Genomic DNA, 56,491 nt, shown 5'->3' with positions numbered 1-56,491 from the left:
CGAGTCGCGGTTCCTGCCCAAGATCGGACCGGTCGCGTTGTACGGGTTGTTGTTCACCATCGTGATCCTCTTCGCGTTGCAGGGGGAGGCCATCACCTCCAACCCGCTCGACGTCGTGCGGATCGCGCTGCCGCTGCTGATGTACTTCGCGGTGATGTGGGCGGGTTCGTTCGGGCTGGGCAAGGCCATCGGCCTGAACTACGAGCGCTCCGCGACGCTGTCGTTCACGGCCGCGGGCAACAACTTCGAGCTGGCCATCGCCGTGGCGATCGCGACTTTCGGCGTCACCAGCGGTCAGGCCCTGGCCGGTGTGGTGGGTCCGCTGATCGAGGTGCCGGTCCTGGTCGGCCTGGTTTACGTCTCGCTGGCGCTGCGGCGCCGGTTCACGTCCTGAGGAGAGCAAGTGCCCGAGGTCCTGTTCGTCTGCGTGCACAACGCCGGCCGGTCTCAGATGGCCGCCGCGCTGCTGCGACACCGCTCCCGAGGTCGGGTCGAGGTGCGTTCGGCTGGCTCCGCGCCGGCCGAGTCGATCAACCCCGCGGTCGTCGAAGCGATGCGCGAGCTGGGGATCGACCTGTCGGAGGAGGTCCCGAAGAAGCTGACCACCGATGCGGTCGAGGCGTCCGACGTGGTCATCACGATGGGATGCGGTGACGCCTGCCCCGTGTTCCCGGGCAAGCGCTACCTGGACTGGGAACTCGCGGATCCGGCCGGGCGGGGAGTGGATGCGGTGCGCGAGATTCGCGACGACATCGACCGCCGGGTGGGTGTCCTCCTCGCCGAACTGATGCCGCGCGAGTGACGTCCGGTCGCCGTCGCGGTACCCATCAGGTGGTTTAGCGCGGCACCAACACCCGGACGGGGGAAGAAGGGCTTCCACCTGCGGATTTTCCCCTCCTGTGCTGTCGTGACCGGACGGCGTTGTGTGAATCGAGTTCACAACGCCGGACGTCACGACCACAGCGTCCGGGGGTTGCGTGTTAGGCAGGACAACGGCTTCCCAGCCGCCGCGCCACGGGGCGGTCAGGGTGGCCGCTGCCGCCCTGTCGGTCCTGCTCATCGGCTGCGCGCCGTCGGCCGTGGCCACGCTGGAGGACCAGCACAGCACCTTCGAGGCCCGTGCGAAGCCCACCGGAGCCCCTGCCGCCACCGCCGCCTCGGTCGACCAGCAGGCGGCGGCTCAGCGGAACCCCTTGGGCGTCGCGGTCCTGGATCGCGCGACCGGTGAAGTCGCCTACGGCAGGGCCGGGATGCGACCTATGCACTCCGCGTCGCTGTCGAAGGTCATCGTGGCCGTCGAGCTGCTCGAACGGCGCCGGGTCACCCCGCAGGACCGCTTCGCCATGCGGCGCGCCCTCGGACCCAGTGACGACGAGGCCATGAACGCCCTGTGGGACCGCTACGGCGGGGCGTCGCTGATCACCGCTTCGGCGAACCGGCTGAAGCTCCAGCAGACCCGGCCGCCGGACGACCCTGGCCGCTGGGGCGACACCGTCACCTCGGCTCGCGACATCGCCGCCGTCTACCAGCACCTGCTCGCCCGGATGCCGGCCGCGGACCGCGAGTTCGTCCTCGACGCGCTGCACGCGGCCCCGCGCCGCGCGGCGGACGGGGTCAACCAGGGGTTCGGGCTGATGGCGATGGACGCGCAAGCGGTGAAGTCCGGGTGGATGTGCTGCCAGACGGGCAAGGTCTGGGTGCACAGCGCGGGTGTCGTCGACCCCGGCCGACGTTACGTCGTCGCCCTGCTCAGCGGCCAGCCCAGCTCGGTCGGCTACGGCAAGGCCGTCGAGGACATCACCGAAGTGGCCCGAACCGCGGTCACCCGGCTTCGCTGACCGGTTCCCGATGGGTGACCAGCCCGACGGTCAGCAGCAGCGACATCAGCACGCCGAGCAGGAGCACCGCCGGGGAGGTGTCGAGGGTCGCCGGCAGCGCGGCCCAGCAGCAGCACCCACCCGACCGCTGGGACCAGCGTCTAACGCCCGCCCTCGTGCATCGCGGCGGTCACCGCCAGCACGACCTCGCCGAGCACGATGATCCGTCGCAGCGGCGGCATCTGCTCGCTCATGGTGGCGGGTCATCGCAGTCGGTCACGCAGATCCCCGTTAGCGCTGATCGGGGCGTTGTGCAAGCGAAATGATCGTCCACCGCGCATGTCCGGAGCGCATGCGCCCGGCCACGCACAGTGGGGTAACCTCGACATCGCACAGGGGGTCAGGGTCGGACAGTCGGGGGACGACCGGGAGCCGGGTTCGCAACGCGGACCCGGCTCTCTGCGCGTCAGGTGTGCCTTCGCGCACTGTTGATCGGTCCCGTTCGGCGGTTTTTGGCATGATCCGAGCCGGATAGCGTCGCGTAGCGGCAGTGCTGCCGGGAGCGGAAGGAACTGTGTGGTGACCAAGATCGAACGCCTGGGAGTCGTCGGTGGCGGGCAGATGGGCGGGGGCATCGCCGAGGTCGGCGCCCGCGCTGGTCTGGACGTGATCGTTCGCGAGATCGACGACGACGCGGCTCGGGCGGCTCGCTCTCGGCTGTGGAAGTCGCTCAACCGCGCGGTCCAGAAGGGCAAGCTGACCGAGGCCGAGCGCGACGCGACCCAGGAGCGCCTGCACTTCACCACCACCCTCGCTGACCTCGACGACCGCGACATGGTGATCGAGGCGATCGCCGAGGACGAGGACCTCAAGCTCAAGCTGTTCGAGGAGCTCGACGAGCTCCTCACCGACCCGGAGGCGATCCTGGCCTCCAACACCTCGTCCATCCCGATCGCCAAGCTCGCCGGCGCCACCGAGCGTCCGGACAAGGTCATCGGTGTGCACTTCTTCAACCCGGTTCCGGTGCTCAACCTGGTCGAGCTGGTTCCGTCGCTGCTCACCAGCGAGCAGACCGTCGAGCGCGCCCGCGGTTTCGCCACCGAGCAGCTCGGCAAGGAGACCATCCGCGCCGAGGACCGCTCCGGTTTCATCGTCAACGCGCTGCTGGTGCCCTACCTGCTCTCGGCGATCCGCATGTTCGAGGCCGGGCACGCCAGCGCCGAGGACATCGACAACGGCATGGTGCAGGGCTGCGCCCACCCGATGGGTCCGCTGCGGCTGTCGGACATGGTCGGCCTGGACACCCTCAAGGCCATCGCCGACTCGATGTACCAGGAGTACGCCGAGCCCACGTACTCCGCTCCGCCGCTGCTCAAGCGCATGGTCGACGCGGGCATCAAGGGCAAGAAGACCGGTCAGGGCTTCTACACGTACGAATGATCGCTGTGGTCACCCTGCTTGCCGGTGCGGGCAGCGGAACCTGACGCGCCTGACTCCGTGCGGCAACGACTCCGCATGGCCGCACAGCGTCGCGGCGTGCTCGCCGAAGGACGCGTCGGTTGCTCCCCAGGGGGCAAGGCGCGGTGGCGCAAGCTGAGCCCCACACGGGAGGCACCGGCTACCGCCGGATCTGCTCCTCCTCGCCGATGGTGCCGCGCAGGGCGTCCACGGCGTGGTGCCGGTGCTCGGCCAGCAGGCGGACGAGGTCCTCGGGGTCGCGGTTGTCCGCCGCGGCGATGATGGCCTCGTGCTCGCGGCGGACCCGGGCCCGGTTGGTGCCGGAGTTGTAGTAGACGGCGCGATAGGCGTCCGTGGCGTCCCAGAGCGTGCGCACAACGCGCAGCAGCCGCGGCAGTCCGGAGGGTTCCAGCAACGCGAAGTGGAAGCGGCGGTTGGCCGCGATCATCGCCACCAGATCGCCGTCCTCGGCCGCTTGCTCCACGTCCTGGCCCGCGTCGGTGATGCGCGTCAGATCGGCGTCGGTGAGCCGGTCGGTGGCCACCCGCGCAGCCTCGGACTCCAGCAGATCCCGCATCCGGTAGACCTCCAGCAGGTCCGCCAGCGACAGCTCGGCCACCGAGTAGCCCCGGTGCGGTTGGTGGACGACCTGCCCTTCGGCTTCGAGCGTCTTCAGCGCCTCCCGCAGCGGCACGCGGCTGACGCCCAGGCCTGCCGCGATCGTGTCCTGGCGGATCGGCTGGCCCGGCGAGAGCTCTCCCGACACGATGGATTTGCGCAGCTCGTCGAGGACGAAGGCCTGAGTGGTGGGCGGTCTGCGCATCGCGGTTCTCCAGCATCGGGTGCGGACACGCGGGCGCTCGGAACGGCTTGACCGCGCATCGATCAACTGTATATTGGATCCAAATTTCCGGACGCGCAAGAACGTCGCTGCGCGCGCCGTCGGAAGGGTGGGGTCATGGAAGCGCTGCCGTTGGACGGCGTCGTCGTCGCGGACTTCAGCCGGGTGCTGGCCGGCCCGTACGCCACGATGCTGCTGGGCGACCTCGGGGCCACCGTGATCAAGGTGGAGCGCCCCGGCACGGGGGACGACACGCGCTCCTGGGGACCGCCCTGGACCGAGAACAGCTCCTCCTACTTCGAATCCGTGAACCGCGGCAAGCGCAGCGTGCGCCTCGACCTGTCCCAGGACGAAGACCGGGCCGCCGCGCGCGAGCTGATCCGGCGGGCCGACGTGCTGGTCGAGAACTTCAAGGTGGGGTCGCTGGCGCAGCACGGCCTGGACTTCGAGGCCGCGCACGAGATCAACCCGCGGCTGATCTACACCTCGATCTCCGGGTTCGGTTCCCAGGAGGGTGCCGAGCTGCCCGGGTACGACTTCGTGGTGCAGGCGCTGGGCGGCCTGATGAGCATCACCGGTGAGCCCGAGCGGCCACCGGTGAAGGTCGGCGTCGCCGTGGTCGACGTGCTCACCGGCAAGGACGCGGCGCTGGGCATCATGGCCGCGCTGCGCCACCGGGACGTGACCGGCCGCGGGCAGCACGTCGAGGTCAACTTGATGTCCAGCCTGCTGGGCTCGCTGGCCAACCAGATGTCGAGCCTGCTGACCACCGGCATCGCGCCTCAGCGGATGGGCAACCAGCACCCGAGCATCGCCCCCTACGAGACGCTGCGCTGCGAGGACGCCTTCCTCGCGGTGGCGGTGGGCAACGACGCGCAGTTCCGCAAGTTCAGCGAGGCGCTGGGCCTGGTTTCCATGGCCGACGACCCGAAGTTCGCCACCAACGCCCAGCGGGTCGCCCACCGCGAGGAGATGGTGAGCAGGCTGGAGAACGTGCTCGGCGCGCGGCCAGCCGCCGACTGGCAGCAGCGGCTGCAGGGTGTGGGCATCGCGTGCGGGCAGGTCAACGACCTGTCCGGGGCGGTGCACTACGCCGAGTCGTTGGGTTTGCGGCCGATGGTCGACCCCGGCGGCGGCGCCGCGATGCAGGTGCGGATGCCCATCGACTTCTCCGGGCACGGCAGCGCCGAGATGACCGCGCCGCCGTTGCTCGGTGAGCACGACAAGGAGGTCCTCGCGTGGTTGGAGGGCCCCGAACAACAGCTTCCCCCGATCTCGTCCAGGAGGGACCCGCGATGAGCGCCCCCGGAAACCGCCCGAAGTTCGACCCGCACGACCCGCTGGGCATCGACGCCGAATTCACCTCGGAACAGCTGGCGATCCGCGACAGCGTGCGCGCCCTGTGCCGCGACCACGTGCACCCGCACGTCGCCGAGTGGTACGAGAACGGCGAGTTCCCGCAGGCCCGCGAACTGGCCAGGGAGCTGGGCAAGCTCGGCGTGCTGGGCATGCACCTGGAGGGCTACGGCTGCGCCGGTCTGTCCGCTGTGGACTACGGAATCGCCTGCGAAGAGCTCGAAGCCTGCGACTCCGGGTTGCGCTCGCTGGTGTCGGTCCAGGGATCGCTGGCGATGTACGCGATCTGGCGCTGGGGGTCGGAGGAGCACAAGCAGCGCTGGCTGCCGCAGATGGCGGCCGGCGAGGCGATCGGGTGCTTCGGCCTGACCGAGCCCGACCACGGCTCGGACCCGTCGTCGATGCGCACGTCCGCTCGCCGCGACGGTTCCGATTGGGTGCTCAACGGCCGCAAGATGTGGATCACCAACGGCAGCATCGCCTCGGTGGCGGTCGTGTGGGCGCAGACCGACGAGGGCGTGCGCGGCTTCGTGGTGCCCACCGACGCGCCGGGCTTCTCGGCTCCGGAGATCAAGCACAAGCTCTCGCTGCGCGCGTCGGTGACCGCCGAGCTGGTGCTCGACGACGTCCGGCTGCCGGCCGATGCCGTGCTGCCCGAGGTCACCGGCCTGCGCGGCCCGCTGTCCTGCCTCAACGAGGCCCGCTTCGGCATCGTGTGGGGTTCGGTGGGTGCCGGGCGCAGCTGCCTGGAAGCGGCGCTGGACTACGCCACGAGCAGGGAGCAGTTCGGACGCCCGATCGGTGGGTTCCAGCTCACCCAGTCCAAGTTGGCCGACATGGCTGTGCGGGTGCAGAACGGCAGGCTGCTGGCGCTGCACCTGGGCAAGCGCAAGGACGCCGGGAAGTTGAGCCCGCAGCAGGTCAGCTTCGGCAAGCTGGACAACGTCCGGGGTGCGCTGGAGGTCGCCCGCACCGCGCGGACGATCTTGGGTGCCAACGGGATCTCGCTGGAGTACCCGGTGATCCGGCACATGACGAACTTGGAGTCGGTGCTGACCTACGAGGGCACCAGCGAGATGCACGCGCTGACCATCGGTCAGGCGCTGACCGGGATCCCAGCCTTCCGGGGATGACGAGTTCGTCACCTTAGCCTTGCTAAGGATCGTTCGGCGCCGGAGGCTGGCAGGACCTGGGATGAAGGGGTCTTGATGTCAGCCGTGGCGGTCGGACAGCGCAGCGTCGGAATGCCGCGAGTGCTCTCGTCGGTGGCCGCGGTGGTGACCGTCGGGGTGTTCCCGGTGTTCCTGGTCGGCGGGCTGGGCGTGCAGTTGCAGCAGGACCTGCGCTTCGGTGCCGCGCTGCTGGGCGTGGGCGCGGCTGGGTTCTTCGGCGTGGCGTCGATGTCCTCACGCGGCATGGGCTGGGTGGTGGAGCGCATCGGCGCCCGGCTCGGCATGCGCATCGGCGTCCTCGGCAGCTCGCTGTGCCTGTTCGGGCTGTCGGCGGCGCCGAACGCGGTCTGGCTGATGGGACTGCTGTGGCTGGCAGGTCTGCCCAACTCGCTGGCGCAACCGGCCTCGAACCTGCTGATCGCACAAGGCATTCCGGCGCACCACCGGGGAATGGGCTTCGGCGTGAAGCAGTCGTCGATCCCGGCCGCCACGCTCCTGGCGGGCGTGGCGGTGCCCGCCATCGCGCTCACCGTCGGCTGGCGCTGGGTGTTCCTGGTCGGCGGCGTGATCGGACTGGTCGCGGCCGTGGCGGTGCCGAGGTTGCCGCAGGCCGAACGGACCCAGGCCTCCCGCCGGGGTGCGGCCGGTACCGACGGGAACTTCACAGCGCTGCTGCTGATCGCGATCGCCGGTGGGTTGGGTTCGGCAGCGGCCAACGCGTTGGGAGCCTTCGTCACCACCACCGCCGTCGAAGTGGGCTTCAGCCCGTGGGCCGCAGGACTGGTGCTGTCGTTGGGATCGGCCGTGGGGCTGACGATCCGGCTGGTCGCCGGTGTGACCGCGGACCGGAAGAACCCCAACTTGATCCGCGTCATCACGGTGATGCTGCTGGTCGGTTCGCTGGGTTTCGGTCTGATGGCGGTGGATTCGCCGCCGGTGTTCCTCATCGGCGTGGCCATCGGTTTCGGCGCGGGCTGGGCGTGGCCGGGACTGCTGAACTTCGCCGTCGCCAAGATCGCCCCGGACCGGGTGGCCAGCGCGACCTCCTTCACCCAGACCGGCATCTACTTCGGCGGCAGCCTCGGCCCGCTCCTGTTCGGGCTCACCGCCGAACACGCAGGCCTCACCGGCGCTTGGATCGCCGCAGGCGTCTGCGCGATCACGGCCGCGATCCTGCTGATGTTCGTCCGGCGTTGACCGGGTTCGTCACTTCCGCGCCAAGCCGCCGAACAGCAGGCGGTAGGGGGCCGGGGTCCGCATGCCCGGGTCCGGGCGCCAGTCGCTCAGGTAGGTGGTGCCGGGAGGCACCGGCGTGAAGTCACCGAAGTAGGACTCGATGCGGTCGGTGTCGCGCGGGAAGAGCGGGTCCGAGGTTTCCGCGTAGTGCTCAGCGAGCGTGCGGGCCGCGGCCGGGTCGTGGCTGCCGGTGACGTGCGCGATCAGCAGGTGGCTGCCGGGGGCTAGCTCGGCGCGGTACCCGGCCACCAGGTCTTCCGGGTCATCGGAGTCCGGGATGAACTGCAGCACCGAGGACATCAGCAGCCCGACCGGCTCGTCCATGGTCAGCAGCGCTCGGACCTCAGCGGACTCCAGCACCGACTGGGGGTCGCGCATGTCGGCGTGGGTGATGGCGGCGTTGATCTCGGCGGCGAGCAGTGGCTTGCTGTGCGCGACCGTCAGCGGCTCGTTTTCCACGTAGACGACCCGGAACTGGCGGGTGCGCCGACGCGCCACCTCGTGCACGTGACCGATGGTGGGGATGCCCGAGCCCAGGTCGAGGAACTGCCGGACACCGTGCGCGAGCAGGTATTCCACCGCTCGGCGCAGGAACGCCCGGTTCTCCTGGTAGGCGCCGGTGATGCCGGGCAGGGAGGTGCCGATGCGCTCCACCACCTCGCGCTCGACTCCGAAGTTGTGGCAACCTCCGAGGAATGCGTCGCACATCCTGGCGGCAGCGGGACGTCCGATGTCCATTTCCCGGACAGCCGCTTCGCGCGTGTCGACCATGCTCGTCCTCTCCCCTCCGCTGGGATCTTACCGTAGTCGTCACCTAACCCTTCGTGTCCAACATCGATCGGGGACGCGGATCGGTGACCCCTTGTGATGGCCGGTCGTGCATATGACGATGTTGACTGCGCTCATCCACAGAGATTCCGACAACGCGTTCCCAGGAGGTAGTCGTGTCCGACGTGCAGGCGGTGGTTTCGGCCGGCAAGGGCAAGCCGGTCGAGGTGGTGACGATCAAGGTCCCGGACCCGGGGCCTGGTGAGGCCGTCGTTCGCGTCCAGGCGTGCGGGGTCTGCCACACCGACCTGCACTACCGCGAGGGCGGCATCAGCGATGACTACCCGTTCCTGCTCGGCCACGAAGCCGCCGGTGTCGTGGAGCAGATCGGCGAGGGGGTCACCGACGTCGAGCCCGGTGACTTCGTGGTGCTCAACTGGCGCGCGGTGTGCGGGGTCTGCCGGGCCTGCAAGCGCGGTCGTCCGCAGTACTGCTTCGACACCCACAACGCCTCCCAGCCGATGACGCTGGGCGACGGCACGCCGCTGTCCCCGGCGTTGGGAATCGGCGCCTTCGCGGAGAAGACGCTGGTCCACGCCGGTCAGTGCACGAAGGTCGATCCTTCGGCGCGGGCCGCGGTGGCCGGGCTGCTGGGATGCGGCGTGATGGCGGGCATCGGCGCGGCCGTCAACACCGGCCAGGCCGGACCGGGCGACAGCGTGGCTGTCATCGGTTGCGGCGGTGTCGGGGACGGGGCCGTGGCCGGAGCGGCGATGGCCGGTGCCCGGCGCATCATCGCGGTGGACACCGACCCGAAGAAGCTGAGCTGGGCCGAAGGCTTCGGTGCCACGCACACGGTCAACGCCGCCGAGCAGGACAGCGTGGAGGCGATCCGGGAGCTCACCGGTGGTTTCGGCGCGGACGTGGTGATCGACGCGGTCGGCAGGGTCGAGACCTTCAAGCAGGCGTTCTACGCGCGCGACCTGGCCGGAACCGTGGTCCTGGTCGGCGTTCCCACGCCTGAGATGACGCTGGACCTGCCGCTGCTGGACGTCTTCGGCCGGGGCGGCGCGATCAAGTCGTCCTGGTACGGCGACTGCCTGCCGGAACGCGACTTCCCGATGCTCGTCGAGCTGTACCAGCAGGGCAGGTTGCCGCTGGAGAAGTTCGTGACCGAGGAGATCGCCCTCGGCGACGTCGAGCAGGCATTCGACAAGATGCACCGCGGAGAAGTCCTACGCTCCGTGGTGACCTTCTGAACCCCGATCCCCGAATCCCGGTGGTGAGAAAATGACTTTGCGAATGGACCACGCGGTCACGTCCGGAACCTTCTCGCTGGACGGCCAGACGTTCGAAGTGGACAACAACGCCTGGGTCATCGGCGATGACTCCGAGTGCGTGGTGCTGGACGCGCCGCACGACGTGGCCGCGATCCAGAAGCTGATCGGTGACCGGGAGGTGCGCGCCGTGCTGTGCACGCACGCTCACGACGACCACGTGCGCCGGGCGCCGGAACTGGCCGACGCGGTCGGTGCCCCGATCCACTTGCACCCGGACGACCTGGTGCTGTGGAACATGACCCACCCCGACCGCGAGCCCGAGCGGCAGCTGTCCGACGGCGAGGTCATCGAAATCGGCGGTGGTGAGCTGCACGTGCTGCACACGCCGGGCCACGCGCCAGGCGCGGTCTGCTTCTACGCGCCGAGCGAAGGCGTGGTGTTCACCGGCGACACGCTCTTCGCCGGTGGTCCGGGTGCGACCGGGCGCTCCTACTCGGACTTCGGCGTGATCACCGGTTCGATCCGGGACCGCTTGCTGCCGCTGCCGCCGGAAACCGAGGTCCACCCTGGACACGGAGAGTCGACGACGATCGGCGAGGTGCGTCCCCAATTCGACGAGTGGGTGGCTCGCGGCCACTGACCAGTCGTCGGTTCGACACGGAGCGTTCCACACTCCCCCACTTTCGACGGATGAGGTGGGGCCGAACGGCGGGCATGCTCTTTGAGCCCGTCGTTCGGCGTGCCGGTGCGACGGGAGCCGCGTGCCGCGGATGCCGGAACCCCCGACTCCGGTGTTCGCGGCACGTGTTGCCGACGGGGCCGCACTCGGCTCCGTGAGCCCGTTGCAGACAGGCAGGTGCGATGGACCAGGTCGTCGGCAGGCTGGTGCTGTCCCGTTCCGAGTCGGGGTTCTGGCAGTGGGCGCTGACCCATCGCGTGACGCTCGGCGACGTCGCGTTCGTGCTCGCCGCGTCGGTGCTGTACGTCTTCGACGCCGCGCTGGCCGACCACCCGCCGTGGATGCCGTGGTGGGTGCCGATGGCCATCGGCGGCCCGGCCGGTCTGCTGCTGCCGCTGCGCCGCAGGGCTCCGTGGACGGTGCTGTTCGTGCTGGTCGCGACGGCGTCCGGGCTGAGTGCCTTCCAGCTGAGCATCGGTGCGCTGAACCTGGTCATCCAGGTCGCGCTGTACTCGGTGTGCGTGCGCAGCACGCCGTCGATGATGGTGGCCGCCGCAGGACTGGCGATGTTCTACCCGGTCGCCGATGCGATCGCCTACGGGATGGGGCCGCTGATGGGCGCGCTGCGGGTCATCGGGGCCGTGGTGAACCTGGTGATCGTCGTCGGCCTGGCCTACGCGGTGCAGATCGGCCGCAGGCGCGCTGATCAGCTGGAACGCACGTTGGCGCTGCTGGACGAGGCTCGTGATCAGCTGGCCGCCGACGCCGCCTCGATCGAACGGGCCCGGATAGCGCGGGAGTTCCACGACATCGTCTCGCACAACCTCTCGGTGGTGGCGCTGCGCGCGGGTGTGGCGCGGGCGGTGATCGACCGCGATCCCGACCACGCCAGGCAGACGCTCCAGGAGCTGGAGTCCAGCTCGCGGGGAGCGCTGGGGGAGATGCGGGACATGCTCACCGCGCTGCGCGAGCGCGACGTGACGGGCAAGGAAACCGTTGACTGGCAGCCCACGCCCACCTTGGACGGCCTCGACGCCCTGGTGGACTCGGTCCGCGGCGGGCAGGTGACCTGGAAGCTGGACCGGCGCGGCCCGGTCCGAGCGCTCGGGCAGGCCGTGGAGATGACGGCGTACCGCATCGCCCAGGAGGCGATGACCAACGTGCTCAAACACGCCGGAGCCGGCCGTGCGCGGGTGCTGGTGGAGTACGCGCCCACCACGGTGCGCATCGAAGTCACCAACGAGCTCAGCGCGCTCGACGACCAGAAGCAGCGGCCTGCGCACCAACCGTCGGGTCACGGGTTGATCGGCCTGCGGGAACGCGTTGCGCTGCTGGGCGGAACTTTGACAGCACATCCAGTTATGAACGGTTTTCGCCTTGAGGCCGTGTTACCGTGCCCGGAAAATTCGGACCTGGCCTGAGCCGAAATGTCAGGCCGCCAGGACCTAGGAGGCTCGGTGGGAACTGCGGAGACGACCGTCCTGGTTGCCGATGACCAAGCGATGATCCGCGCGGGACTGGTCGCGCTCCTGTCCAACGAGCCGGGACTTCGCGTTCTGGCCGAGGCTTCCGACGGTGACTCGGCCGTGGCCGCGGTGCGGCGGAGACGTCCGGACGTGGTGCTGCTGGACGTGCGGATGCCGGGCAAGGACGGCATCGCAGCAGCGCAGGAGATTCTCGCGGAGACCGATGGCGCGACGTCGGTGATCATGCTGACCGTGCACGACCTCGACGAGTACGTCTACGGCGCGCTGCGCGCCGGGGCGAGCGGTTTCCTGCTCAAGGACGCCAGTCCGGAGGAGCTGGTCAAGGCCGTGCACACGGTCGCGGCGGGAGAGGCTCTGCTGGCGCCCCGGGTGACCAAGCGGCTGCTCCAGCGCTTCGCCGCGCTGGGCGTGCGCGACGCCCGCAGCGAGCTGTCCGTGCTCACCGAGCGCGAGGTGGACGTGCTGCTGGAGGTCGCGCGCGGCGGCTCCAACGCCGAGATCGCCCGCAACCTGGGCCTGGCCGAGCTGACCGTGAAATCGCACCTCTACCACGTGATGCAGAAGCTCCAGATCTCCTCGCGGACGCAGCTGGTGATCCTCGCCTACGAGACCGGCCTGGTCTGCCCGGGTCAGGACAACGCCCGTCCGCCGCGCCAGGTCTCGGCCTGACGCCCTGCCGAACCCGTGCGGCGCGACGTGTCTAATGGGGTCATGCACGGCTCGGAACAGCACGAACTCAAGGTCGGACTCGTCGGCTACGGCTCGGGTGGAGCGATCTTCCACGCGCCGTTGATCGCCGCCAACCCGCGGCTGCGGCTCGACGCGGTCGTCACCTCGAACCCGGAGCGGCAGGCGCAGGTGCGCGCCGACCACCCGGGCACCGAGCCGGTGGCCGGGATGGACGCGCTGTTCGCCCGCGAGCCCGACCTGGTGGTCGTCACGACGCCCAACCGGACGCACGTCGAGCTCACCAAGGCCGCGCTGGACGCCGGTGTCCCGGTGGTGGTGGACAAGCCCTTCACGCCGACGGCGCAGGAGGGCCGCGAGCTCATCGAGCACGCCCGCGAACGGGGACTGCTGCTGACGGTGTTCCAGAACCGCCGTTGGGACAGCGACATCCGGACCGTGCGCAAGGTGCTTGCCGGCGGTGAGCTGGGGCGGGTGCACCGCTTCGAGTCCCGCTTCGACCGCTGGGCGCCGCAGCCGAAGCCGACGTGGCGCGATTCCGGTGGCGCCGAGGACGTGGCGGGACTGCTCTACGACCTGGGCAGTCACCTCATCGACCAGGCGCTGCAGCTGTTCGGCCCGGTCGCCTCGGTCTACGCCGAGATCGACCGTCGCAGACCGGGCGTGCGCGCTGACGACGATTCGTTCGTCTCGCTGTCCCACGTCAACGGCGTCCGCTCGCACTTGTGGATGAGCAAGCTCGCGGCGGTGTCCGGCCCCCGCCTGCGCGTGCTCGGAGACCAGGGCACGTTCACCAAGCACGGCACCGACCCGCAGGAAGCCGACCTCCGCGCGGGCAAGCGCCCCGTGGACGACACCTGGGGCCGCGAGCCAGAGGACATCTGGGGCGAGCTCGGTGACGGCGTGACCGCGCGGAGGGTTCCGAGCGAGTCCGGCGCCTACCAGGCGTTCTACGACGAGGTCGTCGAAGCGCTCACCGTCCACGGCCCGGCCCCGGTGGACCCCGCCGACGCGGTCACGGCCCTGGACATCATCGCCGCGGCCCAGCGCTCCTCGGAGAACCAGACGGTCGAACGCCTCCTCTGACGAGCGCGCCCCCGGCACTCCGCGGCTCGCGCACGACGCTGACGTCGTGAGCGGCCGTGCCCCGCGCAGTTCTCGGTCCGAACCGACCCGTGATCAAGTGCGCCTTGCCGGGCCCGTTCGGACCAGAACCGACCGGTGCCCCCGCGCACCCGACGTCCTCCGACGCTCCTGCCCGTCCGCTCCGGGGGTCTGACGGCTCAAGGCCCGTTACTCCGAGTTGCGCCTGCGCTGTGGGGCACCAGGCTGTGTGGGTGGTTCGACTTCCGGGGGTCGGGGATGAGCAGTGATGCGCAGGTGTCCGAGGCGGGGTGGACGATGACCCCAGCAGTGAGCGAGCACTTGGAGCCGCAGGAGCTCGACGGGGTGCAGCTGTGGTGGCGCGCGGCCAACTTCCTGTCGGCGGGCCAGATCTACCTGATGGACAACCCGCTGCTGCGCGAACCGCTGCGCCCCGAGCACATCAAGCCCCGGCTGCTCGGGCACTGGGGGACCACGCCCGGCCTGAACTTCATCTACGCGCACCTCAACCGGGTCATCCGGATGCGCGATCTCGCCATGATGTACGTGATCGGCCCAGGTCACGGCGGTCCGGGCCTGGTATCGGCGGCCTGGCTGGAAGGCACCTACAGCGAGATCTACCCGGACGTCGCCCAGGACAACGAGGGCCTGAAGCGGCTGGTCACCCAGTTCTCGTTCCCCGGCGGGATCCCCAGCCACGTGGCGCCCGAGACGCCCGGGTCGATCCACGAGGGCGGCGAGCTGGGCTACGCGCTCTCGCACGCGTTCGGAGCGGTGTTCGACAACCCCGACCTGATCGTTCCCTGCGTCATCGGTGACGGCGAGGCCGAGACGGGTCCGCTGGCGACCAGCTGGCACTCCAACAAGTTCCTCAACCCGGCCACCGACGGCGCGGTGCTGCCGATCCTGCACCTCAACGGCTACAAGATCGCCAGCCCGGCGGTCCTGGCGCGCATTCCCGACGACGAACTGCTCGGCATGCTGCGCGGTTTCGGCTACGAGCCCTACCTCGTCGCGGGGGACGAACCGGCACCGATGCACCACCTGTTCGCCGCGACGCTGGACCGCTGCCTCGACGAGATCTCGGCGCTCCAGCGCCGGTCGCGGCGGGAAGGCGTTCAGCAGCGCCCGCGGTGGCCGATGATCGTGTTGCGCACCCCGAAGGGTTGGACCGGGCCCGACACCGTCGACGGCAAGTACGTGGCCGGCACCTGGCGGGCGCACCAGGTGCCGATCTCCGACCCGCGGGGCAACCCCGAGCACCTGTTCCAGCTGGAGTCGTGGCTGCGCAGCTACGAGCCGGGGGAGCTGTTCGAGTCCTCGGGCGCTCCGGTGCGCGAGATCCGCGAGCACAACCCGATCGGTGACCGCCGGATGAGCGCCAGCCCGCACGCCAACGGCGGCCACCTGCTGCGCGCTCTGCGAATGCCGGAGTTCCGGGACTACGGGATCGAGGTGGAGCAGCCGGGAGCGAGCACCGGTGAGGCGACCCGCGTCCTGGGCCGGTTCCTCCGGGACGTGGTGCGGCTGAACGAGAACGAGCGGAACTTCCGGGTCTTCTCACCGGACGAGAACAACTCCAACCGGCTGGCCGCGATCTTGACGGCCACCGCGCGCACCTGGACCGCCGAGACCCTGCCCGACGACGACTCGCTGGCGCACGACGGCAGGGTGATGGAGGTGCTCTCCGAGCACACGTGCCAGGGCTGGCTGGAAGGCTACCTGCTCACTGGCAGGCACGGGTTCTTCTCCTGCTACGAGGCTTTCGCGCACATCGTGGACTCGATGGTCAACCAGCACGCCAAGTGGTTGAAGGTCACCGGGCGGCTGGCCTGGCGGCAGCCGATCGCCTCGCTGAACTACCTGCTGACCTCCCACGTGTGGCAACAGGACCACAACGGCTTCTCCCACCAGGACCCGGGGTTCATCGACCACGTGGTGAACAAGAAGGCCGAGGTGGTCCGGGTCTACCTGCCGCCGGACGCCAACACGTTGTTGTCGGTGGTGGACCACTGCCTGCGCAGCCGCGACTACATCAACGTCGTGGTGGCCGGGAAGCAGCCCGCGCCCCAGTACCTGGACATGGAATCGGCGGTGGTGCACTGCACCAAGGGGATCGGCATCTGGGACTGGGCCTCCAGCGACGACGACGGCGATCCCGACGTGGTGATGGGCTGCGCGGGCGACGTGCCCACGATGGAGACCTTGGCCGCGGTGGACCTGCTGCTGAGCGAGTTCCCCGACCTGCGGATCCGGGTGGTCAACGTGGTGGACCTGATGCGGCTGCAGGGCGAGCGGGAACACCCGCACGGGCTGTCCGACGTCGAGTTCGACAGCCTGTTCACCCGGGATCGTCCGGTGATCTTCAACTTCCACGGCTACCCCTGGCTGATCCACCGGCTGACCTACCGCCGGAACAACCACGAGAACCTGCACGTGCGCGGCTACAAGGAGGAAGGCACCACGACCACGCCGTTCGACATGTGCGTGCTCAACCAGATCGACCGGTTCAACCTGGCCATCGACGTCATCGACCGGGTTCCCCGGCTCGGTCCGCGCGCCGCCTACGCGCGGGAGGCGTTCAAGACCAGGCTGATCGAGCACCGCCACTACGTGTCCACGCACGGGGAGGACATGCCGGAGATCCGGGAGTGGTCTTGGCCGGGCCGGTGAGGGTGCTGACGGTCAACGCCGGCTCCAGCAGCCTCAAGCTCGCCCTCCTCGACGGTGACGAGCTGGTCGACGACCGGCACGTGGAGCGCTGGGGCGGCGAGCCGGGGCCGATCGAGGAATTCCTCGACGAGCACGGAGCCGAGGTCATCGGGCACCGGGTGGTGCACGGCGGCGATCGCATCACCGAAGCCACGCCCATCGACGACGAGGTGCAGACCTACCTGGAATCGCTCACCGACCTCGCGCCGCTGCACCAGCCGCGCGCGATCGAGGGTATCCGGGTGGCGCGGCGGTTCGCGCCTCGCGTGCCGTCGGTGGTGTGCGTGGACACCGCCTTCCACGCGAGACTTCCCACCGCCGCCGCAACCTACGCGTTGCCGCGCGAGTGGAATGAGCGGTACTCCCTGCGCCGCTATGGTTTTCACGGCTTGTCGCACTCCTACGCGGTGCGGCGCGGGGCGGAGCTGACCGGTCTGGACACCGGGCGCGGGAAGGTGCTGAGCTGTCACCTCGGGGCTGGGGCATCGATGGCGGCGGTGCTCAACGGCCGTTGCGTTGACACCACGATGGGCTTCACCCCGGAAGAGGGGCTGGTGATGAACACCCGGAGCGGCAGCGTCGATCCCGGGCTCATCGGCTGGCTCATCGATTCCCGAGGCCTCCCACCGGAAGAGGTCTTCGAGACCCTGGCGCGGAGGTCCGGAGTCGCGGGGCTGGCGGGCGGGAACGGCGACCTCCGCGACGTGCTGGACGCGAGGGAGAACGGAGACCACGACGCCGCGACGGCTTTCGACGTCTACCGGCACAGCCTGGTGCGCCACGCCGGAGCGATGCTGGCGGTGCTCGGCGGGCTGGACCTGCTGGTGTTCACCGGTGGGATCGGCGAGCACCAGCCGCCGGTGCGCGCGGCCGTGGGTTCGGCGCTGGTCTTCGCCGGGGCGGCCATCGATCCGGCGCACAACATTCACGCGACCGAGGGCGAGATCAGCGCGGCAGGCGCCACGGCTCGCAGCGTCGTGGTGCGGGCGCGGGAGGACTTGGAGATCGCTCGGCAATCGCGCGTCGCCGTTGCGGTGCACGGCTGAAGTTCGATCTTCACCTGTCCGTGTCAAAATTCTTCCGAAAGAATTTCCTCCGATCCTCGGGAGGCGATCCGGGGTGCCGGTGTTTGCGCTGGAAACGCGTCTTGATTCGGCAATCTCGCGTGATTGGTGGAAACAGATCGGTTACACGTCACGGTCCGTTCTCGCGTTGACAGGGCCAAAGGGGCGACTTACCGTCTGCCCAACCGCATCACTCGAATGGGCGATGTACCAGGGAGGTCTGGGCCATGCGCAGGACCGAAATTTCTCGACGGCAATTGCTCCGCGCCGGTGGAGCGGCGGCACTCGCAGTGCCGGTCACCGGATTCCTCGGCGGGTGCAGCTTCACCCAGCCCGGCACCGGGCAACCGACCGGATCCACGTTGGACCGATTCAAGCAGCAGGGATACGCGCGGATCGCGATCGCCAACGAGCCGCCCTACACCCAGATCAACCCCGACGGCAGCGTCACCGGAGCTGAGCCCGACGTGGTCGCCGCGGTGCTCAAGCGAATGGGCGTTCCCCGCATCGAAGGCATCGTCACCCCCTACGAGTCGATGATTCCGGGGCTCAACGCGAGTCGGTGGGACATCATCGCCGCTGGATTGTTCATGAAGCAGTCGCGGTGCAGTCAGATCCGCTACTCCGAACCGGAAATCGTGTCCACCGAATCGTTCGCGGTGCCCGCGGGGAATCCGAAGAAGCTCACCGGAATCGCGGCTGTGAAAGCCGATCCGGCGCTGAAGATCGCGGTCCTGCCGGGCGGATTCGAGGACGGCGCGCTCAAGACCGCAGGTGTCCCGGCGTCGCAGATCGTCAACATTCCCGACGGCCGCAGCGGAGTCGAAGCCGTGCAGGCGGGCCGAGCCGACGCGTTCTTCCTACCGACCCTGTCGCTCAACGCGCTCAAGACCGAGGGCATCGAGATCACCGGTGCCATCACCGACGTGCAGCAAACCGGCTCCGGCGCCGGTTTCCGCCAGGCCGACGCCGATCTGGTCGCCGCCTACGACGAACAGCTCAAGGCGCTCAAGGCCACGCCCGAGTTCGACCAGATCCTCGGCAAGTGGGGCTTCTCCGGGGACGCCGCGAGATCGGTGACCCGCGAACAGCTCTGCGCCGTACCAGGCTGAGCACGAATGTCGCAGATCCTGCCCTACTTCCCGCTGCTCGGCGAAGGTCTGCTGATCACCATCGCGCTCACCATCGCTGGCATGGTGCTCGCGGTGGTGGTCGCCTTCGCCGCAGGCATCGCCCGGATGTCGCACCACCGCTGGTTGAGCTGGCCTGCGTCGGTGTTCATCGAGGTCTTCCGCGGGACGTCGATGCTGGTGCAGCTGTTCTGGCTGTTCTTCGCGCTGCCGTTCTTCGGCATCCAGCTGGTCCCGTTCGCCGCGGCGATCCTCGCGCTCGGCCTCAACGAAGGCGCCTACGGCGCGGAGATCGTGCGCGGCGCGATCACCGCCCTGCCGCGCGGGCAACGGGAAGGTGCCGTCGCGTTGAGCCTGAGCCCCTACCAGAGGATGCGGTTCGTCATCCTGCCGCAAGCGGTTCCGGCGATGATCCCGCCCTTCGGCAACGTGATGGTGGACCTGCTCAAGAACACCTCCCTGGTGTCGCTGGTGACCGTCGCCGACCTGACCTTCACCGCCCAGATGGTCCGCAACACCACCGGCGCCACGGCGGCGGTCTTCGGGACGATCCTGGTGTCCTACTTCGTCGTCGCCTACGTCCTCTCGCTCGGCTCCTCGTGGCTGGAGCGGCGCGTCGACCCGACTCGGCCGGCGCAGGCGCAGAGCTTCTGGCAGCGCGTCCTGCCGGATCGGCGGGTGACGTCGTGATCTGGGACTGGTCGTTCGCGGCGCAGATCGTGCCCTTCCTGCTGGAAGGGCTGTGGGTCACCGTGCAGATCACGCTCGTCGGCATGGCGATCGCGCTGGTCGTCGGGCTGTTCGTGGCCGTGGTGCGCTACTCCCAGGTGCCGGTGGTCAGCAAGCTGTTCACCTTCTACGTGCTGTTCATCCGGGGCACGCCGCTGCTGGTGCAGGCGTACTTCGCGTTCTTCGTGCTACCCCGCGTCGGGGTGCAGTTCTCCCCGATGATCACCGGCATCGTCGTCATCGGCCTCAACTACAGCGCCTACACCGCCGAGGTGTACCGCGCGGGGATCCAGAGCGTGGCTGTCGGGCAGTGGGAGGCGTGCACCGCGCTGAGCCTGTCGAACTGGCAGCGCTGGCGGTTCGTGGTGCTGCCGCAGGCGGTCCGCGACGTCATCCCGGCGCTGGGCAACTACCTGGTGCAGATGTTCAAGGATTCCGCGATCCTGCACGCCATCACGGTGTTCGAACTGCTCGGCCACGCGACGGCCATCGGCTCGAGCAGCTACCGCTACCTGGAACCGATGACCATCGCCGCCCTGCTGTTCCTGGCGGTCAGCCTGCCCGCGGCGAGGCTGATCAAACGATTGGAGCTGCGTCTTGCCCACCCCAGATGAGGCGATGATCTCCTTCTCCGGCGTGGGGAAGTCCTTCGGGGACAACCACGTGCTGCGCGAACTCGACCTGACGGTGGCGCCGGGGGAGAAGGTGTCCATCATCGGACCCAGCGGCTCCGGCAAGACCACCATCCTGCGGCTGCTGATGACCCTGGAGCACCCCGACACCGGGTTGATCGAGGTCGACGGGCAGCCGCTGTGGGATTGCCGCGAAGGCGCCCGGTTCGACGCGAAGAAGCAGGCCGCGGTGCGGCGCACGATCGGCATGGTGTTCCAGCACTTCAACCTGTTCCCGCACATGACCGTGCTGGACAACGTGACGCTCTCGCCGGTCCAGGTGCTGGGGATGAGCCGCGACGAGGCCGGGCAGCGCGCCGTCGAGCTGCTGCAGCTGGTGGGACTCGAGAAGCACTTGTCGCACAAGCCGGGGCAGCTCTCCGGCGGTCAGCAGCAGCGGGTCGCCATCGCCCGAGCCCTGGCGATGCGGCCCAAGGTGATGCTGTTCGACGAGGTCACCTCGGCGCTGGACCCGGAGCTGATCGGCGAGGTGCTGGCCGTCATCCGCGACCTCGCGCACACCACTGCCATGACGATGCTGCTGGTCACCCACGAGATGCGCTTCGCGGAGGAGATCTCCGACCGCGTCCTGATGTTCGACTCCGGCGCGGTGGTCGAATCCGGACCCCCGTCCCAGATCCTCCAGAACCCCCAGCACGAACGAACCCAGCGCTTCCTCAAAGCCGTCCTCGAACGCAAGTGACCCCCGTCCTCCTCACCCGGTGAGGGACGCGAGGAGGCGGTAGGAGGTGAGGCGGTCGTCGGGGTCGTGGGCGGTGGTGGTCACCAGCAGTTCGTCGGCGGCCGTCGTGGCGACGAGGTCCTTCACGGCGACTGCGACCTCGTCCGGCGTGCCGTAGGTGTGGCCTCGCATGGCCCGGGTGAAGTGGATGCGTTCTCGGTCGGTCATGTCGCGGGCGAGGACGCGGTCCGGGGCGTCCAGGGGAGGGAACTCGCCCCTGGTGCGGGACCGAACGGTGGCCCAGGCTTCGGGGACGAGGAGGCGGCGGGCGGCTTCGGTGGTGTCGGCGACCGCGATGGAGCGGGCGACGACCACGTAGGGCTCGGCGGCGCGGCGGGAGGGGCGGAAGTCTCGCCGGTACTCGTCGATCGTGCGCAGCATCTCCTGGTCGCCGAGCGGGGAGGCGATGACCAGCGGGAGGCCGAGCTCGGCGGCGCTGCTGGCGTTGCGGGTGGCCAGCACGAACACCGGCAGGTCGAGCCCTTCGGCGGGCACCGCGCGCACGCCCGCGACTGCGCCGTCGAGGTAGGCAAGCAGCTCGGTGAGCTGCTCGGTGAAGTGGTTCGCTTCCTCGGCACCGAGCGCCTTGCGGATGCCGCCGGTGAACCCCAGCGACCGCCCCAGCCCGACGTCGATGCGGTCGCCGAACAACGACCCCAGCACGCCGAACTGCTCGGCGACCACCAGCGGCTGGTGGTTGGGCAGCATGACGCCGCCGGTGCCCACCCTGATCCGGCTGGTGGCGGCGGCGACCGCCGAGGCCAGCACGGTCGGGGCGGCTCCGGCGACGCCGGGCACGCCGTGGTGCTCGGCGACCCAGATCCGGTGGTAGCCGAGCCGCTCGACCTCCTGCGCGAAGCGCACGGTCTCCAGCAGCGCCTCCCGGGCGCTGCCGCCGACCGGGATGTGCGAGCGGTCCAGCACTGACAAACGAGGACTCACCCCGTGTACAACGCCATCCGGGTGCAGAGATTCCGGAAGGCGCGCGCAATCCTCAGCGGGACTTCGGCAGCATGACCCACAGCAGGATGTAGAGGATGAACTGCGGGCCTGGCAGGACGCAGGAGATCACGAAGGCCAGCCGCACCAGGAACACGGGCAACCCGAACCGGTGGGCCAGGCCCGCGCACACGCCGGCGATCATCTTTCCGTTGCGAGGACGCTCCAATGCCGTCATGGCTCCAGCCTGCCCGCGCGCGGACGATCTCGCCAACGCACACCTCGCGCGTGGGCCCCGTCGGTGGCACGTTGAAGTTGTGGACCTGCGGAAAGTGGCTCGCGAACTGCGCACCGGCGACCCGGTGGAATTCGTCACCTCCCGAGACGCCGCGGCCGCGCGCGCCCGCGAGTCCGGAGATGCCGAGTTGGCCGATCGGATCAAGAAGCTGCGCAAACCCACCACGGCGGCCTGGGCGGTGAACCTGCTGGCCGACCGCGAACCGTGCGAGCTGCGCGCCCTGCACGACCTCGGCGAGCGGCTGCGCAACGCCCAGCGCGAACTGCGCGGCGACGAGCTCCGCGAGCTGGCCGCCGAACGCACCCGCCTGCTGGACCGCCTCACCGGCCGAGCGGTCGAACTGGCCGCGGAACGCGGGCACGAGCTCGCCCAAACCGGACGCGAGCAGGTTTCACAAACTTTGACGGCCGCGCTCTCCGACCCCGAGGCCGCGGCCGAGGTCCAGGAAGCGACGTTGACCAAGCCGCTGGAGTACAGCGGCTTCGGCCTCGACGACCTCGCCGCAGCAGCCATCCGCCGGCAGTCCACCGGCCAGGAACCCCGACCGGAGCGCCCCGCGAAGGCAACCGAGGACTCCGGGGAGGCGAAGCTGCTGGAACTGCGGCACCGGCTGCGGGACACCGAGGAACACCTCGATGCCGCGAACGAAACCCTCCAGCGCGCCGAAATCGCGTGCCAGGAGGCGCAGGAGCGCCGCGAACGCCTCCGCGAGGAGCTGGCCGCCGCCGACTCGGAGCTGCGCGACCGGCGCCGCGACCTCGAAGCCGCGCGCCAGGAGCACGAGCGAGCGGTGAAGGCGAAGAGCTCCGCCTCGAAGGCCTTGGGCGATCGGTGACCGACCGGAACGTCCGAGTTCGAGTCCCTCTTGTCCGAGCATCGCGGGAAGGGCCCTGACCGCCGCCCGAAAGCCACTCATCAGGGCGGTGTTCGGGAACCTGTGGTCGCCGCTGGACGACGTCGTCCTGGAGGTGGGTCTTGGGGACGAGCCAGCGCCCGTGTCGATCAAGGAGTGGGCGGGGTTCCTGCGCCACCGGGCGACCTCGGGCGTGGTGCTTGGCTTCTCCGGCGTCATCTCTCGCCGACATCATCGGCCGAGGCACCGGCGCCGCTGTGAGGGGTTGTCCTTGACCGGCACCGTCCACGATCGACACCTGCCGGTCGAAACGCTTCGCGAGGGCGTAAGCGACAGAAGTATTACTTTTCGGTGTGGTTGTTGTTCGGGCGCATACCTTGGCCCTTCCTCAGGACAAGGACAACCACGAGCAAGGGTGCCGACGATGGCAGATCGCAAAGAGGCGAGCCCGCTGAGCCCGGAGAGGGCCTTTCCCGACAAGTACATCCCGCAGCCGCAGGTGCGCGACCTGCCGGCGCCGCCGCGCAACCAGTGGCGGCTGATCGGCCCGGGCATCGTCGCGGCGGGCGTCGGCCTGGCCAGCGGTGAGTTCATCCTCTTCCCCTACATCACCTCGCAGGTCGGGCTGACCTTCGTGTGGGCAGCGCTGCTGGGGCTGATCACGCAGTTCTTCTTGAACATGGAGATCGAGCGCTACACCTTGGCCACCGGTGAGACCGCGGTGACCGGCTTCAGCCGCCTGTGGAAGCACTGGGGCCTGGTGTTCGCGATCATGGCCTACTTCGCGAACCTCTGGCCCGCGTGGGCGACGAGTTCGGCGACGCTGATCACCTACGCCATCGGCGGCGACAAATCCCTGGTGGCAGTGGGAATCCTGCTGCTGGTGGCGTTGATCCTCACGCTGGCCCCGGCGGTCTACACGGCGTTGGAACGCGCCGAGATGCTCAAGGTCGCCGCGGTCGTGCTGCTCATCGCGATCGGCGCGTTGTTCGTCATCGGAGCCGAGACCTGGCAGGCGCTGCCGACCGTGGTCACCGAGGCCGGGTTCCCGGCCGCTGAGCTCGGTTTCGCGGTGCTGATGGGCGCGCTGGCCTTCGCGGGAGCCGGTGGTGGTCAGAACCTGGTGCAGAGCAACTGGATCCGCGACAAGGGATTCGGTATGGGGCACTACGTTCCGAAGATCGTCTCGCCGCTGACCGGTCAGGCCGAGGCGCGCGGTCAGGCGGGATTCATCTTCCCCGCAACCGAGGAGAACCTGGACCGCTGGAAGGCGTGGTGGCGCTTCGCCAACAAGGAGCAGCTGATGACCTTCGTGGCCATCACGTTCCTGTCCATCATGTTCATGTCGCTGCTGGCCTACGGAACTGTTTTCGGCCACCCCGGCCTGGAGAGCGACGTGTCGTTCCTGCGTGTCGAGGGCGAGAAGATGTCGGCCGTGGCCGGCGGCTGGTTCGGCTACTTCTTCTGGATCGTGGGCGCGTTCTCGCTGTTCGCGGCGGCGCTGGGCATCGTCGACTACACCAGCCGGCTGGCTGCCGACGTGCTCAAGACCAGCTACTTCACCAACGCCTCGGAGAGCAAGATCTACGCGATCCTGGTGTGGGGGCTGGTGGTCATCGGCACGATCGTGATCGTCGCCGGGATGGGGCAACCGCTGCTGCTGGCCACGATCTCGGCCTGCACCGGTGGCGTCATGATGTTCATCTACTCCGGCCTGCTGATCGCCATCAACCGCAAGATGCTGCCTGCCCAGATCCGCGTCTCCGGCGTTCGCCTCGGTGCGCTGATCTGGTCGATCGTCCTGTTCGGCGTGTTGGCGGTGCTGACCGTGCACCAGCAGCTCGGCGAGCTGCTCGGCGGCTAGGACTGCCGATCGCGCTCATCGCGCCTGGCGGTGCGAGCGGCGGAGCCTCAGCGGTTGCCTGGTGCCGGGTCCGCAACTGATGTGTGCCAGTGCACGGCGTTGCGCCCCTCCTCACCAGGGAACCGCTGAGGACCCGCGGCGGTGCGGGTGACGAGGGAATTGCGCGCAGCTCGCGGGTGCGCCTCTTTCATCTCAGGCGCCCCGGCCGAGGAAGCCTCCGGCCGCTGGGACCGGAGGCTCCGCCGCGCGGGGTTTCGCATGCTCCACGTGCCAGCGCGGAGCGCCCGCCAGCACCTCCAGCATAGCGCTCTCACCTGCGGTGGTCGCCAGCTCTGCGGCGTGGGGCGGTCGGGGGTCGCACCTGAGGTCCCGACCGCCCCACGCGTCACATCTTCTCCGCGCCCGCCTTGATGGCCTCGCGGATCCGGAAGTAAGTGCCGCAGCGGCAGATGTTGCGGATCGTGTCGAGGTCCGCCTCGGTGATCTGGCGTCCCCCGGCGGCAGCGCGGCGCACCAGGGCGACCGCCGCCATGATCTGGCCCGGCTGGCAGTAGCCGCACTGCGCGACGTCCTGGTCCAGCCACGCCTGCTGCATCGGGTGCAGTTCGGCGTCGACGGTGTCGGGCAGGCCCTCGATCGTGGTGATCTCGTCCTCGGCGGAGATGTCGCCGACCGAGACCGAGCACGGGTTGAACGCTTTCCCGTTGATGTGGCTGGTGCATGCCTTGCAGACGTTGATGCCGCAGCCGTACTTCGGGCCGGTCACGCCCAGCAGGTCGCGCAGCACCCACAGCACCCGCACGTCGTCGGCGACGTCGACGGTGACCTGTTCATCGTTGAGTCGAAAGGTGTGCTCAGGCACGAGAATTCCTCCAGGTCCTCACTGCGCGTGGCGCAGGCCGTCGGTGGGCGACTCCGGGATCGGCGGCACGTTAGGCTTCGGCTCGAACGACAACGTGCCGTGGTTGATCGGGAAGCTCGTGGGTACCGAACCGGTCGCGCGGGCGTAGGCGCAGGCCACCGCGGCCTGGGCCGAGGCGACGCCGAGCTCACCGGCGCCACCGGGCTTGCCGGTCGTCGGCGGCATGATGATGATCTCCAGCTCCGGCGGCGAGTTCCACTGCCGGGTGTAGAAGTAGTTGTCCCAGCTGGCTTCCAGGAAGTACCCGTCGGTCAGGTGCAGGCTGGAGGTCAGCGCGTTGGCGATGCCGTCGTTGATGCCGCCCATGATCTGGGCCTCCAGGCCGCGCGGGTTGACCGCGAGCCCGATGTCCACCGCGCAGACCGCCTTGGTGACGCGCGGGCCGGCGACGGCGTCGCGGATCGGCCGGTTCACCGTCTCGGGCGTGCAGTCGATCTCCACCAGCGTCGCGATCGTCGCCCGGTACTCGGTGTGCACCGCGATGCCCTGAGCCGTGTTCTCCGGCATCGACCGGCCCCACCGCCCTGCCTCGGCGACCTGGTCCAGGACGGCCTTGAGCCGCTCCTCCTGCAGGAACCGCTGCCGGAACCGGTAGGGGTCCTCGCCCATCTTCGCGGCCAGCTGGTCGACGATCAGCTCCCGCGCGGTGGTGACGTCGGGGGAGTAGATGTTGCGCATGCTGCCGGTGTTGAAACCGCGATCGGTCTCGTTGAGCAGCTGCGTGGTCGCCCCGAAGCCGTAGGGCATCGTCTGGGTGAAGGTGAAGATCGTTTGCGAGAACGACGCGTCGGCCACCGGGAGCTTCGCCGCGTTGGCGGTGATGATCTCGCCGAAGCCGTGGCTGAAGTCGGTGAACACGCTGGTGTGCCGCTGCTCGTAGCTGAGCACGCCGTCCCCGGCGACGCCCACCCGCACCCGCGAGGTCGCCATCGGGTGGGTGCGGCCCTGGCGGGAGTCGTCGGCGCGGTGCCACATCAGCTTGACCGGCTTGCCGATCTTGCGGGAGATCTCGGCGGCCTCCATGGCGCCGTCGTTGAAAAGCTTGCGCCCGAACGATCCGCCGCCTTCGGTGACGTGCACCTTCACCGCGTCGAGCGGAATCCCGCACTGCGCGGCGATGGTCTCCTTGGTGACGATCGGGTTCTTCTGGGCCGACCAGATCTCGGCCCGGTCCCGTCGCACGTCGGCGATCGCGCAGTTGGTCTCCAACGCGCTGTTGCTGCGGAAGAAGAAGGTGAAGTCACCCTCGACGCTGGCCTCGCCCTTCGACTCCACCAGCGGAACCTCGGCCGCCCGCAACTCGTCGAGCACTGAAGCGTCCGACTTGCCCTCGGCCGTGCCGGGTTTCCAGTCGACCTCCAGCGCGCGCACCGCGTCGATGCACTGCCCGAAGGTCTCCGCCCGCACCGCGACACCGGTCGAGATCGCGACCACGTCGGTGACGCCCGGCATGGTGGCCACGGCTTCGGTGTTGCGCACCGAACCGACCTCGCCGTTGAGCGTCGGCGGCCTGCACACCATCGTCGGCAGGGCGCCCGGGATCTTGAGGTCCATCGCGAACTTCTTCCGGCCGGTCACCGCCGCGAGCGCGTCCACGCGGTTGTGGGGGGTCCCGATGACCGAGAAGTTCTCGTTCGCCTTGAGCTGCACCGGAACTTCCTCGGTGCGCACGCTCGCGGCCTTCGTGGCGAGCGTGCCGATGCCGATGCTGTTGCCCAGCAGGTCGGTGATGATGCCCTGCTTGAGGCGCAGCGTCGCCACCGCCTGCTCCAGCTCGACGGCGGCGGCCTGCAGCAGGCGCCCGCGCGCCACGGCGGCGGCGACGCGGATCGGCTCGTAGGTCGACAGCGTGGTGCCGGAACCGCCGGTGATCTGGTTGAACACCAGCTCCGGCCGGGCGTCGGCGAGGGTGACGTGGACGTCCTCGACCGGCACGTCCATCTCTTCGGCGATGAGCATCGCGGTGGAGGTGGTGATGCCCTGGCCGACCTCGGCGCGCGGCAGCTCGAAGGACACGGTGCCGTCGGTGTTCACCGTGACCGTGATGAGGTTCGCGGTGGGAGCGGCGGAGTGCTCCAGCATGTCGCTGAGGTCGGTGATCTCTGCGATCGCGGGGGAGGGGACTGGCGGCAGCCCTTGGGCTTCCGCGGCGGGAGCGCGCAGGTTCAGGTCGGCGGCGGCCACCAGCGTCGGTGCGGCCAGGACGTAACCGAGGAAACCGCGCCGCCCGACGGCGTGGGACTCGGAAGGCCGCGAATCGGGCGGTGAGGAGCGGTCTGCGGTCGTCACTTCGGTCCCCTTCCGCCGGAGAAATTCGCTCGTTCCGGCAGCCAGAAAACGGGCCTGACCTGGGAATATGTAGATCCAGATCGTTTCGAACAGCGGAACTGTAACGTCGATCGTTGAAAGGGTCAACAACTCGGCCCTGGCTCAAGATCACGATCATGTCAAGCACCCGAAGTGCTCATTTCGCCGTCCGCTTCACGGCTCGCCCGGGGCGTCGAAACGCCGACGAACGTCCTCGGCCACCTGGGGGTGCCCGGCCGCCTCGATGTAGCGGGCGAAGCGGTGCGCGGTCAGCCGCCGCACGGCGTTTCGCTCACCGTGCAGACCGAGCTGGTCGAGCAGCATACCCACGTGGTCCGACGGGGTCGGCAGCCCGCCGGTCAACTTCTTGAACACGCCGAAACCCACCGCCGCCAACAGCGGAACCACCACCCACGCGGGCCATTCCAGCAGCCACCCGAAGACCAGCGGGATCGCCGCCGCGATCGCGAGTCCGGTGTAGAGGGTCCGGTTCTCCTTGGTCATCGCACGAACTCCTCGGGTCGTGGGTACGCGAAGTCCTGGTTCTGCAGCCCTTGAGCCGAATCGATCAGCTGCGACAGCCGGACCACGACGTGCGGCTGGCCGTGAGATGTCTCGCTCCAATCCCGCCCGGCGACGTACAACTCCGCGAGCACGTCCACCGATTCCTGCGCCGCCTCGACGAGGATCGCCAGCAGTAGGTCCGCGTTGGAGATCAACCCTGCCGTCGCGAGCCAGGTGCCGAGCAGGTGGTGGGTGTGGCGCGAGCGGTGCGCGAACAGCGCGCGCCAGCAGGCCACGAGATCCGCCCGGACCTCCTGACGTGCAACCAGCGGTCGCGACATCCGCGTGGTGTCGACGAGCCGGCGGGGGTCGGCCGCCCGTGCGAACACCGCGAAATCGGCGGCCCACGGCTCCGGTCGTCGCAGGCCGATCCGCAGCCGCTGCAACAACAACCGGAGCAGGGCGTCGCTGCCCGCCGTGAGGTCCAGCAGCGCGTCCTGCGCCGTCGGGGTGCCCAGACCGTTCTCCCTGCGGGCTCGGTGGTGCAACCGCACGACCGCCTGGTCCGGGTAGTTGGGCGCGATCAGGTTGGCGGTGACGGTCACCAGTACCTGCCCGACCTCGTCCGGCAGCCCGGAGTCCTTCGACCACTCGTAGACCAAGTGCCGGAAGTGCCTGCCGTGGCGGATGTCGTTGAGACCGTTGGTGAGAGCCTGCACTCCGAAGTCCCGCAGCGGCCTGCTCCGGTGGTTGCGCGGTTCGAGCCATCGCTCCACCAGCCAGATGACGTGATCGGGACTGTTCGTGCGCAGCGCCTGCCCGGTGAACCGGTCGACCAGGCTGACCCGATCGGCCCCGGTCAGCAGGTCCATCTTGATGACCTCGTCCGCCCACTGGCGGTAGGTCCGGCGCAGGTCCGGGTAGTTGTCCCAGAAGTGCTCCAGCAGCGCCCGGTCGAAGTCCCACCTGCCGAGGTCGACGCGGTTCGGCGGTGCGATGTCGATGCCGAGGTCCTTCAGCTGCCCTCGATAACCGGGCTGTTCCAGCCGGGGTCCCTCGGACCCGTCGAGCCCCAGCAGCTCCACGAGGTGGTGGGCAGCGAAGAACACCGCGTCGGCCGAGGCGCCCTGGCACATCGCCGATGCCAGCAGGATCGCGCGCTCACGTCCCGTCGGACGCTGCTCGACCAGCTTCGCGGCTTCATCGCGCCGGTCGGCCTGTTCGGAGATCGCCTCCGCGAGCAGATCGGCCAGCGGGCTGTGCGGGGCGTAGCGGCTGATCTCGATGATCCGCGTTGCGAGGTGGCTGATCTGCGCCATCGACTGGTCGAGGGCGGCGGCGACGTCCTCGGAATCCAGCTGGTCCTGGGTGGGGTGCAGGCCTTCGGCTTCCAGGTGCCTGCGCAGCACCCTGTCGCCGGCGGGCCGGGAGATGCGTGCGGTGAACTGCCGCAATTCGTCACCGAGGTGGTGCGCGAACTCGTTCGGCACCACCACGACGAGGTGTGCGTTGGCGTTCACCAGCCGCGCCCGGAACTCGGGGAGCTCGCGCATCCGGGTCAGGAACACGTCTTCGCTCGCGTCCAGCAGGTCGAGCACGAGCCGGTGATCGGTCAGCAGCTGGACGTCGGCCAAGCGGCAGGTCAGGTCGTAGGGCTCGTCGGTGAGCAGGGCGTAGGGCGACTCGTCACCGGCCGATTCGTTGACCAGCACCTTGGCCGCGGTGCTCCGCCCGCTGCCGGGCGGGCCGGTCAGCAGCGCCGTCCCGTGCTCGCGGAGCTTCTCGCGCGCGCCGTCGAGGTCGTGCGGGGCCACGAAGCGCTGCTCGCTCCACCTGAGGTCGCGCTTGAAGGTGACGCGGGGGCCCCGGACCCGGCTCATCACGCTCTCGTGGCCCGAGCCGTAGAGGTTGAAGATGTCCCCGGTCCCGGTGTGGACCGACGAGGCCGAGACCTCCTCCTCGAAGTGGGTTGCCGCCGATCCGGCGGGAACCTCGTCCTCGTTCATCGCCGGTCACCACCGCTCGGACCGCCCTGGTTGAACTGGTTGCCCGACCCGCTGTGGTGGTTGCCGTAGGTCGGCCCGTTGAAGTGGGTGGTGGCGTGCGGTCCGCCGATGGTCAGGCCGCCGTGGAGATCCCTCATCGGCATGTAGGTGCCGTGCACGTTGCCCGAGTTGTGGTTGTGGACATCGCCTGATCGCGGCGGCGGTTCGGCGTGGTCGTCGTGGAGCGCGGGGACGAGCGCGGTCAGCCTGCGGGCGAGCCTGTCCAGGTCGTCCTGCGCGTTGCGGACGTCGAAGTCCAGCGCGTTGAGGTAGGCCAGCGCCTCCAACTCCTCGGGGAGGTCGGCGGGCGTGAGGTGCGGAAGGCCACGTCCACAATGGACCGGGATCACGCGCGCGCCTGCCTTCATCGCGTTGAGGATCTCCAGCCGGGTGAAGTCGTCCTCCTGCGCCAAGCGCAGGTTCCCCTGCTCGTCACGGGCTTTCGCCCAGTCGGCACCCATCAGGACGAGCAGGACCGAGGTGGTGGCCGACTCCCGGAGCAGGCGTGAGCGGTAGTCCTCGCCCGGATCCCCCTTGGCGTCGCGGAACACCAGCTCGTCGCCGAAGCGCTCGGACAGGTAGGTCTCGATGTGGGCAGCGGCGAACTCGCCGTCGCCGCTGCGGTAGTTGACGAAGATCTCCGGCACGGGTCTTCCTCTCCTCTTCCGTTGCGGGGTGGGAGCGTTCAGGCGTTCTGGTCGTGAAGGGAGGCGACCAGCGCGGGTTGGAGGGCCTGGACCGCGGGAACGCGGTGGTGACGGGCCAGCAGCTGGCTGAGCTTGCGCAGGTCGGTGAGCACCGTCGCCGAGGTGACGGCGTCCACGATCGGCAGCGTGTCGGCGGCCAGCGCGCAGGCGTGCTCGATCTCGCCCGCGGTGGCGTGGGACAGGGCGCGGCGGATGCCGTAGCGGGCGCGGGAACGCAGCGCCTGCTCCGGCAGCGCGTCGACCTCGCGGTCGAGGACCTCGCTGGCCTCGCGAGTGCGGCCCAGGTCGTGCAGGCACCAGCCGGCGACCATCGCGGCCGGATCGCTGAGGTTCGTGGGGCCCAGCGACGGTCCCGACTCGGGTCGCGCGGCGTTGAGGTGTTCGCGAGCGATGTCCAAGGTGCGCATGCACGCGTCGTAGTCGCCAGCCAGCGCATGCCCCTGGGCCTCGTGCAGCGCGGCCCAGCCCCGGATGTGGTCGGTGAGCGCGTTCTGCCTGGCCAGCCGGGCGACGTCGATGGTCTGCCGCGCGTCGTGGCGGTAGAGGTTGACCAGCGCGCGGCGCACCAGCGCGTAGGCGCCGAGCCTGCGGTCGCCGCCGGCCTCGGCGAGCTCGACGGACCGGTCGGTCCACCACATCGCCGCCCGGTCATCGCCTGCTTCCTGCGTCATCCAGCCCGCGAACTCCGCGTACCGTGCCGTCAGCGCCAGGACCTCGGCCGCCTGCCGGGGCTTCGCGTTGTTCGCCAGTGCGCGCAGCGAATGCGTCTGCGCGATCAGGCCTGGCAACACCACCGAAGGGCTCGTGGTCTGCCCGAGCTTGCGGAGCTGCTCGAACATCACCTGGAACGGCTCCACGGAACCGGTTTCGGCGACCGCAGGGCGCGCACCGCCCATCCCGAACGCCACCACCGACGCGGCACCTGCGGTCAGCACGCTCCTGCGGTCCACCGGTTGGAAAGAACTGCTTCCGCTCGAATCGAGTCGCAACACCCACACCTCGTCACCGTTCGTCGTGATCTCGGATGGCGGAGGTGTTTCCGGCGACTGGTCGCCAACGAGTTCGGACAGCTTTCCCCCGGCGCTCAGCTCGGCATCGCAGCGACGCGCGAAATCGGCACTCGGTCGTTTGCTCCCGGTTTCGATTTTGCTGAGGTAGCCCTTGCTGTAATGCAGATTTCCAGCGAGCCGGGAGAGCGACAGTCCGGCCTCGATCCGCAGTCGTCGAAGCTCCGCCCCGAACAGTGTGGGCCGCTGGGTCAACTCGTCCTCCGGGTTGCCCGTTTCCCGATTCTCTCGGCACCGGGAAACGGGTGTTCGGCCAGGCGCGCCACGGCACATGGTGGTGAGTGCGGGTCCAGTCGAGAAACTGGAACTCCGCCCGACCATAGGAGAAGTGATGATCACCGACGACCTCTCCCGCGAATTGACACCCGAACAGCGCAGCGCCCCGCCGGAGGTTCTGCTCGGCCGAGTTGCGATGACGTTGGGATTCACCGCAGTCCAGTTGTGGGCGATCTTCGAGCTCGCCTCGTTGAACTTGTCCGGAACCGCATTGGTGGCGCTAGTCGTCGTCATGGCCGCCGCAATCCTCGTAGCCGTCGAGTCGTGGAATGACATCGTCAAGAACGCGTCAGCAGTGCTGCGTTCCGCGACGGATCTTCACCGAGGAATGAGCTGAGCGGTGGGCAATTGGTCCGGTTTCCCGTTTCCCGTGGTGCTGTGACCGGGAAACGGGTTCGAAGGGCGGAGCGGCGCTGGGGGTGTCGCTCCGCCCTCCTCCCTACTGCAGCGGGCGTTCGGTGACGTGCTGCAGGAGCCGGTCGGCGGCGTCGGCGTCGGTGATGAGGGTGTTGACGATCCCGGAGCGCAGCACCGCGTCTATGGCGCGGGCCTTCGGGGTGGTGTAGCCGACGGCGATCACCTCCGGCACGGCCCGCAGCTGCTCGTGCGGGATCGCCAGGACGTGATGGGCCAGTCCGGTGGACAGCGCGTTGCCGTCGGAGTCGAAGAGTCGGGCGGCGATCTCGGCGGTGGCTCCGCGCTGGCGGATCGACTCGCGTTCGGCGGGGCTCAGCGCGTCGTAGACGGTGGACTCGTTCGCCTGCCAGGCGCCGATGCTGACCACGGCCTTGGTCAGGTGCTGGAACTGCTCGAAGGTCTCGGCGATGCCGGGCTGGTTGCGCAGGATCTCAGTGGTGCGGCGGTCGGGGAGGACCAGTGGCCCGTAGATGGGGTAGGAGTCGCCGCCGCTGGCCGCGGCCACTCGGCCCACCGTTTCCACCGAACGGTCGCGCATGTCCATGCCCGCTTGGACGCCGCACAGCTGGACGATGGGGCACTTGGGCAGGCTGCGGATCGCCTCGGCCATGGCGTTGACCGATCTCGCCCAGGACAGGCCGATGACGTCGCCGGGAACGGTGATCTCGGAGAGGAGCTGGGCGGCGAGCACGCCCACTCGGCGGCGAAGCTCCGGCCGCTCGGCCTTGGATTGCGCTCGGTTGAGCACCAGCACCCGGCGCAGCCCGTAGGCCGTGCGGAGCTGTTCGGACTGCTCCACGTCGACCGGGAACGGCAACTCGAACGAGAGCTTGATCAAACCGTTCTCCAGGGCTGATGCCAGGATCCGGGCAACCTTGAAGCGGCTGATCCCGAACTCCTCGGCGATCTCCAGCTTCGAGCGCCCGGCCACGTAGAAGCGGTGCGCGATGGACGCCGCAGTCATGGTGTCGATCAGACCGCTCCGCGGCCGGGGTGTGCTCATCTGAGCACTATAACGTGAAAACTCGACCAGAGGTTGACGCGGTCACCAGTGAACCTCTTCAATGCGTGGCAAGTTTAGGGCAGAGTACAGAGCAGTTTGCTCAGATGAGCGCTCTGGAGGCGGAGGTTAGATGCGCGCCGCGATCATTGACGAACCCGGATCCATCCGGGTTGGTGACGTACCGGACCCGGTACCGCGGGAGCGGCAGCTGGTGGTGAAGGTTGGGGCCACCGGGATCTGCGGCACCGACGTGCACATCGCCGACGGGCACTTCCCGCCGACGCCCTACCCGATCGTGCCGGGCCACGAGTTCGCCGGCGAGGTCGTCGAAGTGGGCCCGGACGTGCCGGGCGAGTGGGAGGTGGGCGACCGGGTCGCGGTCGACCCGTCGCTGTTCTGCGGCTACTGCACCCCGTGCCGCAACGGGCACGGAAACCTGTGCGCGAACTGGGGTGCCACCGGTGACACCGTCGACGGCGCGTTCGCCGAGTACGTCGCGGTGCCCTCGGCCAACTGCTACCGCATGCCCGAGGCGCTGAACTGGCAGCAGGGCGCCCTGGTCGAGCCGGTGTCCTGCGCGGTGCACGGCGTCCGCCAGATCGGCGTCGAGGCCGGCGAGAAGTTCCTCGTCATCGGCGCGGGCACGATGGGCCTGCTGATGCAGCAGCTGCTCCAGCGCGCGGGCGCGCAGGTCACCGTCGTCGACCGCAACGCGACGCGGCTGCCGCGCGCGCAGCGGCTGGGCGCGGTCGCCGTCGTGGAGGACGTGACCGAGCTGGACTCCGACTTCGACGCCGCCGTGGACTGCACCGGCGCGGCCCCGGCCATCGAGACCGCGTTCGACAAGCTGCGCCGCGGCGGACGGCTGCTGGTCTTCGGCGTCGCTCCGGCGGAGGCACGGATCTCGTTGTCGCCCTTCCGCATCTACAACGACGAGATCAAGATCGTCGGTTCGATGGCGGTGCTGCACAGCTTCGGTCCCGCGCTGGACCTCATGGCGATGGGTGCGATCAACAGCGACGAGCTGCTGACCGACGCGCTGCCGCTGGAGGAGTTCGGCAAGGCGCTCGAACTCATGCGCAGCGGTGCCGGTCTCAAGGTCCAGGTCCTGCCCGGAGGTGCCGATGCCTAGGCGGTCGGGGCGCAGCCGAACAAGGCTCGCACTGCTGGCTGTGGTCAGCCTGCTGCTGACCAGCTGCGCCGGAGCCGGTGCGATCGGTTCCGGCGGACGAACCCTGGTGATCGCGATCGTGTCCAACCCGCAGATGGAGGACGCGGTCGCGCTCAAGGGCGAGTTCGAGAAGGAGAACCCCGGCATCACGCTGAAGTTCGTGCAGCTGCCGGAGAACCAGGCGCGCGCGAAGATCACCGCCTCGACCGCCACCCAGGGTGGCGAGTTCGACGTGGCGATGATCAGCAACTACGAGACACCGCAGTGGGCGGCCAACGGCTGGCTGGAGAACTTGCAGCCCTACATCGACAAGACCCCCGGCTACGACGCGAACGACTTCATCCCCAGCATCCGGGATTCGCTGTCGCACCAGGGCTCGATGTACGCGGTTCCGTTCTACGGCGAGTCGTCGTTCCTGACCTACCGCAAGGACCTCTTCCAGCAGGCCGGGCTGACCATGCCGGAACACCCGACGTGGCAGCAGGTCGCCGACTTCGCCGCGAAGCTGGACAACCCGGTGACCGGCGTTTCCGGGATCTGCCTGCGCGGCAAGCCCGGTTGGGGCGAGAGCCTGGCGCCGTTCTCCACGGTCGCCAACACCTTCGGCGCCCGCTACTTCGACGAGAACTGGAACGCTCAGATCACCTCGCCGGAGTTCAAGGCGGCTGCGAACTTCTACGTCAACCTGGTGCGCGAGCACGGTGAGGTCGGTGCTTCCAGCGCCGGGTTCTCCGAGTGCGGCACGCACTACGCGCAGGGCCAAGCCGCGATGTGGTACGACGCGACGGTCATGGCAGGCACCAACGAGGACCCGGCGGAGAGCAAGGTGGTCGGCAAGAACGGCTACGTTGCCGCTCCCGTCGAGCGCACCGCCGAGGCCGGCTGGCTCTACACCTGGTCGCTGGCGATGCCCAAGGTCGCCAAGGACAAGGACGCCGCTTGGCGGTTCATGAGCTGGATGACCTCCAAGCGATTCGTCAAGCAGGTCGGCACCACCTTCGGCTGGAACCGGGTTCCGCCGGGCGTGCGCAGGTCGACCTACGAGATCCCGGAGTACCAGCGGGCCGCTGCCGCCTACGCGAAGCCGACCCTGGACGGCATCGACAAGGCGCAGCAGTCCAACACGATGGTCAACCCGGTGCCGTACCCGGGGATCCAGTTCGTCGGCATCCCGGAGTTCCAGGACCTCGGAACTCGGATCAGCCAGCAGTTGTCGGCGGCCATCGCCGGACGGATCACCGTCGACGAGGCCCTGGAGCAGTCCCAGGAATACGCCGAGTCCGTCGGCGAGTCCTACCGGGAGACGCGATGAGCCAAACGGTGGTCGAAGAAGTTCAGGCGCCCGTGGTGAACAAGAAGGAGACCACGGCGTCGAGCACCTGGCTGCGCCGCGCGCCGCTGCTGCCCGCGCTGCTGTTCACGGTGCTGGTGACCCAGATCCCGTTCCTGATGACGGTGTTCTACTCGTTCCAGTCCTGGAACCTGGTGCGGCCGGGCTCGCGGCACTTCGTGGGCCTGCGCAACTACGTCGACGTCTTCGCCGACAGCCAGTTCCGCGGAGCGCTGATCAACACCGTGGTGCTGACCGTGGTGTGCGTGTTCATCTCGATGCTGCTGGGGCTGGGCCTGGCGATCCTGCTGGACCGGAAGTTCCTGGGACGCGGCGTGGTTCGCACCCTGCTGATCACGCCGTTCCTGATCCTCCCCGCGGCGGGTGCGCTGCTGTGGAAGACCACGATGTTCGACCCCACCTACGGGTTGCTGAACTTCGTGCTCGGCGGTGACACCGACTGGCTGGCCGAGTACCCGCTGGCCGCGGTGATGACCCAGGTCATCTGGCAGTGGACGCCGTTCATGATGCTGCTGATCCTGGCGGGCCTGCAGGCCCAGTCCAAGGAGGTGCTGGAGGCGGCATCGGTCGACGGCGCCGGCCGGTGGCGGACGTTCGTGTCGATCACGCTCCCGCAGCTGGCCCGGTACCTCCAGCTTGCGGGGCTGCTCGGGGCGATCTACATCGTCAACAGCTTCGACGCGATCTTCCTCATGACGCAGGGTGGTCCGGGCACCGCCAGCACCAACCTGCCGTACTACATCTACCAGCGAGCGTTCGAGGGCTTCGACATCGGTCAGTCCTCGGCGATGGGCGTCGTCGTGGTCATCCTGACGCTGATCGTGGCGAACTTCGCGCTGCGCTTGATGTTCCGGACCTTCGGCTTGAGCGAGGTGCGCTGATGCATTCCGCGAACCCGATCGGCCGGTGGGCGCTGACCGCGTTCACCTGGGTCGTGGCGATCCTGTTCGTCTTCCCGTTGCTCTGGATGGTGGTGACCTCCTTCAAGGAGGAGGCCGACGCCTACACCGACCCGCCGAAGCTGCTCTTCACACCGACGCTGACCCAGTTCGCCGGGATCCTGGAACGCGGATTCCTCCCGTACCTGGGCAACTCGGCGTTCGTGACGGTGGTGTCGACGTTGCTGGTGCTGCTGCTGGCGGTCCCGGCGGCCTACTCGCTGTCCATCGCGGCGGTGCCCGGCACCCAGGGCGTTCTCGGATTCTTCTTGTCGACCAAGATGCTTCCGATCGTGGCGGCGATCATCCCGCTGTACGTCATCTCGCAGAACATCGGTCTGCTGGACAACGTCTGGGCGCTGGTCATCCTCTACACCGCGATGAACCTGCCGCTAGCGGTGTGGATGATGCGCTCGTTCTTCCTCGAAGTCCCGAGGGAGATGGTCGAGGCCGCCCGGGTCGACGGTGCGCCGCTGCCGGTGCTGCTGTTCCGGGTGATCCTCCCGGTCGTGGCGCCGGGAATCGCCGCGACGGCGCTGATCTGCGTGATCTTCTCCTGGACGGAGTTCTTCTACGCGGTCAACCTCACCGCCGCGCAGGCGGGAACGGTGCCGGTGTTCCTGGTCGGCTTCATCACCAGTGAGGGCCTGTACTGGGCGCAGCTGTCGGCGGCGGCCCTGCTGGCCTCGCTGCCGGTGATGGTCATCGGCTGGGTCGCGCAGAACCACCTGGTGCGCGGTCTGTCGATGGGGGCGGTGAAGTAATCAGCGACCGCGGGGCCGTCGTCGCGATCGGCGGCCCCGCGGACTCGGATCGGGGTCCTGACCACGTGTGCGGCTCCGGTTCGATGAATTGAGGACGTTGGTCCTAGCGACAGCGGTCAGACCTTCGGCATGCTGTGTGTAGCCGCCCGGTCACGGGCAGGTGCATTTTCGGAGGTATCACGCTTGTTGGCTAGGGAGACGACGATGGAACAGACCAGGATCGGCGCGTCGGCATCGAACGCGGTCGAAGAGCAGGCCGACACCGCCCGAGCGTCTGCTCCACACGAGGTTCCGGCACCTCGTTCCGCCGATGAGCTCAGCGGCCGCCCCCGCTTGATGATCAACCGCGGCAACGCCGCCGGGTGCGGTTTCGTGCTCCAGACCGAGCGCACCACCATAGGTCGAGACGCCATATGCGACATAGTCGTCGACGACATCACGGTGTCCAAGCAGCACGCCGAGATCCGGCGGCGGGGCGATTCCCACGTGCTCGTCGACGGCGGTTCGCTCAACGGCACCTACCTCAACCGGCTCCCGGTCGACACCGCCGAGTTGCGCGACGGCGACGAGATCTGGATCGGCAAGGCCCGCTTCACGTACCGAACCGGTCTGTGAGTCAGCGGACGACGGCCACGGCGCAGTCGGAGTAGTGCACCAGGGCGTGGCTCGTGGAGCCCAGCGTCGTGGAGCGCACGATGTGGCGTCCGGGTGAACCGATCACCAGGAGGTCGGCCTTCTCCGCGGCTTGGAGCAGCGCTTCGGTCGGGAGTTCGAGGCTGGCCTCCTGGTGCATCTCCGGCGGGTGGTGGTCGGTGGACGGTTCGCCGACCAGCGAGCAGGCGATCATTTCCTCCACGACCTCATGTGCGAGCACTCATGGCGACGCTCACCGCCCTGGTGGCCGACGCCACCCGCGCAGCCGACGCGCTGCCGCCGAACCGGGTGGCGCTACGAGTCCGACTTCGTCGAGGCCAACCAGCAGCTGCTCGCCGAGTACCTCGCGGGTGTGGAGCAGCTCGACCTGCACGTGCTAGCTGATCCCTCCACCCGCTCGACTCGGTCCACGAGTCCACATCGGACAGATGGCAGGAGCGGTTGTCCTCGACGCTCGACCGGTTCCTGCCCGCTTGCGGCGACAGCCGCTACCTCGTCGGCGGCGGGCACGGCACGCCCACGCGCACCGCGGGTGGCGGCCCGCCCGGCGACGCTGGCCTTCCTGGGGCGGACCGCGCGCAGCGCGACCCGTCGGTCATCGAGCGGGCAGGCGCAGCGAGTCCGAGGGCCAGGATCGCATGTTGGAGCTGCCACGAGGGCTTGACCTCGGAGCTGGAGGTCTAACCGGGCCTGTGGGCCGGGCTCGGCCTGGTGTGCGGGGAGCGGGAACCGCGCTGGTGGGCGGTCACGCCGAGGCCGCCGAGCGGATCGACGAGTTCGTGCTTCTCCGGGCACCCGCACCCTGGAGGAGGCGTACCGGTTCGTGAAGGCGTGCTGCCCATCGTCGCGCGCGAGGGTCTCTGGCGGCACCCGGATCGAGTCGAGGCCGAACAGGCCCGGCCGACTTCCCGTGCGCGGGAGCCCGTGGCGTCCTGAGCCGCACCCGCGACCGTGCTAGAACGTGGTTGTGGGGAAGGGTGAGCAGGTGCGGGCGCAGTTGATCGAAGCGGCGGTGCGCCTGCTAGCCGACGAGGGCCCGCAGTCGTTGCAGGCCAGGCGGCTGGCTCGCGAGATCGGCACGTCCACGATGGCGGTGTACCACTACTTCGGCGGCGTGCCGCAGCTGCTGCGCGGCGTTGCCGAGGACGGTTTCCGCCGTCTGACCAGACGTCTCGACACCTTGCCGACGACGGAGGACCCGGTCGCCGACCTGCTGCGCCAGGCGCTGACCTACCGGGGCTTCGCCCGCGAGAACCCGCACCTCCACGACCTGATGTTCGACCTGTCGGCCCCGGCCGGGCATCCCGAGTCGGCCGAAGGGGAGGCGAGCTGGCCCGCGGTGGCATTCGGGAGGCTGGGCGCCGCCACGGAACGCGCCATCTCCGCCGAACGGCTCGACCGCGCCGAGGCGAGCGACGTCGCGGCCCAGCTGTGGAGCGCGGTGCACGGCTTCGTCACCCTCGAACTCGCCGGCCGCTTCGCCCACGCCGACCCGCTGGCGGAGGTCCTGGTGCCGCTAGCCGCCAACCTGCTGCGCGGACTCGGCGACGAACCGGACGAGGCCCGCACCTCGATCGAGTCCGCGTTCAGCTGATCTCGGCAAGCACGATCGAGCGGAACGCTCTCACGCCGGGGAAGTGCTGGGCATTTCGGCGAAGGCGATCGCCGAGGCCATCGCCTTCGCCGGCGACCAGCACGCGACCGTCGACGTCAACGAACCCGTCGTCCGTCCGACGGCCCCAGGGTGTGGCGGGCCCAGGTGTGAGCGGTCCAGGTGTGAGGGCTCAGCGCCGCAGGGCCTTGATGATGAGTTGGCCGATGACGACGTAGACGAGTGCTGCCAGGCCGTAGTTCAGGACCACCCCGAGCACCGCGTCGTCCGGCGTGAACACGTCGCCGAGGCCCAGGACCAGCGTCTTGGCCAGGACGTAGACCACGGAGACGAACTCGTTGCCCTGGTTGGCCTCGAAGACCACGAACAGCACGTGGAGCAGGAAGATCGTGAGGACCACGCTGACCACGACGCGGACGACGTTCGCGATCCGGCCGGAGTTGTCCTCCCGGCGCCGGCGCTCCTCGTAGCGGTCGTCGTGCGGGGGCTGGCCGTGCGGCGGGTACGGGCCGTGTCCGTGGGGTGCCGGGTAATTCATGGGCCCGGATTGTGGTCGTGCGAGAGCCGTGGGAACAACCCCGTGGGGATGGCGGAGGGTGGGGACGATCGCCCCGGAATCCTGGCCGCAACGTGAAAACCGGTCAACGACCTGTGCGGGCCTGGAATTGCGTGAAGTTGCTCCGGGTGAACGATTCAGCGCGGGCAGGAGGAAGATGTCCGCGCGTAATTCCGCAGTTCCCGCATCGTTGCCAGGAGTTGTGGGATTGCTCCTATTCGGACGGCGTGATCACCTGCCATGCTCGCTCGCCGCAGCAGCTCGGGGAGTGCGCGAAATCCGTGCAGTACAACCAACTTCTTCGGATTGGCAGATGAACTACGCTCAGCAACAGATGGTGCACGCACGGCCACCTCATCACCGACCCAAACAACGCCGCCCGGGCCGCAAGATCCTGGCCGTTCTGCTGGTCCTGGTGTTGGCACTGGTCGGTTTCCTGATCTACGTGGACTTCTCGCTCAAGCGCGAGCCCGCGCTTCCCACCTCCGGTGAACGTCCCGCCGACGGCCCCGGCACCAACTGGTTGCTGGTCGGTTCCGACAGCCGCGAAGGGCTCGACGCCGACCGCCAGGCGGAGCTGGGAACCGGTGACACCGCGGGTCGCCGCACCGACACCGTGATGCTCGTGCACATCCCGCAGGCCGGCGGGAAACCCACGATGGTCAGCCTGCCGCGCGACTCCTACGTTTCAATTCCCGGGCAGGGCAAGGACAAGCTCAACTCGGCCTTCGCCTACGGCGGGCCGCAGCTGCTGACCCGAACCGTCGAGGCGTCGACCGGCGTGCGCGTGGACCACTACGCGGAGGTCGGTCTCGGCGGGTTCGCCGACATGACCGACGCGATCGGTGGCGTCGACATCTGCGTCAAGGAACCGATGAAGGACCCCAAGGCCAACCTCGACGTGCAGGCCGGCTGCCAGGAGCTCGATGGCCCGCAGGCCCTGGGCTACGTGCGCACCCGCGCCTCCTCGCGCGGTGATCTAGACCGCGTCGAGCGGCAGCGCGAGTTCCTCGCCGCGCTGACCGAGAAGGCCTCGTCCCCGGAGGTCTTCCTCAACCCGCTGCGCTTGTTCCCGCTGATCCTGGACACCTCCGGCGCTTTCCTCGTCGACACCGAGGACCACGTCTGGCACCTGGCGGGTCTGGCGTTCGCCATGAACGGGATCGCCTCCGGTCAGGGTGTGACCACCACTGTTCCGATGTCCGGCTTCGGCGAGACCAGCGATGGTGCGTCGGTGGTCAAGTGGGACCAGGACAAGGCCGAGACGCTCTTCGGCGCTCTCGCCAACGACACCGAAGTCCCGGCGGAAGTCATCGTCACGGGAATGTGATTCGGACGCTCGGCGCCCGATCGGAAACAATTGTTCCGGTTGGGCGCCGAGCGTTTTCCGGAAGGAATTCCTCAGGCGTCGGCGGCACACCGGAAACCGAGGTTCCCGCTCGAACTGTCCGGTGTGTTGGACGTTCTCGCGGCGACCCGGTAGCGGTTGCAGTAGGAGTCGTGGCACAGGTAGGAACCGCCGCGCATGGCGCGATTGTCGGTACCGACGGAGAAGCGGTCTGCGCACCACTCCCACACGTTCCCCGACACGTTGTGCAGTCCGAAACCGTTCGGCTCGTAGGAATCCACTGGAGCGGTGCCGACGTGACCGTCCTCGGCGGTGTTGCGCACCGGGAACTGGCCCTGCCAGATGTTGCAGCGGTGCTCACCGCCGGGCGTGAGCTCGTCGCCCCACGGGTAGCGGGCCTGGTCGAGGCCGCCGCGAGCCGCGTACTCCCACTCGATCTCGGTCGGCAGCCGCTTGCCCGCCCACTTGCAGTAGGCAGCGGCGTCGTGCCACGAGACGTGCACGACGGGGTGGTCCCAGCGGCCGTCCAGGTCGCTGCCCTGCCCCTCGGGATGCCGCCAGTGCGCGCCGCTGACACCGCACCACCACGGGGTCTGCTCCGGACGAGGGGATTCCTTGCGCAGGTGTCCGGGCAGGAACTTCGCGAACACGTAGGTCCAGCCGAACCGCTCGGCCTCGGTGACGAAACCGGTGTCGTCGACGAACTCCGCGAAACGCGCGTTGGACACGGCGTGCGGGTCGATGGCGAACGAGGCCACGCGGACCTCGCGGATCGGTCCCTCGGCGTCGTCCGGGAACCCGTCGGGGTCCTCGGTGCCCATCCGGAACACGCCACCGGGAAGGACCACCATGCCGTCCAGGTCCCCGCTGACCCGGGTGACCTGCTGCTCCGAACCGGTCGCCGGACCGGAACGAGACGGAGGACAACAGCCCGCCACCAACCACACCTCCTGCAGTCGAACGCTTCGCGCTGCGCGACGTTACCCGCGCGGCACCCGGTCCGGCCGCCGAGGACGGCCACCGGTGTGACGGCGGCAACTCCCGGGAACCAGCGGTGAACCGGAACCGACATCTCACCACGACTCACCACGCGCGGATGGAGATGAGATGAGCACCGAGGCGCCCCCGGCCGCCGAACAGCGCAACGGTCCCGCCGGAACGTGGGCGGCGCTGCGGCCGCTGGTCCTGCGGCTGCACTTCTACGCCGGGTTGCTCATCGCCCCGTTCCTCCTCGTGGCCGCGTCCACCGGGCTGCTCTACGTGTTCACCCCGCAGCTGGAGCAGCTCGTCTACGACCGGGAACTGCACGTGCCGGCGAGCCCGCGCACGGCCTCGCTGGACGACCAGCTCGCCGCAGCGCAGGCCGCGCACCCGGGTGCCTCGCTGAAGTCCATCCGCCCGGCGCCCACGCCGACCGACACCACGCAGGTCATCTTCCACGCCCCGGACCTGCCGGAGAGCTTCCAGCGCACGGTGTTCGTCGACCCGCACACCACCGAGGTGCGCGGAACCCTGGAGACCTACGGCAGCAGCCAGGCGCTGCCGCTGCGCGCGTGGATCGACAACCTGCACCGCGGTCTGCACCTGGGCGACTTCGGCAGGCTGTACAGCGAACTCGCGGCCAGCTGGCTGTGGGTGGTGGTGCTGGGCGGGCTGCTGCTGTGGTTCCGGCGCCGCCGCACCTCCCGCAAGCGGCTCGTCGTCCCCGAGCCCGGCGTCACCGGCCGCAAGCGGCTGCTGTCCTGGCACGGCGCGATCGGCACCTGCATCGCGCTGGGCCTGCTGTTCCTGTCGGCGACCGGACTGACCTGGTCGACCTACGCGGGCGCGAACGTCACCCAGCTCCGCGAGGTGCTGGCCTGGGAGACCCCGACCGTGTCCACCGACGTGGTCCCGCCCGAGCACCAGGGCCACCACGGTCACCACGGGCACACCTCGCACGCCGGCGGCGACGACGTCGGGCCGGAACGGGTGCTGCGCGCCGCCGAGGCGCAGGGCGTGACCGCACCCGTCGAGCTGACGCCGCCGTCCTCCGGCGGGGCCTACGTGGTGCAGCAGGTGCAGCGGCACTGGCCGACCCAGCAGGACTCGGCCGCCGTCGACGCCGCTAGCGGGCAGGTCACCGCGACGATGCGCTTCGCCGACTGGCCGGTGATGGCGAAGCTGGCGCGCTGGGGCGTCGACGCGCACATGGGTCTGCTGTTCGGCCTGGTCAACCAGCTGGTGCTGGCCGCGCTGGCGGTGGCGCTGCTGACCACGATCGTCCTCGGCTACCGGATGTGGTGGCGCCGCCGTCCGGCCGGTGCCTTAGGGGCGCCGGTCGCGCGCGGTGGCTGGCGCCGGGTGCCGTTGCGCGTGCTGCTGCCGCTGGGCGCAGTGGCGCTGGTGGTAGCGCTCTTCCTGCCGCTGCTGGGTGTTTCGCTGCTGGCGTTCCTGGTGCTGGACACCGCGCTGGGCCGCTGGCGGAGCGCGCGGAGCTGATGCGCACCCCTGACGTGACGCTCGTCATCCGCTTGGCGTTCCCGCAGGTGGACGGGCTTCGTGATCTCGACCGCGTAAATCGTTTGACCAGCGTGGATGATGGGAAACATCGCTGCGTTGGTGACGGGTGCTCGCGCCGTCGCACCTCGCCGCGACGGAACGCCCTGTCGGATCAGGCGTTAAGCTGGATCGCAGCTCTGGGGGGACGAGCATGCTTGTGAGGGGACGGTTCACGTGACTCCCCGGCACCGGATCACCTGACCGCGGGCCGACCACCGGCCGCGCCCGGAACAGTCGCGGACCTCACCGTCGTGTGGGTCGACCCGACACGCGATCCGGGCTTCCACCGCCCGAGCGCCAGAACCGCATGCCGAACGCCGTCGGCGATGTCGGCCGGTACCCCGGGGGGAAGGACAGCGGCCGTGACCAAGGCCCCACACGAGCGAGGTGCACGACAACCCATGACCGAGACGGCCGCGATCGCGGAGCCCGACCGGCAGGCCACGCCGCCGAGAGCGAACGTGCTGCTGAGCGTGCTGGTCGCCTCGGCCTTCGTGATGATCCTCAACGAGACGATACTGAGCGTCGCGCTGCGCGACCTCACGGTCGACCTCCACGTGCCCACCACCACCGTGCAGTGGCTGACCAGCGGGTTCCTGCTGACGATGGCGGTGGTCATCCCGATCACCGGGTTCCTGCTGGAGCGCTTCACCCCGCGTCAGGTCTTCATGACCGCGATGGTCCTGTTCAGCTTCGGCACGCTGCTGAGCGGGCTGGCGCCCGGTTTCGGGATGCTGCTGGTGGGTCGCATCGTGCAGGCGACCGGTACGGCGGTGATGCTGCCGCTGCTGATGACCTCGGCGATGCGCCTGGTCCCGGTGGAGAAGCGCGGTGCCACGATGGGCACGATCAGCATCGTCATCGCGGTCGCCCCGGCGGTGGGGCCGACCATCGGTGGAGCGGTGCTGTCCTCGCTGGGCTGGCGCTGGATGTTCTGGATCGTGCTGCCGCTGTCGCTGATCGCGCTGGCCGTCGGTGCGGTGTGGATGCGCCTGGACAGCGAGACACGTTCGGTGCCGCTGGACGTGCTGTCGGTGCTGCTGTCGGCGATCGGTTTCGGCGGCCTGCTCTACGGGCTGTCGGCCTTCGGCGAGTCCGGTGGCTCGCACGCGATCCCGCCGTGGGTGCCGCTGGTGGTCGGTGCCGTGTCGCTGGTGGTGTTCGTGACCAGGCAGCTGAGGTTGCAGCGCGAGGACCGGGCGCTGCTGGACCTGCGGCCCTTCACCCACCGCCCGTTCGTCGTTTCGCTGGTCCTGGCGGCGCTGCTGTTCATGTGCCTGCTGGGCGCGGCGGCGATCCTGCTGCCGCTGTACCTGCAGACGGTGCTCGGGACGACCACGTTCGTCAGCGGTCTGGCCGTGCTGCCGGGCGGTCTGCTGATGGGTCTGATGGGGCGTCCGGTCGGGCGGCTGTTCGACCGGATCGGACCGCGTCCGCTGGTGATCCCGGGCGCCGCCGCGATGGCGGTGTCGCTGTGGCTGTTCGCCACGCTGACCCCGCAATCGCCGCTGGGCATGGTGATCGGCTTCCACGTGCTGCTGATGCTCGGGCTGAGCCTGATGATGACGCCGCTGATGACCTCGTCGCTGGGCGCGCTGCCGGAGCACCTGTACTCGCACGGAAGCGCGATCCTGGGCACGTTGCAGCAGGTCTCGGGTGCGTTCGGCACGGCGGTGTTCGTGACGGTGTCGTCGCTGGCCTCGACCAACCCGGCGGGCGTCCCGGACGCCGCGGGCCTGCGCACCGCGTTCGTCGTCGCCGGCGTGGTCGGGCTGGTCGCCTTCGGCACTGCCCTGTTCATCCGCAAGGCAGAGGGCGCCGCCGCAGCGCACTGAGCGAACCTGGGGAGGGGCGCGTGGGTCGGCCACGCGCCCCTTCGTCATCTAGGCGCTGTTGAGCCGCTGCTCGTAGCGCAGGACGCGGGCGAGCCGAGCCAGGCCGCCGAAGACCGCGCGCTGGAGCCAGGCCGGGACACCGGTGAGGTAGCCGTCCTGGGCCTGCCAGAGCAAGGCGAGCGCCAGCGGGTTGCGCGGCAACCCGCTACGGGTGGTCGCCCCGGCGGTGTCGAGGGAGTGCCAGAGCTCGAACATGCGGCGGTGCTGCAGCGGAGGTCGGATCTCGTGGTCGAGGACGACGTCGGCGGAGAGCGTGCTGAACTCGTGGACCTGGCGCGCTCCAGCCGAGGCGGACTCACCGGGTCCGAGTACGAGTTCTCGGCCGTCGATGCGGAACCGCAACCGTCCTCGGCGGACGGTCCAGCGCTCGGCGAGCAGCGGGTGCCAGTGTGGGCCCGCTTGCCGCGCAGGTCGTGGTAGCCGGTGTTCGATGCGCAGGAACGGGCCTTCCTCGTCGCTGCCTTCGGCCACGAACGTGACCCGGCGACCGTCGCGGAACACCAGCGAGTCGGGCACCGAACCCACCCTTCCTGCGAAGGCTACCTTCGTAATTGGTAAGGTAGCCTTCTTTCCATGTCAGCGGAAGACCCGAGCCTGCTCAAACTGCTCGTGCAGAGTGCCACCGCCTTCGAGCGGCGGCTGAACGACGGTCTGCGCGCCGACCTCGACGACGAGCTGAGACCCGCGCACTACGCGGTGTTCCGCTACCTGGATCCGGCCGGATCGCGGGTGTCCGAGCTGGCGGAGGCCGCCGGGATGACCCAGCAGGCGATGGGTGAACTGGTCACGCACCTGCAGCGGTGCGGTTATGTCGAGCGCAGGCCCGACCCCGCCGACGGGCGCGCTCGTCAGGTCGTGGCCACGCCGACCGGGCTGGAAGCGCTGCAGGCCGCGGCCGGACGCATCCGCGGGATCGAGCAGGCCCTCGGCGAGCACCTCGGAGCCGACGGGCTCCGGGAGCTGCGAGAGCTCCTCGCCCGCCTCGGCGAAGTGCTGCGAGAACGGCCCGCGCGACGTGATTCGCCTTGATGCCGAACCGACCTCAAGGCGAATCAGCGCGTGTTCACCTGCGGGAGCGGGAGCGCAGCAGCTTGGCGAAGGACTTCGCGTCCTTGCTCGCGTGGTGCAGCCTGCCCGCCGTGGCGTCGTCGATCAGCGAATCGATGGTCTCCAAGGCGCACGCGCGGTTGGCGCCGATGCCGCCCGCCGCGCCGCGCTTGGCCCAGCCGACCACGTAGGTCCCCGGCTCGACGCGGCCACCGGTGTTCGGGATGACGCCGGTCGCCTCGTCGAACGGCAGTTGCGGGATCTGCACCCCTCGGCTGCCCACCGACCACAGAACCATCCCGGTCCCCAGGTCCCGGCTGCCCGGACGGTCACCGACGCGGAGAGCACGGACCTGCTGATCGCCGACCACCTCCTGCGGGGCGGAGGAGAAGCGCAGCACCAGGCGGCGGTCCTCACCCGGAGCACGATCCCAGACGACGTCCTCGACCGGTAGCTCGCGCAGCAGCGCGGCCGTCGATCCGTCCTCGGCCGAGGCGATCGACTCCGCCGCACCCCCGTGGCCGTCGACCACGATGCGGCCCTTCAGCCGCTGCTGGATGCCGACCCACTCCGACCGCGTGAACGCCGCGTGCTCGGGACCCCGCCGCGCGAGCAGCACGACCTCCCGGACCTCGCTCTTGCGCAGGGCGGAGAGCGCGTGGTCGGCGATCGGGGTGCCGACCAGCTCGTCGGGGTCGCTGAGCAGCAGGCGCGCCGCGTCCAGCGCCACGTTGCCGTTGCCCACGATCACGACCCGTTCCGACGACAGCTCGACCGCGTCGGCCGGGATGTCCGGGTGCCCGTTGCACCAGCCGACGAAGTCGCGGGCGGCCAGCGTGCCCGGCAGCTCCTCGCCGGGCAGCCCCAGCGTGCGGTGGCCGGGTGCACCGACGGCGTAGACCACCGCGTTGTGGTGCTCGGTGAGCTCGGCGTGGCTGACGGTCCGCCCGACCTCCACGCCCAGGTGCATGCGGACCCTGGGGTGCTTGTAGCTGGTCGCGAAGGTGTGCTCGATCTGCTTGGTGCTCGGGTGATCGGGTGCGACCCCGAACTTGATCAGGCCGCCTGGGGTGGTCATCCGGTCGATCAGCGTGATCTCGGCGTCGGTGGAGCGCAGCAGCGACTGCACCAAGTAGCCGGCGGCCGGCCCGGTCCCCACGACAGCGACGCTCGGCGCAGCGGCGTGCGTCGGCAGCGATCGTGGGAACTGCGGCCGGTCCCAGGGGTGTTCCGCCGGGATCTCGGAGAACCGCTCCCGGTTGATGTCGACGTGCACCGACATCTCACCGGTGAGCTCGTCGATCGGGAACACCGCGTCGACCGGGCACGCATCGGCGCAGGCGCCGCAACCGATGCAGGTGCGCGGGTCGATGTAGAGCCGGTCGGTGGTCCCGAAGTCGGGCTCGTTCGGGGTGGGGTGGATGCAGTTGACCGGGCACACCGAGATGCACGATGCGTCGGTGCAACAGGATTGCGTGATCGCGTAGGTCATGGCCGTGGACTCAGATCATGTGCACGCGCTTGTACAGCGCGATCGCCGGACGGGTGAGCAGGCCGGCCTCGTCGAGGAACTCCATGAGTCCGGCGCAGCCGTTGCGCATCAGCGACTTGCGGTGCTCGTTGTTCGCGACCGCTTCCATCGCCCGCTTGCGGTTCATGCCGATGGAGTCGTAGACCTTCGGGCTGACGAGGCTGGAGACGATGACGTAGGCGACCACGGCGATCAGCGCGGCGCTGAAGTGGCGCTGCAGCTTGTTCTTGCCCTTGATGTGCTCCTTGATCTCCTCGCGGGCGAACTTCATGTGCCGGGATTCCTCGACCACGTGAATCTTGGAGCTGGTCTGCACGACGTCGAGAACGCGGTCGTCGCGCATGAAGTCGCGCTGGACGACGTCGAGGACCTCTTCGGCGACCAGCGTGCCGCCGTAGGCGACCTCACCGGTGGCGAGGGTCTTGAAGCCGCGCGCCAGCTCGACGACCAGCTTGCTGGGCAGGTAGGCGGGGACTTCGAGCTTCTGGCAGATGCGGGCGAACATGATGGAGTGTCGGCATTCGTCGGCGATCTCGGTGAGGGCGAACTGGAACTCGGAGTTCGCGGGGTTCTTGACGTACTGGTCGCGCAGGATCATCTGCTGCAGGATCATCTCGAACCAGATGCCGGTGCTCATCATGGAGCACACTTCGTGCCTGGTGAGCGTGATCCGCTGCTGCTCGGTGAGCTCGTCCCACAGCGGCGTGCCGTAGAGGGTGCTCCACTCCGGGCTCAGCCCGTACTGGTCTTCGGGCAGGGGACCGTCCCAGTCGATCTCGGTCATCGGGTCGTAGGACAACGTCTGCGATGACTCCAGCAGGCGGCTGGAGAAGTCCTGCTCGGCGCTCTGGCCGGCAACGCCGACGGCGGTCATGGGCGCACCTCCGCAGTTGGTCGTACTCGAAGTAACAGGAACAAACTGTAACTCATAAATCCGTGGATGCGGAGCCCCTCTTCCACGGCGGCTAGACTTCGTGGGTGACCGCATCAACGACACGGCGGGTGGACGGCCGCAGCGCCCGGTGGGCGGGATACCGCGAGAAGCGCCGGAAAGAGCTGGTCGATGCGGCGTTGAGCGCGATCGCCAAGCACGGCCCGGAGGTCTCGGTCGAGTTGATGGCCGAGGAGGCCGGGGTGGCCAGGCCCAGGCTGTACAAGTACTTCAACGACACCGCCGACCTGGGCGCCGCCATCGCCGAGCGCGTCGCGGAGATGGTCACCGCTGAGCTCGCGCCGATGTTCAACCCGCGCGGCACGCCGAAGGAGATGATCCGCGCCGCGATCGGCGCGCACACCAACTGGCTCGCCGAGCACGGCAACCTCTACCGCTACCTGAGCATGAACTCGGTGACCGGCGAGGCCGGGCAGAACGTGATCACCGACGTCAAGACGGTCATCGCGCGCCAGGTCACGGGGCTGTTCCAGTACTTCCTGGACCGGTTCGGCATCCAGGTCCCCGTCGTGCAGCCGCTGGCCTTCGGCATCGTCGGGCTCGTCGAATCCACTGCGGGCAGCTGGCTGCAGGAGCCGGACGGGCTCACCCTCGACGAGCTCACGGACTGGCTCTGCGACTGGACCTGGCACCTGCTCGACCAGTCGCTGCAGGTCTACGGCCTCGAACTGGATCCGGACCTGCCGCTGGCAGAGACGGATCCAGCCGACGACTGACTCAGATCATGTGGACGCGCTTGTACAGCGCGACCGCGGGTGGGGTGAGCAGGCCGGCCTCGTCGAGGAAGCCCATGAGTCCCGCGCACGCGTTGCGCAGCATGGACTTGCGGTGCTCGTTGGCCTGCGCCGCGGCCAGTCCCCGCCGCGGCTGGATGCCCACCGCCTTGTAGGCCCGCGGGTTCACCAGGCTGGAGACGATGACGTAGGCGACCACGGCGATCAGCGCGGCGCTGAAGTGGCGCTGCAGCTTGTTCTTGCCCTTGATGTGCTCCTTGATCTCCTCGCGGGCGAACTTCATGTGCCTGGACTCCTCCAGGACGTGGATCTTGGAGCTCGTCCGCACCACGTCGAGCACGTTCTCCCCGCGCATCCAGTCGCGCTGCATGACGTCGAGGACCTCTTCGGCGACCAGCGTGCCGCCGTAGGCCACCTCACCGCCCGCAGTGCTCTTGAACAAGCGCGCCAGCTCGACGACCAGCTTCGGCGGGAAGTAGGCGGGGACTTCGAGCTTCTGGCAGATGCGGGCGAACATGATGGAGTGCCGGCATTCGTCGGCGATCTCGGTGAGGGCGAACTGGAACTCGGAGTTCGCGGGGTTCTTGACGTACTGGTCGCGCAGGATCATCTGCTGCAGGATCATCTCGAACCAGATGCCGGTGCTCATGATCGAGCACACTTCGTGCCTGGTGAGCGTGATCCGCTGCTGCTCGGTGAGCTCGTCCCACAGCGGCGTGCCGTAGAGGGTGCTCCACTCGGGGTTCAACCCGTACTGATCGGCCGGCAGGGGACTGTCCCAGTCGATCTCGGTCATCGGGTCGTAGGACAGCATCTGGGACGATTCGAGGAGGCGACTGGAGTCCTGCTCCACGCCCTGGCCGGCAACATCGACGGCGGTCATGCCACACCTCCGCACTACGGTGTACTCGAAGTAACAGGAACACGAATGTACCCCATATTCGGGCGTGTTGTCCCCACCTGACCGCGTGCGGATTTCGATCAGAAGTTCTCGCGTGCCTGGGCGGACTTCTCCGACTTGGCGGCCTTGCGGGCCTGCGCCCGCTCCTCCTCGCGACGCGCTTCGACGCGCGTGGTGCGCTCTTGCTGGAGCCACTCGGGGTTCTCGTCGCGGATCGCGTTGATCTGCTCGGTGGTCAGCGGGTCCGCGTAGCCGTTGCGGGTCAGTCCGCTGATCGAGATGCCCAGCTTCGCCGCGACGACGGGGCGCGGGTGCGGACCGTTGCGGCGCAGGTCGCGCAGCCACTCCGGCGGGTCGGCCTGCAGCGCGTTGAGCTCGTCGCGCGAGACGACGCCCTCTTGGAAGTCGGCGGGGGTGGCCTCCAGGAGGACACCCAGCTTCTTGGCCGCCGTGGCGGGCTTCATCGTCTGGACGGTTTTGCGCGACGTCATCCGACCAGCGTAACCGGCGACTCCGGCCGGTAGTCTGGGCAGGTGACAGAGTCGCCCCCGTCCTTCGACCTCGCCTACGTCCCCGGCATCACGCCCGACAAGTGGGCGCGCAAGTGGCAGGAGCGCGAACCCCTCGTTCCCCTCAACCTCGTCCAGGCAGCGGCCGCCGAGGCGCCCGGCCTCGTCCGCGACCGTGGAGCCGACGCGGCTCTGCTGCGGCTGCCCATCGACCGCACCGGGCTGCACGCCATCCCGCTCTACACCGAGCAGACCGTGGTCGTGGTGCCCAAGGACCACGTGGTCGCCGCCGCCGACGAGGTCACCTCCGAGGACATCGCCGAGGACGTGCTGCTGCACCCGCTCGACGACACCCTCGACTGGGAGCGCCCGCCGGGAATACCCGCGGTCGAGCGTCCCACCACCACGGCCGACGCGATCGTGCTGGTCGCCGCTGGGGTGGGGCTGCTGGTCGTGCCGCAGTCGTTGGCGCGGCTGCACCACCGCAAGGACCTGACCTACCGGCCGATCACCGACGCACCCGAATCAACCGTCGCGCTGACCTGGATCGAAGGCGAGACCACGGACCTGGTGGAGCAGTTCATCGGGATCGTTCGCGGTCGCACGGTCAACAGCACCCGGGGCAAGCAGCAGCCCGAACCGGCCCGGAAGACCAAGAAGGTCCCCGCCAAGCCCCAGCCCGCCAAGACCCAGGCGCGCAAGCCGGCCTCGCGCCGTGGTCCGGTTCCGGGCAAGGGGCGCAAGCCGCGTCGCCGCTGACCCACGGGCGGGTGACTCGCGTGGAATGCGGGCGGGGCTCCTGATGTTGTCGTGGTCACGACCCGGTTCTGCGATGGAGGAACGAAGATGCCGTTGACTGGCGAGTACGAACCGAGCCCGACCGAGTTCGTGCGCGATCAGGTCGAGGAGTACGAGAGCTCCGGTGGTACCGAGGGCACCACGATGCACGGGTTCCCGGTCGTCGTGCTGACCACCAAGGGCGCCAAGTCCGGCAAGATCCGCAAGGCCCCGGTGATGCGAGTCGAGCACGACGGGTGCTACGCCGTCGTCGCCTCGCTGGGCGGAGCTCCGCAGAACCCCGTCTGGTACCACAACATTCGGGCCAACCCGAGAGTGGAGCTGCAAGACGGGCCGGAGCGCAGGGACTACGAGGCGCGCGAGCTCAGCGGCGAGGAGCGCGAGCTGTGGTGGGACCGGGCGGTCGCGGCGTTCCCGAACTACGCGGAGTACCAGACCAAGACCGAGCGGACGATCCCCGTCGTCTTGCTGGAACCCGTCGCGTCCTGAGCGGACTACCGAGCTCGTGGCATGGGAGAACGGCTCCGGGAACGCTCGAAGAGCCGTTCTCCCGCCAGCAGGTCACGAACCCGTGGTGGCCAGTCGCTCGCCGTTCGCGCGCTTGGTGCGGCCGCGCGAGATCAGCCACCAGCCCAGCGCGATCACCGCGATGATGGCGGGGATCGAGAAGAACGCGATCCGCTCGGCGCCGTCGGAGAAGCCCATCAGGGCGATCACCAGGGCGAGGAACGCCAGCGTGGCCCAGCTCGTGTAGGGCGCACCGGGCATCCGGTAGCTCGGACGCTCGATCTCACCGCGCATGGCCCTGGTCCGCAGCCGCATCTGGCAGATGACCAGCGTTGCCCAGGTCGCGACCACACCCAGCGAGGCGATCGCCGTGGCGATCTCGAACGCCTGCTCCGGCACGATGCCGTTGAGGATGACACCGAGCACGAAAGCCGCGGCGGTGAACAGGATTCCGCCGTAGGGAACGCGGCGCTTGTTCATCTTCGCGGCGAACTTCGGTGCCTCGCCGTCGTTGGCCAGCGCCCGCAGGATGCGGCCGGTCGAGTACAGACCGGAGTTGCACGAGGACAGCGCGGCGGTGAGCACCACGGCGTTCATCACGTCGCCGACGCCCGGGATGCCCAAGCGGGAGAACACGGTGACGAACGGGCTCTCGTCAGCGCTGAAGACCGTCCACGGCAGCAGCATCGCCAGCAGCAGCACCGAACCGACGTAGAAGATGGCGATCCGCCACACCACGCCGTTGATGGCCTTGGGCAGCACCTTGTGCGGCTCCTTGGCCTCACCCGCGGTGATGCCGACCATCTCGATCGCCGAGTAGGCGAAGACTACCGACTGCAACGCCATCAGGGTGATGCCGAAGCCGCTCGGGAAGAACCCGCCGTGCGATGTGAGGTTGGCCGGTCCTGCCGGGGCACCGCCGATGTCCGTGGCGGTGAACACCAGACCCAGGCCCACGACCAGGAACACCACGATTGCCAGCACCTTCACTAGCGAGAACCAGAACTCCAGCTCGCCGAACAGCTTCACCGACACCAGGTTGACCGCCAGCAGCACGCCCAGCGCGATCAGCGCCGTGATCCACTGCGGCAGGTCCGGCAGCCAGCGGTGCACGTAGATCGCGACCGCGGTGATCTCGGCGATGCCGGTCATCGCCCAGTTCAACCAGTACATCCAGCCGGAGGCGAAACCCGCCCAGGGGCCGATGAACTCGCGGGCGTACTCCACGAAGCTGCCCGCGACCGGGCGGTACAGCACCAGCTCACCGAGGGCGCGCATGACGAAGAACGCCGCCAGGCCGCACAGCGCGTAAGCGACCACCAGCGAGGGGCCGACCGTGGCGAGCTTGCCTCCTGCACCGAGGAAGAGCCCGACGCCGATCGCTCCGCCGATGGCGATCATCTGCACTTGGCGGTTGCCGAGCGACTTCGAATAGCCGTCGGCGTCGGTCGTGGGCGCAGCATCCTGCCCCGACCGCAACGATGAATTCACGGAAACCAAGTCCCTTCGTGACCAGGACACGCCGGATAAATGCGACGTCCAGGCGTTTTTCGTGCCGGTGCTAGGTCATCCGGCGGGGCGATACTAGTCATCGGAATTTCGCGTCCGCGTTGCGTGCGAGTCAGGTCCGCGTGGTCCTGCAAGAGTCTTTCCCAGAACGCCGCTGCTGTGGTCGAGGTCTCGTTGTCCCTGGTGGACGGTCGTTCCGCTGGTGCCAGCTGAGAGTCGGCTACGCCGTCCAGGTGCGCGCGACGTCGGCGTTCGCCGTCATCCGCACGACCATCAAATGGGAAATTCCCGAGCGTTCTCGTCGATCCGAAAGGGGAAGAACAGGACGAAACCGCGCGGCGTCAGGCAGTTCGAGGGGTCCGTCCGCTTCTTGAGCAGAGGCTGGCTGCCCTCGCGCGCGCGAGGGTGATGGATGGTTGGAAGGCTGCGCCGCCATCCCGTTCGTCGCAGCCACGCGCGGTAGCCGGGAGGGTCGGTGGCGTGACCGCCACGACCTCTTCGCGACGTTCCGGTCGGTGCTAGCACGCCCGCGAAAGCGAATCCCGGCGGGGGCTTTTATGTGACTCTGCTTACAGGGCCAACAATGCGTGCTCGGCCGATTACTCAATGGCTCAGGAGGCCCGCCACGCTCTGTCGATCGGCCGATCGCGTTTCGCATCGCAATTATTGCTTCGCGTGCGCAGCCGTTTACGGACAGTTTTCGGAATGGGAAGTCGATCGCTCCTCCGTGGTCATCATTCGTGCCTGTGACCAGGTGGAACGATCACGTGACGGGCAGTGAGATGGTGGTGCGGGCCTCAATGGATTGCTCCATTCGGCCCATTAAAGGATCGTCGCTTGGCGTAAGGATATGAAGTTGTAATGATCCCGCCTTGAAACGGAGACCTAGATGCCCCGGCTCGCAGTTGCGGTTGTCCCGTTCGGAGTGGCCGCAGCCCTGGGCCTCGGTGCATTGGCAAGCGCCGAAACACCGACCCCGCACAGCGTGGACGCTGCCACGCATCCGGTCGGTGTGCAGATGTCTCTTATACCCAACTG

The 56,491-nt window shown here is 68.9% G+C and carries 55 protein-coding genes and 1 pseudogene (1 of these 56 cut by a window edge); 35 read left to right on the top strand and 21 right to left on the bottom strand.

All coding sequences use genetic code 11. From position 1 onward, the window contains the following. The 4 genes from arsB to E1161_RS05310 all read left to right on the top strand — a co-directional run. Positions 1-394: the final stretch of an ACR3 family arsenite efflux transporter gene (arsB, locus tag E1161_RS05325; RefSeq protein WP_132620180.1), read on the top strand. It extends 668 nt beyond the left edge of the window; the window shows 394 of its 1,062 coding nt (coding positions 669-1,062); its start codon lies beyond the left edge, outside the window; its stop codon occupies positions 392-394. A gap of 9 nt (positions 395-403) precedes the next feature. Beyond that, a complete protein-coding gene (locus E1161_RS05320) occupies positions 404-802 on the top strand; it encodes an arsenate reductase ArsC (protein WP_268951369.1) in 399 nt (132 codons plus the stop codon). Positions 803-1,028: 226 nt separating this feature from the next. Beyond that, the gene (locus tag E1161_RS05315) at positions 1,029-1,838 is read left to right on the top strand and encodes a serine hydrolase (protein WP_132620178.1); all 810 of its coding nucleotides are present in this window, start codon (positions 1,029-1,031) and stop codon (positions 1,836-1,838) included. Between the two features lie 558 nt (positions 1,839-2,396). Beyond that, positions 2,397-3,257: a 3-hydroxybutyryl-CoA dehydrogenase gene (locus E1161_RS05310; protein ID WP_132620176.1), complete on the top strand. Its 861-nt coding sequence runs from the start codon at positions 2,397-2,399 to the stop codon at positions 3,255-3,257. 178 nt (positions 3,258-3,435) lie between these two features. Here the strand turns inward: E1161_RS05310 and E1161_RS05305 are convergent, their stop codons facing one another. Further along, a complete protein-coding gene (locus E1161_RS05305; RefSeq protein WP_132620174.1) occupies positions 3,436-4,098 on the bottom strand; it encodes a GntR family transcriptional regulator in 663 nt (220 codons plus the stop codon). Between the two features lie 135 nt (positions 4,099-4,233). Here E1161_RS05305 and E1161_RS05300 point away from each other — a divergent pair, with 135 nt between their 5' ends. From E1161_RS05300 to E1161_RS05290, 3 genes are all read left to right on the top strand, one after another. Beyond that, positions 4,234-5,415 carry a CaiB/BaiF CoA transferase family protein gene (locus E1161_RS05300; protein WP_132620172.1) on the top strand — a complete coding sequence of 394 codons (1,182 nt, stop codon included), beginning with the start codon at positions 4,234-4,236 and terminating at the stop codon, positions 5,413-5,415. Further along, positions 5,412-6,605 carry an acyl-CoA dehydrogenase family protein gene (locus E1161_RS05295; RefSeq protein WP_132620170.1) on the top strand — a complete coding sequence of 398 codons (1,194 nt, stop codon included), beginning with the start codon at positions 5,412-5,414 and terminating at the stop codon, positions 6,603-6,605. Before E1161_RS05300 ends, E1161_RS05295 begins: the two co-directional genes overlap by 4 nt. A 75-nt stretch (positions 6,606-6,680) precedes the next feature. Continuing rightward, positions 6,681-7,841 (top strand): MFS transporter, encoded by a 1,161-nt coding sequence (locus E1161_RS05290; RefSeq protein WP_132620168.1) that lies wholly within the window; start codon positions 6,681-6,683, stop codon positions 7,839-7,841. Positions 7,842-7,850: 9 nt separating this feature from the next. On the opposite strand, the gene E1161_RS05285 is transcribed toward E1161_RS05290, so the two are convergent. Next, the gene (locus E1161_RS05285) at positions 7,851-8,651 is read right to left on the bottom strand and encodes an SAM-dependent methyltransferase (RefSeq protein WP_132620166.1); all 801 of its coding nucleotides are present in this window, start codon (positions 8,649-8,651) and stop codon (positions 7,851-7,853) included. Positions 8,652-8,824: 173 nt separating this feature from the next. On the opposite strand from E1161_RS05285, the gene E1161_RS05280 reads away from it, so the two are divergent. The 11 genes from E1161_RS05280 (at position 8,825) to ehuA (ending at position 20,894) form a co-directional block, all read left to right on the top strand. Then, positions 8,825-9,907: an S-(hydroxymethyl)mycothiol dehydrogenase gene (locus E1161_RS05280; protein ID WP_132620164.1), complete on the top strand. Its 1,083-nt coding sequence runs from the start codon at positions 8,825-8,827 to the stop codon at positions 9,905-9,907. 31 nt (positions 9,908-9,938) lie between these two features. Next, on the top strand, positions 9,939-10,568 hold the full coding sequence (locus tag E1161_RS05275; RefSeq protein ID WP_132620162.1) for an MBL fold metallo-hydrolase: 630 nt from the start codon (positions 9,939-9,941) through the stop codon (positions 10,566-10,568). A 221-nt stretch (positions 10,569-10,789) separates the two neighbouring features. After that, a complete protein-coding gene (locus tag E1161_RS05270; RefSeq protein WP_132620160.1) occupies positions 10,790-12,028 on the top strand; it encodes a sensor histidine kinase in 1,239 nt (412 codons plus the stop codon). 36 nt (positions 12,029-12,064) lie between these two features. Further along, the gene (locus E1161_RS05265) at positions 12,065-12,763 is read left to right on the top strand and encodes a response regulator (RefSeq protein WP_132620158.1); all 699 of its coding nucleotides are present in this window, start codon (positions 12,065-12,067) and stop codon (positions 12,761-12,763) included. Between the two features lie 42 nt (positions 12,764-12,805). Continuing rightward, a complete protein-coding gene (locus E1161_RS05260; RefSeq protein WP_132620156.1) occupies positions 12,806-13,867 on the top strand; it encodes a Gfo/Idh/MocA family protein in 1,062 nt (353 codons plus the stop codon). A gap of 315 nt (positions 13,868-14,182) precedes the next feature. Beyond that, complete coding sequence (locus E1161_RS05255; protein WP_132620154.1) at positions 14,183-16,558, top strand: phosphoketolase family protein; 2,376 nt, start codon at positions 14,183-14,185, stop codon at positions 16,556-16,558. After that, entirely contained in the window at positions 16,543-17,643 is a 1,101-nt protein-coding gene (locus E1161_RS05250) for an acetate/propionate family kinase (protein WP_132620152.1), read from the top strand. The genes E1161_RS05255 and E1161_RS05250 overlap by 16 nt, the downstream gene beginning before the upstream one ends. 245 nt (positions 17,644-17,888) lie before the next feature. Beyond that, positions 17,889-18,773 (top strand): ectoine/hydroxyectoine ABC transporter substrate-binding protein EhuB, encoded by an 885-nt coding sequence (gene ehuB, locus E1161_RS05245; protein ID WP_132620150.1) that lies wholly within the window; start codon positions 17,889-17,891, stop codon positions 18,771-18,773. A 6-nt stretch (positions 18,774-18,779) separates the two neighbouring features. Beyond that, positions 18,780-19,481 (top strand): ectoine/hydroxyectoine ABC transporter permease subunit EhuC, encoded by a 702-nt coding sequence (gene ehuC / locus E1161_RS05240; RefSeq protein WP_132620148.1) that lies wholly within the window; start codon positions 18,780-18,782, stop codon positions 19,479-19,481. Then, entirely contained in the window at positions 19,478-20,134 is a 657-nt protein-coding gene (gene ehuD / locus E1161_RS05235) for an ectoine/hydroxyectoine ABC transporter permease subunit EhuD (RefSeq protein WP_132620146.1), read from the top strand. The genes ehuC and ehuD overlap by 4 nt, the downstream gene beginning before the upstream one ends. A 4-nt stretch (positions 20,135-20,138) precedes the next feature. After that, positions 20,139-20,894 (top strand): ectoine/hydroxyectoine ABC transporter ATP-binding protein EhuA, encoded by a 756-nt coding sequence (gene ehuA, locus E1161_RS05230; protein WP_132620481.1) that lies wholly within the window; start codon positions 20,139-20,141, stop codon positions 20,892-20,894. Positions 20,895-20,906: 12 nt separating this feature from the next. Here the strand turns inward: ehuA and E1161_RS05225 are convergent, their stop codons facing one another. Together E1161_RS05225 and E1161_RS05220 are read right to left on the bottom strand one after the other, a co-directional pair. Continuing rightward, entirely contained in the window at positions 20,907-21,863 is a 957-nt protein-coding gene (locus E1161_RS05225; RefSeq protein ID WP_235874800.1) for an LLM class flavin-dependent oxidoreductase, read from the bottom strand. 64 nt (positions 21,864-21,927) lie between these two features. After that, entirely contained in the window at positions 21,928-22,110 is a 183-nt protein-coding gene (locus E1161_RS05220; RefSeq protein ID WP_132620142.1) for a PspC domain-containing protein, read from the bottom strand. 79 nt (positions 22,111-22,189) lie between these two features. Between E1161_RS05220 and E1161_RS05215 the strand changes: the two genes are divergently transcribed. Together E1161_RS05215 and E1161_RS05210 are read left to right on the top strand one after the other, a co-directional pair. Next, a complete protein-coding gene (locus E1161_RS05215) occupies positions 22,190-23,005 on the top strand; it encodes a hypothetical protein (RefSeq protein WP_132620140.1) in 816 nt (271 codons plus the stop codon). Positions 23,006-23,447: 442 nt separating this feature from the next. Further along, on the top strand, positions 23,448-24,887 hold the full coding sequence (locus E1161_RS05210; RefSeq protein WP_132620138.1) for an Nramp family divalent metal transporter: 1,440 nt from the start codon (positions 23,448-23,450) through the stop codon (positions 24,885-24,887). A gap of 385 nt (positions 24,888-25,272) precedes the next feature. On the opposite strand, the gene E1161_RS05205 is transcribed toward E1161_RS05210, so the two are convergent. The 7 genes and pseudogenes from E1161_RS05205 to E1161_RS27930 all read right to left on the bottom strand — a co-directional run. Beyond that, positions 25,273-25,749: a (2Fe-2S)-binding protein gene (locus E1161_RS05205; RefSeq protein ID WP_132620136.1), complete on the bottom strand. Its 477-nt coding sequence runs from the start codon at positions 25,747-25,749 to the stop codon at positions 25,273-25,275. Positions 25,750-25,767: 18 nt separating this feature from the next. Then, entirely contained in the window at positions 25,768-28,098 is a 2,331-nt protein-coding gene (locus tag E1161_RS05200) for a molybdopterin cofactor-binding domain-containing protein (protein ID WP_132620134.1), read from the bottom strand. Positions 28,099-28,290: 192 nt separating this feature from the next. Further along, positions 28,291-28,620, bottom strand: coding sequence for a hypothetical protein (locus E1161_RS05195; RefSeq protein WP_132620132.1), 330 nt, complete (start codon positions 28,618-28,620; stop codon positions 28,291-28,293). Beyond that, positions 28,617-30,626 carry a hypothetical protein gene (locus E1161_RS05190; protein WP_132620130.1) on the bottom strand — a complete coding sequence of 670 codons (2,010 nt, stop codon included), beginning with the start codon at positions 30,624-30,626 and terminating at the stop codon, positions 28,617-28,619. Before E1161_RS05190 ends, E1161_RS05195 begins: the two co-directional genes overlap by 4 nt. Next, entirely contained in the window at positions 30,623-31,312 is a 690-nt protein-coding gene (locus E1161_RS05185) for a TIR domain-containing protein (protein ID WP_165939694.1), read from the bottom strand. The genes E1161_RS05190 and E1161_RS05185 overlap by 4 nt, the downstream gene beginning before the upstream one ends. A 38-nt stretch (positions 31,313-31,350) precedes the next feature. Then, positions 31,351-32,322 (bottom strand): transcriptional regulator, encoded by a 972-nt coding sequence (locus tag E1161_RS05180; protein WP_235874824.1) that lies wholly within the window; start codon positions 32,320-32,322, stop codon positions 31,351-31,353. Between the two features lie 201 nt (positions 32,323-32,523). Then, positions 32,524-32,712 (bottom strand): annotated as a pseudogene (locus tag E1161_RS27930) (helix-turn-helix domain-containing protein); the annotation flags it as partial. 58 nt (positions 32,713-32,770) lie between these two features. On the opposite strand from E1161_RS27930, the gene E1161_RS05175 reads away from it, so the two are divergent. After that, a complete protein-coding gene (locus E1161_RS05175) occupies positions 32,771-33,052 on the top strand; it encodes a hypothetical protein (protein WP_132620124.1) in 282 nt (93 codons plus the stop codon). A 102-nt stretch (positions 33,053-33,154) separates the two neighbouring features. Here E1161_RS05175 and E1161_RS05170 read toward each other — a convergent pair whose 3' ends face one another. Then, positions 33,155-34,135: a sugar-binding transcriptional regulator gene (locus tag E1161_RS05170; protein WP_235874799.1), complete on the bottom strand. Its 981-nt coding sequence runs from the start codon at positions 34,133-34,135 to the stop codon at positions 33,155-33,157. Between the two features lie 130 nt (positions 34,136-34,265). Between E1161_RS05170 and E1161_RS05165 the strand changes: the two genes are divergently transcribed. The 5 genes from E1161_RS05165 to E1161_RS05145 all read left to right on the top strand — a co-directional run bounded on the left by E1161_RS05165 (position 34,266) and on the right by E1161_RS05145 (position 38,974). After that, a complete protein-coding gene (locus E1161_RS05165) occupies positions 34,266-35,267 on the top strand; it encodes a zinc-dependent alcohol dehydrogenase family protein (protein ID WP_132620122.1) in 1,002 nt (333 codons plus the stop codon). Beyond that, a complete protein-coding gene (locus E1161_RS05160; protein WP_132620120.1) occupies positions 35,260-36,618 on the top strand; it encodes an ABC transporter substrate-binding protein in 1,359 nt (452 codons plus the stop codon). Before E1161_RS05165 ends, E1161_RS05160 begins: the two co-directional genes overlap by 8 nt. Beyond that, positions 36,615-37,538: a carbohydrate ABC transporter permease gene (locus tag E1161_RS05155; protein WP_165939693.1), complete on the top strand. Its 924-nt coding sequence runs from the start codon at positions 36,615-36,617 to the stop codon at positions 37,536-37,538. The genes E1161_RS05160 and E1161_RS05155 overlap by 4 nt, the downstream gene beginning before the upstream one ends. Further along, positions 37,538-38,359, top strand: coding sequence for a carbohydrate ABC transporter permease (locus E1161_RS05150; RefSeq protein ID WP_132620118.1), 822 nt, complete (start codon positions 37,538-37,540; stop codon positions 38,357-38,359). Before E1161_RS05155 ends, E1161_RS05150 begins: the two co-directional genes overlap by 1 nt. Before the next feature lie 204 nt (positions 38,360-38,563). Then, positions 38,564-38,974 (top strand): FHA domain-containing protein, encoded by a 411-nt coding sequence (locus E1161_RS05145; protein WP_132620116.1) that lies wholly within the window; start codon positions 38,564-38,566, stop codon positions 38,972-38,974. A 1-nt stretch (position 38,975) separates the two neighbouring features. Here E1161_RS05145 and E1161_RS05140 read toward each other — a convergent pair whose 3' ends face one another. Next, positions 38,976-39,233 (bottom strand): universal stress protein, encoded by a 258-nt coding sequence (locus tag E1161_RS05140; protein WP_235874798.1) that lies wholly within the window; start codon positions 39,231-39,233, stop codon positions 38,976-38,978. 221 nt (positions 39,234-39,454) lie between these two features. On the opposite strand from E1161_RS05140, the gene E1161_RS27535 reads away from it, so the two are divergent. Both E1161_RS27535 and E1161_RS05130 read left to right on the top strand, forming a co-directional pair. Continuing rightward, a complete protein-coding gene (locus E1161_RS27535; protein ID WP_207920114.1) occupies positions 39,455-39,697 on the top strand; it encodes a hypothetical protein in 243 nt (80 codons plus the stop codon). Positions 39,698-39,974: 277 nt separating this feature from the next. Continuing rightward, entirely contained in the window at positions 39,975-40,607 is a 633-nt protein-coding gene (locus E1161_RS05130; protein ID WP_132620114.1) for a TetR/AcrR family transcriptional regulator, read from the top strand. 190 nt (positions 40,608-40,797) lie between these two features. On the opposite strand, the gene E1161_RS27925 is transcribed toward E1161_RS05130, so the two are convergent. Continuing rightward, the gene (locus tag E1161_RS27925; RefSeq protein ID WP_235874797.1) at positions 40,798-41,163 is read right to left on the bottom strand and encodes a hypothetical protein; all 366 of its coding nucleotides are present in this window, start codon (positions 41,161-41,163) and stop codon (positions 40,798-40,800) included. Between the two features lie 331 nt (positions 41,164-41,494). Here E1161_RS27925 and E1161_RS05115 point away from each other — a divergent pair, with 331 nt between their 5' ends. Beyond that, positions 41,495-42,511, top strand: a complete 1,017-nt coding sequence (locus E1161_RS05115) for an LCP family protein (protein WP_132620112.1) — start codon at positions 41,495-41,497, stop codon at positions 42,509-42,511. Positions 42,512-42,582: 71 nt separating this feature from the next. Here E1161_RS05115 and E1161_RS05110 read toward each other — a convergent pair whose 3' ends face one another. Continuing rightward, complete coding sequence (locus E1161_RS05110) at positions 42,583-43,467, bottom strand: formylglycine-generating enzyme family protein (RefSeq protein ID WP_408011950.1); 885 nt, start codon at positions 43,465-43,467, stop codon at positions 42,583-42,585. Between the two features lie 169 nt (positions 43,468-43,636). Between E1161_RS05110 and E1161_RS05105 the strand changes: the two genes are divergently transcribed. Both E1161_RS05105 and E1161_RS05100 read left to right on the top strand, forming a co-directional pair. Continuing rightward, on the top strand, positions 43,637-45,010 hold the full coding sequence (locus E1161_RS05105) for a PepSY-associated TM helix domain-containing protein (RefSeq protein ID WP_132620110.1): 1,374 nt from the start codon (positions 43,637-43,639) through the stop codon (positions 45,008-45,010). 461 nt (positions 45,011-45,471) lie between these two features. Then, positions 45,472-46,905: a DHA2 family efflux MFS transporter permease subunit gene (locus E1161_RS05100; RefSeq protein WP_132620108.1), complete on the top strand. Its 1,434-nt coding sequence runs from the start codon at positions 45,472-45,474 to the stop codon at positions 46,903-46,905. Positions 46,906-46,953: 48 nt separating this feature from the next. Here the strand turns inward: E1161_RS05100 and E1161_RS05095 are convergent, their stop codons facing one another. Continuing rightward, positions 46,954-47,481, bottom strand: coding sequence for a cupin domain-containing protein (locus tag E1161_RS05095; RefSeq protein ID WP_132620106.1), 528 nt, complete (start codon positions 47,479-47,481; stop codon positions 46,954-46,956). 57 nt (positions 47,482-47,538) lie between these two features. Here E1161_RS05095 and E1161_RS05090 point away from each other — a divergent pair, with 57 nt between their 5' ends. Continuing rightward, positions 47,539-47,994 (top strand): MarR family winged helix-turn-helix transcriptional regulator, encoded by a 456-nt coding sequence (locus E1161_RS05090; RefSeq protein ID WP_132620104.1) that lies wholly within the window; start codon positions 47,539-47,541, stop codon positions 47,992-47,994. A 34-nt stretch (positions 47,995-48,028) separates the two neighbouring features. Here the strand turns inward: E1161_RS05090 and E1161_RS05085 are convergent, their stop codons facing one another. Both E1161_RS05085 and E1161_RS05080 read right to left on the bottom strand, forming a co-directional pair. Continuing rightward, positions 48,029-49,504, bottom strand: coding sequence for a 4Fe-4S binding protein (locus E1161_RS05085; protein WP_132620102.1), 1,476 nt, complete (start codon positions 49,502-49,504; stop codon positions 48,029-48,031). Positions 49,505-49,514: 10 nt separating this feature from the next. Then, positions 49,515-50,417, bottom strand: a complete 903-nt coding sequence (locus E1161_RS05080) for an AurF N-oxygenase family protein (RefSeq protein WP_132620100.1) — start codon at positions 50,415-50,417, stop codon at positions 49,515-49,517. Positions 50,418-50,521: 104 nt separating this feature from the next. On the opposite strand from E1161_RS05080, the gene E1161_RS05075 reads away from it, so the two are divergent. Further along, the gene (locus E1161_RS05075) at positions 50,522-51,211 is read left to right on the top strand and encodes a TetR/AcrR family transcriptional regulator (RefSeq protein ID WP_132620098.1); all 690 of its coding nucleotides are present in this window, start codon (positions 50,522-50,524) and stop codon (positions 51,209-51,211) included. A gap of 1 nt (position 51,212) precedes the next feature. Here E1161_RS05075 and E1161_RS05070 read toward each other — a convergent pair whose 3' ends face one another. Both E1161_RS05070 and E1161_RS05065 read right to left on the bottom strand, forming a co-directional pair. Then, the gene (locus tag E1161_RS05070) at positions 51,213-52,112 is read right to left on the bottom strand and encodes an AurF N-oxygenase family protein (RefSeq protein ID WP_132620096.1); all 900 of its coding nucleotides are present in this window, start codon (positions 52,110-52,112) and stop codon (positions 51,213-51,215) included. Between the two features lie 98 nt (positions 52,113-52,210). Next, positions 52,211-52,621, bottom strand: coding sequence for a DUF5997 family protein (locus E1161_RS05065; protein WP_132620094.1), 411 nt, complete (start codon positions 52,619-52,621; stop codon positions 52,211-52,213). 42 nt (positions 52,622-52,663) lie between these two features. Between E1161_RS05065 and E1161_RS05060 the strand changes: the two genes are divergently transcribed. Then, positions 52,664-53,398, top strand: a complete 735-nt coding sequence (locus E1161_RS05060; protein WP_132620092.1) for a LysR family transcriptional regulator substrate-binding protein — start codon at positions 52,664-52,666, stop codon at positions 53,396-53,398. A gap of 87 nt (positions 53,399-53,485) precedes the next feature. After that, complete coding sequence (locus tag E1161_RS05055; RefSeq protein ID WP_132620090.1) at positions 53,486-53,926, top strand: nitroreductase family deazaflavin-dependent oxidoreductase; 441 nt, start codon at positions 53,486-53,488, stop codon at positions 53,924-53,926. Positions 53,927-53,998: 72 nt separating this feature from the next. Here E1161_RS05055 and E1161_RS05050 read toward each other — a convergent pair whose 3' ends face one another. Next, positions 53,999-55,345, bottom strand: a complete 1,347-nt coding sequence (locus tag E1161_RS05050) for an amino acid permease (RefSeq protein ID WP_132620469.1) — start codon at positions 55,343-55,345, stop codon at positions 53,999-54,001. Positions 55,346-56,491: the final 1,146 nt, after the last annotated feature.

Origin of the sequence: Saccharopolyspora aridisoli (assembly GCF_004348445.1) — a bacterium.
Taxonomy (GTDB): domain Bacteria; phylum Actinomycetota; class Actinomycetes; order Mycobacteriales; family Pseudonocardiaceae; genus Saccharopolyspora; species Saccharopolyspora aridisoli.
This window is presented reverse-complemented; position numbering and strand designations above follow the sequence as displayed.

Excerpts from the sequence above, each read along its gene's own strand:
- E1161_RS27925 (WP_235874797.1), bottom strand. The coding sequence starts at position 41,163 with ATGAATTACCCGGCACCCCACGGACACGGCCCGTACCCGCCGCACGGC.
- E1161_RS05260 (WP_132620156.1), top strand. The coding sequence starts at position 12,806 with ATGCACGGCTCGGAACAGCACGAACTCAAGGTCGGACTCGTCGGCTAC.
- E1161_RS05195 (WP_132620132.1), bottom strand. The coding sequence starts at position 28,620 with ATGACCAAGGAGAACCGGACCCTCTACACCGGACTCGCGATCGCGGCG.
- E1161_RS05080 (WP_132620100.1), bottom strand. The coding sequence starts at position 50,417 with ATGACCGCCGTCGGCGTTGCCGGCCAGAGCGCCGAGCAGGACTTCTCC.
- E1161_RS05175 (WP_132620124.1), top strand. The coding sequence starts at position 32,771 with ATGATCACCGACGACCTCTCCCGCGAATTGACACCCGAACAGCGCAGC.
- E1161_RS05065 (WP_132620094.1), bottom strand. The coding sequence starts at position 52,621 with ATGACGTCGCGCAAAACCGTCCAGACGATGAAGCCCGCCACGGCGGCC.
- E1161_RS05170 (WP_235874799.1), bottom strand. The coding sequence starts at position 34,135 with ATGAGCACACCCCGGCCGCGGAGCGGTCTGATCGACACCATGACTGCG.
- E1161_RS05190 (WP_132620130.1), bottom strand. The coding sequence starts at position 30,626 with ATGAACGAGGACGAGGTTCCCGCCGGATCGGCGGCAACCCACTTCGAG.
- E1161_RS05155 (WP_165939693.1), top strand. The coding sequence starts at position 36,615 with ATGAGCCAAACGGTGGTCGAAGAAGTTCAGGCGCCCGTGGTGAACAAG.
- E1161_RS05165 (WP_132620122.1), top strand. The coding sequence starts at position 34,266 with ATGCGCGCCGCGATCATTGACGAACCCGGATCCATCCGGGTTGGTGAC.
- E1161_RS05290 (WP_132620168.1), top strand. The coding sequence starts at position 6,681 with ATGTCAGCCGTGGCGGTCGGACAGCGCAGCGTCGGAATGCCGCGAGTG.
- E1161_RS05305 (WP_132620174.1), bottom strand. The coding sequence starts at position 4,098 with ATGCGCAGACCGCCCACCACTCAGGCCTTCGTCCTCGACGAGCTGCGC.
- E1161_RS05270 (WP_132620160.1), top strand. The coding sequence starts at position 10,790 with ATGGACCAGGTCGTCGGCAGGCTGGTGCTGTCCCGTTCCGAGTCGGGG.
- E1161_RS05115 (WP_132620112.1), top strand. The coding sequence starts at position 41,495 with ATGAACTACGCTCAGCAACAGATGGTGCACGCACGGCCACCTCATCAC.
- E1161_RS05145 (WP_132620116.1), top strand. The coding sequence starts at position 38,564 with ATGGAACAGACCAGGATCGGCGCGTCGGCATCGAACGCGGTCGAAGAG.
- ehuC (WP_132620148.1), top strand. The coding sequence starts at position 18,780 with ATGTCGCAGATCCTGCCCTACTTCCCGCTGCTCGGCGAAGGTCTGCTG.
- E1161_RS05255 (WP_132620154.1), top strand. The coding sequence starts at position 14,183 with ATGACCCCAGCAGTGAGCGAGCACTTGGAGCCGCAGGAGCTCGACGGG.
- E1161_RS05055 (WP_132620090.1), top strand. The coding sequence starts at position 53,486 with ATGCCGTTGACTGGCGAGTACGAACCGAGCCCGACCGAGTTCGTGCGC.
- E1161_RS05090 (WP_132620104.1), top strand. The coding sequence starts at position 47,539 with ATGTCAGCGGAAGACCCGAGCCTGCTCAAACTGCTCGTGCAGAGTGCC.
- E1161_RS05105 (WP_132620110.1), top strand. The coding sequence starts at position 43,637 with ATGAGCACCGAGGCGCCCCCGGCCGCCGAACAGCGCAACGGTCCCGCC.
- E1161_RS05150 (WP_132620118.1), top strand. The coding sequence starts at position 37,538 with ATGCATTCCGCGAACCCGATCGGCCGGTGGGCGCTGACCGCGTTCACC.
- E1161_RS05275 (WP_132620162.1), top strand. The coding sequence starts at position 9,939 with ATGACTTTGCGAATGGACCACGCGGTCACGTCCGGAACCTTCTCGCTG.
- E1161_RS05295 (WP_132620170.1), top strand. The coding sequence starts at position 5,412 with ATGAGCGCCCCCGGAAACCGCCCGAAGTTCGACCCGCACGACCCGCTG.
- E1161_RS05220 (WP_132620142.1), bottom strand. The coding sequence starts at position 22,110 with ATGACGGCATTGGAGCGTCCTCGCAACGGAAAGATGATCGCCGGCGTG.
- E1161_RS05210 (WP_132620138.1), top strand. The coding sequence starts at position 23,448 with ATGGCAGATCGCAAAGAGGCGAGCCCGCTGAGCCCGGAGAGGGCCTTT.
- E1161_RS05085 (WP_132620102.1), bottom strand. The coding sequence starts at position 49,504 with ATGACCTACGCGATCACGCAATCCTGTTGCACCGACGCATCGTGCATC.
- E1161_RS05050 (WP_132620469.1), bottom strand. The coding sequence starts at position 55,345 with ATGATCGCCATCGGCGGAGCGATCGGCGTCGGGCTCTTCCTCGGTGCA.
- E1161_RS05100 (WP_132620108.1), top strand. The coding sequence starts at position 45,472 with ATGACCGAGACGGCCGCGATCGCGGAGCCCGACCGGCAGGCCACGCCG.
- ehuA (WP_132620481.1), top strand. The coding sequence starts at position 20,139 with ATGATCTCCTTCTCCGGCGTGGGGAAGTCCTTCGGGGACAACCACGTG.
- E1161_RS05070 (WP_132620096.1), bottom strand. The coding sequence starts at position 52,112 with ATGACCGCCGTCGATGTTGCCGGCCAGGGCGTGGAGCAGGACTCCAGT.
- E1161_RS05300 (WP_132620172.1), top strand. The coding sequence starts at position 4,234 with ATGGAAGCGCTGCCGTTGGACGGCGTCGTCGTCGCGGACTTCAGCCGG.
- ehuB (WP_132620150.1), top strand. The coding sequence starts at position 17,889 with ATGCGCAGGACCGAAATTTCTCGACGGCAATTGCTCCGCGCCGGTGGA.
- E1161_RS05285 (WP_132620166.1), bottom strand. The coding sequence starts at position 8,651 with ATGGTCGACACGCGCGAAGCGGCTGTCCGGGAAATGGACATCGGACGT.
- E1161_RS05160 (WP_132620120.1), top strand. The coding sequence starts at position 35,260 with ATGCCTAGGCGGTCGGGGCGCAGCCGAACAAGGCTCGCACTGCTGGCT.